The 57,671-nt window shown below is 64.1% G+C and carries 50 protein-coding genes (2 of these 50 running past the window's edge); 37 read left to right on the top strand and 13 right to left on the bottom strand.

Features of this window, described 5'->3' with window-relative positions; genetic code table 11:
- The 11 genes from VGH98_19375 to VGH98_19425 form a co-directional block, all read left to right on the top strand.
- Nucleotides 1-137: the end of a CocE/NonD family hydrolase gene (locus VGH98_19375; GenBank protein HEY2378146.1), read on the top strand. It extends 1,939 nt beyond the left edge of the window; the window shows 137 of its 2,076 coding nt (coding positions 1,940-2,076); the start codon falls outside the window, past its left edge; it ends in the stop codon at nucleotides 135-137.
- A gap of 94 nt (nucleotides 138-231) precedes the next feature.
- Nucleotides 232-1,140 (top strand): SDR family NAD(P)-dependent oxidoreductase, encoded by a 909-nt coding sequence (locus tag VGH98_19380; GenBank protein ID HEY2378147.1) that lies wholly within the window; start codon nucleotides 232-234, stop codon nucleotides 1,138-1,140.
- Between the two features lie 47 nt (nucleotides 1,141-1,187).
- Nucleotides 1,188-1,574 (top strand): VOC family protein, encoded by a 387-nt coding sequence (locus VGH98_19385; protein ID HEY2378148.1) that lies wholly within the window; start codon nucleotides 1,188-1,190, stop codon nucleotides 1,572-1,574.
- 119 nt (nucleotides 1,575-1,693) lie between these two features.
- Nucleotides 1,694-2,179 (top strand): VOC family protein, encoded by a 486-nt coding sequence (locus tag VGH98_19390; protein ID HEY2378149.1) that lies wholly within the window; start codon nucleotides 1,694-1,696, stop codon nucleotides 2,177-2,179.
- 242 nt (nucleotides 2,180-2,421) lie between these two features.
- Complete coding sequence (locus tag VGH98_19395; GenBank protein ID HEY2378150.1) at nucleotides 2,422-3,162, top strand: SIMPL domain-containing protein; 741 nt, start codon at nucleotides 2,422-2,424, stop codon at nucleotides 3,160-3,162.
- Nucleotides 3,163-3,171: 9 nt separating this feature from the next.
- Nucleotides 3,172-4,059 (top strand): 3-oxoacyl-ACP reductase family protein, encoded by an 888-nt coding sequence (locus tag VGH98_19400; protein HEY2378151.1) that lies wholly within the window; start codon nucleotides 3,172-3,174, stop codon nucleotides 4,057-4,059.
- 98 nt (nucleotides 4,060-4,157) lie between these two features.
- Entirely contained in the window at nucleotides 4,158-5,420 is a 1,263-nt protein-coding gene (locus tag VGH98_19405; GenBank protein ID HEY2378152.1) for a dicarboxylate/amino acid:cation symporter, read from the top strand.
- Nucleotides 5,421-5,459: 39 nt separating this feature from the next.
- Nucleotides 5,460-6,200 (top strand): ABC transporter ATP-binding protein, encoded by a 741-nt coding sequence (locus VGH98_19410; protein ID HEY2378153.1) that lies wholly within the window; start codon nucleotides 5,460-5,462, stop codon nucleotides 6,198-6,200.
- Complete coding sequence (locus VGH98_19415) at nucleotides 6,197-7,837, top strand: hypothetical protein (protein ID HEY2378154.1); 1,641 nt, start codon at nucleotides 6,197-6,199, stop codon at nucleotides 7,835-7,837. Before VGH98_19410 ends, VGH98_19415 begins: the two co-directional genes overlap by 4 nt.
- A complete protein-coding gene (locus VGH98_19420) occupies nucleotides 7,834-8,751 on the top strand; it encodes a PHB depolymerase family esterase (GenBank protein ID HEY2378155.1) in 918 nt (305 codons plus the stop codon). The genes VGH98_19415 and VGH98_19420 overlap by 4 nt, the downstream gene beginning before the upstream one ends.
- A 97-nt stretch (nucleotides 8,752-8,848) precedes the next feature.
- Nucleotides 8,849-10,528 carry a GMC family oxidoreductase gene (locus VGH98_19425; protein HEY2378156.1) on the top strand — a complete coding sequence of 560 codons (1,680 nt, stop codon included), beginning with the start codon at nucleotides 8,849-8,851 and terminating at the stop codon, nucleotides 10,526-10,528.
- 62 nt (nucleotides 10,529-10,590) lie between these two features.
- Here the strand turns inward: VGH98_19425 and VGH98_19430 are convergent, their stop codons facing one another.
- The 3 genes from VGH98_19430 to VGH98_19440 all read right to left on the bottom strand — a co-directional run bounded on the left by VGH98_19430 (nucleotide 10,591) and on the right by VGH98_19440 (nucleotide 15,137).
- Nucleotides 10,591-11,967: a cytochrome c peroxidase gene (locus VGH98_19430; protein ID HEY2378157.1), complete on the bottom strand. Its 1,377-nt coding sequence runs from the start codon at nucleotides 11,965-11,967 to the stop codon at nucleotides 10,591-10,593.
- Between the two features lie 110 nt (nucleotides 11,968-12,077).
- Entirely contained in the window at nucleotides 12,078-14,591 is a 2,514-nt protein-coding gene (locus VGH98_19435) for a serine/threonine-protein kinase (protein HEY2378158.1), read from the bottom strand.
- A gap of 6 nt (nucleotides 14,592-14,597) precedes the next feature.
- On the bottom strand, nucleotides 14,598-15,137 hold the full coding sequence (locus VGH98_19440; protein ID HEY2378159.1) for an ECF-type sigma factor: 540 nt from the start codon (nucleotides 15,135-15,137) through the stop codon (nucleotides 14,598-14,600).
- A 371-nt stretch (nucleotides 15,138-15,508) separates the two neighbouring features.
- Here VGH98_19440 and VGH98_19445 point away from each other — a divergent pair, with 371 nt between their 5' ends.
- The gene (locus VGH98_19445) at nucleotides 15,509-18,454 is read left to right on the top strand and encodes a SusC/RagA family TonB-linked outer membrane protein (protein ID HEY2378160.1); all 2,946 of its coding nucleotides are present in this window, start codon (nucleotides 15,509-15,511) and stop codon (nucleotides 18,452-18,454) included.
- Entirely contained in the window at nucleotides 18,454-19,917 is a 1,464-nt protein-coding gene (locus VGH98_19450) for a RagB/SusD family nutrient uptake outer membrane protein (protein HEY2378161.1), read from the top strand. The genes VGH98_19445 and VGH98_19450 overlap by 1 nt, the downstream gene beginning before the upstream one ends.
- Nucleotides 19,918-19,984: 67 nt before the next feature.
- Here VGH98_19450 and VGH98_19455 read toward each other — a convergent pair whose 3' ends face one another.
- Entirely contained in the window at nucleotides 19,985-21,427 is a 1,443-nt protein-coding gene (locus tag VGH98_19455; GenBank protein HEY2378162.1) for an amidohydrolase family protein, read from the bottom strand.
- Nucleotides 21,428-21,551: 124 nt separating this feature from the next.
- Between VGH98_19455 and VGH98_19460 the strand changes: the two genes are divergently transcribed.
- Nucleotides 21,552-22,469, top strand: coding sequence for a hypothetical protein (locus tag VGH98_19460; GenBank protein ID HEY2378163.1), 918 nt, complete (start codon nucleotides 21,552-21,554; stop codon nucleotides 22,467-22,469).
- 29 nt (nucleotides 22,470-22,498) lie between these two features.
- Entirely contained in the window at nucleotides 22,499-23,344 is an 846-nt protein-coding gene (gene ligD, locus VGH98_19465) for a non-homologous end-joining DNA ligase (GenBank protein HEY2378164.1), read from the top strand.
- A 94-nt stretch (nucleotides 23,345-23,438) separates the two neighbouring features.
- Here the strand turns inward: ligD and VGH98_19470 are convergent, their stop codons facing one another.
- Nucleotides 23,439-23,933: a hypothetical protein gene (locus tag VGH98_19470; protein ID HEY2378165.1), complete on the bottom strand. Its 495-nt coding sequence runs from the start codon at nucleotides 23,931-23,933 to the stop codon at nucleotides 23,439-23,441.
- 46 nt (nucleotides 23,934-23,979) lie between these two features.
- Here VGH98_19470 and VGH98_19475 point away from each other — a divergent pair, with 46 nt between their 5' ends.
- The 4 genes from VGH98_19475 (at nucleotide 23,980) to VGH98_19490 (ending at nucleotide 25,787) form a co-directional block, all read left to right on the top strand.
- The gene (locus VGH98_19475) at nucleotides 23,980-24,417 is read left to right on the top strand and encodes an NUDIX hydrolase (protein HEY2378166.1); all 438 of its coding nucleotides are present in this window, start codon (nucleotides 23,980-23,982) and stop codon (nucleotides 24,415-24,417) included.
- 130 nt (nucleotides 24,418-24,547) lie between these two features.
- A complete protein-coding gene (locus tag VGH98_19480) occupies nucleotides 24,548-25,039 on the top strand; it encodes a hypothetical protein (GenBank protein HEY2378167.1) in 492 nt (163 codons plus the stop codon).
- A 55-nt stretch (nucleotides 25,040-25,094) separates the two neighbouring features.
- A complete protein-coding gene (locus VGH98_19485) occupies nucleotides 25,095-25,253 on the top strand; it encodes a zinc-dependent peptidase (protein HEY2378168.1) in 159 nt (52 codons plus the stop codon).
- Between the two features lie 60 nt (nucleotides 25,254-25,313).
- A complete protein-coding gene (locus tag VGH98_19490; protein ID HEY2378169.1) occupies nucleotides 25,314-25,787 on the top strand; it encodes a GNAT family N-acetyltransferase in 474 nt (157 codons plus the stop codon).
- On the opposite strand, the gene VGH98_19495 is transcribed toward VGH98_19490, so the two are convergent.
- Nucleotides 25,741-28,248: an ABC transporter permease gene (locus VGH98_19495; GenBank protein HEY2378170.1), complete on the bottom strand. Its 2,508-nt coding sequence runs from the start codon at nucleotides 28,246-28,248 to the stop codon at nucleotides 25,741-25,743. The genes VGH98_19490 and VGH98_19495 overlap by 47 nt on opposite strands.
- Before the next feature lie 38 nt (nucleotides 28,249-28,286).
- Between VGH98_19495 and VGH98_19500 the strand changes: the two genes are divergently transcribed.
- A complete protein-coding gene (locus VGH98_19500; GenBank protein ID HEY2378171.1) occupies nucleotides 28,287-28,913 on the top strand; it encodes a hypothetical protein in 627 nt (208 codons plus the stop codon).
- Between the two features lie 39 nt (nucleotides 28,914-28,952).
- Here the strand turns inward: VGH98_19500 and VGH98_19505 are convergent, their stop codons facing one another.
- Nucleotides 28,953-29,354 carry a hypothetical protein gene (locus tag VGH98_19505; GenBank protein HEY2378172.1) on the bottom strand — a complete coding sequence of 134 codons (402 nt, stop codon included), beginning with the start codon at nucleotides 29,352-29,354 and terminating at the stop codon, nucleotides 28,953-28,955.
- A gap of 412 nt (nucleotides 29,355-29,766) precedes the next feature.
- Here VGH98_19505 and aceB point away from each other — a divergent pair, with 412 nt between their 5' ends.
- Both aceB and aceA read left to right on the top strand, forming a co-directional pair.
- Complete coding sequence (gene aceB / locus VGH98_19510) at nucleotides 29,767-31,398, top strand: malate synthase A (protein HEY2378173.1); 1,632 nt, start codon at nucleotides 29,767-29,769, stop codon at nucleotides 31,396-31,398.
- 11 nt (nucleotides 31,399-31,409) lie between these two features.
- A complete protein-coding gene (gene aceA, locus VGH98_19515) occupies nucleotides 31,410-32,723 on the top strand; it encodes an isocitrate lyase (protein ID HEY2378174.1) in 1,314 nt (437 codons plus the stop codon).
- 116 nt (nucleotides 32,724-32,839) lie between these two features.
- Here the strand turns inward: aceA and aceK are convergent, their stop codons facing one another.
- Nucleotides 32,840-34,597 (bottom strand): bifunctional isocitrate dehydrogenase kinase/phosphatase, encoded by a 1,758-nt coding sequence (gene aceK, locus VGH98_19520; GenBank protein ID HEY2378175.1) that lies wholly within the window; start codon nucleotides 34,595-34,597, stop codon nucleotides 32,840-32,842.
- A 192-nt stretch (nucleotides 34,598-34,789) separates the two neighbouring features.
- Between aceK and VGH98_19525 the strand changes: the two genes are divergently transcribed.
- From VGH98_19525 to VGH98_19555, 7 genes are all read left to right on the top strand, one after another.
- The gene (locus VGH98_19525; GenBank protein ID HEY2378176.1) at nucleotides 34,790-35,101 is read left to right on the top strand and encodes a hypothetical protein; all 312 of its coding nucleotides are present in this window, start codon (nucleotides 34,790-34,792) and stop codon (nucleotides 35,099-35,101) included.
- 78 nt (nucleotides 35,102-35,179) lie between these two features.
- Nucleotides 35,180-35,410, top strand: a complete 231-nt coding sequence (locus tag VGH98_19530) for a hypothetical protein (protein ID HEY2378177.1) — start codon at nucleotides 35,180-35,182, stop codon at nucleotides 35,408-35,410.
- Nucleotides 35,411-36,042: 632 nt separating this feature from the next.
- The gene (locus VGH98_19535) at nucleotides 36,043-37,548 is read left to right on the top strand and encodes a serine hydrolase domain-containing protein (protein HEY2378178.1); all 1,506 of its coding nucleotides are present in this window, start codon (nucleotides 36,043-36,045) and stop codon (nucleotides 37,546-37,548) included.
- Nucleotides 37,549-37,625: 77 nt separating this feature from the next.
- Nucleotides 37,626-38,225 carry a hypothetical protein gene (locus VGH98_19540; GenBank protein HEY2378179.1) on the top strand — a complete coding sequence of 200 codons (600 nt, stop codon included), beginning with the start codon at nucleotides 37,626-37,628 and terminating at the stop codon, nucleotides 38,223-38,225.
- 247 nt (nucleotides 38,226-38,472) lie between these two features.
- Nucleotides 38,473-38,697 carry a hypothetical protein gene (locus tag VGH98_19545; GenBank protein HEY2378180.1) on the top strand — a complete coding sequence of 75 codons (225 nt, stop codon included), beginning with the start codon at nucleotides 38,473-38,475 and terminating at the stop codon, nucleotides 38,695-38,697.
- A 32-nt stretch (nucleotides 38,698-38,729) separates the two neighbouring features.
- On the top strand, nucleotides 38,730-39,158 hold the full coding sequence (locus VGH98_19550; GenBank protein HEY2378181.1) for a hypothetical protein: 429 nt from the start codon (nucleotides 38,730-38,732) through the stop codon (nucleotides 39,156-39,158).
- A 542-nt stretch (nucleotides 39,159-39,700) separates the two neighbouring features.
- Nucleotides 39,701-40,111, top strand: coding sequence for a DUF3224 domain-containing protein (locus VGH98_19555; GenBank protein ID HEY2378182.1), 411 nt, complete (start codon nucleotides 39,701-39,703; stop codon nucleotides 40,109-40,111).
- A gap of 79 nt (nucleotides 40,112-40,190) precedes the next feature.
- On the opposite strand, the gene VGH98_19560 is transcribed toward VGH98_19555, so the two are convergent.
- On the bottom strand, nucleotides 40,191-40,781 hold the full coding sequence (locus tag VGH98_19560) for a DUF3455 domain-containing protein (GenBank protein HEY2378183.1): 591 nt from the start codon (nucleotides 40,779-40,781) through the stop codon (nucleotides 40,191-40,193).
- Nucleotides 40,782-41,110: 329 nt separating this feature from the next.
- On the opposite strand from VGH98_19560, the gene VGH98_19565 reads away from it, so the two are divergent.
- The 5 genes from VGH98_19565 (at nucleotide 41,111) to VGH98_19585 (ending at nucleotide 45,826) form a co-directional block, all read left to right on the top strand.
- Nucleotides 41,111-43,048, top strand: coding sequence for an ABC transporter permease (locus tag VGH98_19565; protein ID HEY2378184.1), 1,938 nt, complete (start codon nucleotides 41,111-41,113; stop codon nucleotides 43,046-43,048).
- On the top strand, nucleotides 43,045-43,182 hold the full coding sequence (locus VGH98_19570; GenBank protein HEY2378185.1) for a hypothetical protein: 138 nt from the start codon (nucleotides 43,045-43,047) through the stop codon (nucleotides 43,180-43,182). The genes VGH98_19565 and VGH98_19570 overlap by 4 nt, the downstream gene beginning before the upstream one ends.
- A gap of 11 nt (nucleotides 43,183-43,193) precedes the next feature.
- Nucleotides 43,194-43,565 carry an FtsX-like permease family protein gene (locus VGH98_19575; GenBank protein ID HEY2378186.1) on the top strand — a complete coding sequence of 124 codons (372 nt, stop codon included), beginning with the start codon at nucleotides 43,194-43,196 and terminating at the stop codon, nucleotides 43,563-43,565.
- The gene (locus VGH98_19580; GenBank protein HEY2378187.1) at nucleotides 43,565-43,993 is read left to right on the top strand and encodes a hypothetical protein; all 429 of its coding nucleotides are present in this window, start codon (nucleotides 43,565-43,567) and stop codon (nucleotides 43,991-43,993) included. The genes VGH98_19575 and VGH98_19580 overlap by 1 nt, the downstream gene beginning before the upstream one ends.
- A 1,425-nt stretch (nucleotides 43,994-45,418) precedes the next feature.
- Nucleotides 45,419-45,826 carry a VOC family protein gene (locus VGH98_19585; protein ID HEY2378188.1) on the top strand — a complete coding sequence of 136 codons (408 nt, stop codon included), beginning with the start codon at nucleotides 45,419-45,421 and terminating at the stop codon, nucleotides 45,824-45,826.
- Nucleotides 45,827-45,894: 68 nt separating this feature from the next.
- Here VGH98_19585 and VGH98_19590 read toward each other — a convergent pair whose 3' ends face one another.
- Nucleotides 45,895-48,315, bottom strand: a complete 2,421-nt coding sequence (locus tag VGH98_19590; GenBank protein HEY2378189.1) for an ABC transporter permease — start codon at nucleotides 48,313-48,315, stop codon at nucleotides 45,895-45,897.
- An 89-nt stretch (nucleotides 48,316-48,404) separates the two neighbouring features.
- On the opposite strand from VGH98_19590, the gene VGH98_19595 reads away from it, so the two are divergent.
- On the top strand, nucleotides 48,405-49,988 hold the full coding sequence (locus tag VGH98_19595; protein ID HEY2378190.1) for an alpha-L-arabinofuranosidase C-terminal domain-containing protein: 1,584 nt from the start codon (nucleotides 48,405-48,407) through the stop codon (nucleotides 49,986-49,988).
- Between the two features lie 112 nt (nucleotides 49,989-50,100).
- On the opposite strand, the gene VGH98_19600 is transcribed toward VGH98_19595, so the two are convergent.
- Complete coding sequence (locus VGH98_19600; GenBank protein ID HEY2378191.1) at nucleotides 50,101-50,646, bottom strand: cupin domain-containing protein; 546 nt, start codon at nucleotides 50,644-50,646, stop codon at nucleotides 50,101-50,103.
- 152 nt (nucleotides 50,647-50,798) lie between these two features.
- Between VGH98_19600 and VGH98_19605 the strand changes: the two genes are divergently transcribed.
- Together VGH98_19605 and VGH98_19610 are read left to right on the top strand one after the other, a co-directional pair.
- Nucleotides 50,799-52,541: a BTAD domain-containing putative transcriptional regulator gene (locus tag VGH98_19605; protein ID HEY2378192.1), complete on the top strand. Its 1,743-nt coding sequence runs from the start codon at nucleotides 50,799-50,801 to the stop codon at nucleotides 52,539-52,541.
- A gap of 56 nt (nucleotides 52,542-52,597) precedes the next feature.
- Nucleotides 52,598-54,280, top strand: coding sequence for an alpha/beta hydrolase-fold protein (locus tag VGH98_19610; protein ID HEY2378193.1), 1,683 nt, complete (start codon nucleotides 52,598-52,600; stop codon nucleotides 54,278-54,280).
- A 65-nt stretch (nucleotides 54,281-54,345) separates the two neighbouring features.
- Here VGH98_19610 and VGH98_19615 read toward each other — a convergent pair whose 3' ends face one another.
- Together VGH98_19615 and VGH98_19620 are read right to left on the bottom strand one after the other, a co-directional pair.
- Entirely contained in the window at nucleotides 54,346-55,410 is a 1,065-nt protein-coding gene (locus VGH98_19615; GenBank protein HEY2378194.1) for an NADP-dependent oxidoreductase, read from the bottom strand.
- Nucleotides 55,411-55,483: 73 nt separating this feature from the next.
- Nucleotides 55,484-57,671, bottom strand: the 3' portion of a protein-coding gene (locus VGH98_19620) for an ABC transporter permease (GenBank protein ID HEY2378195.1). It continues 452 nt past the right edge of the window; only the last 2,188 of its 2,640 coding nucleotides appear in the window; its start codon lies beyond the right edge, outside the window; its stop codon occupies nucleotides 55,484-55,486.

Here is a 57,671-nt window from a genome sequence, read left to right on the forward strand (position 1 = left end):
TCTTCCCGAAGTATGACCGCAACCTCAGCACAGGCGGGAACAACGAGCGCGACAGCACTTTCGTCGTCGCGCATCAGCGGCTGCTCCACGACGCGCAACACCCGTCGCACGTCGTGCTCCCGGTCGTGCCGCGTTAGGCGGAACCGGATGAACGTCGCTGACGCCGCCAAGGACGCGACATTGTCAATGCGCGGCGCGCGTGTATTTTCAGCGGCCCTGAGCAAAACGCCTATGACTCTGGAAGGTCGTGTCGCAATCGTGACCGGTTCGGGCGGCGGATTGGGCCGCTCGCATGCCCGCTATCTCGCGCGAAAGGGTGCGCAAGTCGTCGTCAACGACGTGTCGCAGGACGCCCCCGACAGCGTCGCGCGCGAGATTGTTGACGCGGGAGGCAAGGCCACCGCGATCGCTGGCTCTGTCACCGACGTCGGCGCCATGACCGACATGGTCGCTCGCGTGGTCGACGACTGGGGTCGAGTCGACATCCTGATCAACAATGCCGGCATCCTGCGCGACACGAGCTTCGGCAAGATGACTCTCGATGATTTCCGCTTGGTTCTGGAGGTCCACTTGTTAGGCGCGGTGATCTGCACCAAGGCGGTGTGGAACCTGATGCGCGAGCGGCGCTACGGTCGCATCGTCATGACCACGTCGTCCTCCGGTCTCTACGGTAACTTCGGGCAGGCGAACTACGGCGCGGCCAAGATGGCGCTGGTGGGCCTGATGCAGACGCTGGCCATCGAGGGCGAGAAGTACAACATCCGCGTCAACTGTCTCGCTCCCACCGCTGCAACGCAGATGACCGAAGACCTGTTTACCCAGGAGAGCCTGCGTCTGCTCGACCCCGCGCTGGTCAGCCCCGGTCTGCTCGCGCTGGTGAGCGACGATGCACCGAACCATGCGATCCTGTGCGCCGGCGCCGGCAACTTCGCCGCCGCGAACATCACGCTCACGGAAGGCTATCATTCCGCGGCGGGCGAGAATGCCGGCGAAGAGGTGATCGCACACTGGCGGGAAGTGACCGACCGTACTGGCGAGATCGTACCGAGCTATGGCTTCACGCAGGCGGAGCGCGAAGTGGCACGCGCGGGCCTAACGACTCACACGATCCTTGGACCGCCATCGACGACGAGCGTCTGACCGCAGAAGACGCGGCATCCCCCAATCACCACACATCGGAGGTTCACATGAAGCGAGTCACTGGCGTCGGCGGCATCTTCTTCAAGGCAAAGGACGCACCTGCGCTGCAGGCTTGGTACAAGCGTCACCTTGGCATCGATGTCCAGGCGTGGGGTGGTACCTCGTTCGACTGGGCGGATTCGGATGGCAAGCCCACAAACGGAACGACGGCCTGGTTGGTTGCTCCGAAGGAAAGCAAGCAGTTTGCTCCAAGCGAAGCCTCGTTCATGGTCAACTACCGCGTTGAAGACCTTCACGGTCTGGTGGCGGCGCTCAAAGCGGAAGGCTGCAATGTCCTCGACAAGATCGATGACTCCGACTACGGCAAATTTGGCTGGGTCATCGATCCTGAGGGAAACAAGGTCGAATTGTGGCAACCACCGGCCGGTCAATGATCACACGGGAGCCACGCTCGATCTCGCCGAACTTGAGAGGCGCCTGAGACGGCCAACTCTTTGCAGCCGCAAAAACTGGAATCGAATACGACCGCGTCTCACCTCGACGGAGATCTGACATGGCGAACCCGGCAAAGAACACGGTTTTCCTCTGGTACAATCGCGGCGCCGAGGAGGCAGCGCGATTCTACGCCAAGACCTTCCCCGATTCGTCCGTCGGCGCGGTCCATCGCGCACCGGGGGATTTTCCGTCGGGGAAGAAGGGTGATGTGTTGACCGTCGAGTTCACTGTCATTGGCATTCCATGCATCGGGCTGAATGGCGGACCTGCGTTCAGCCACACCGAAGCGTTCTCGTTCCAGGTCGCAACCGCCGACCAGGCCGAAACGGACCGGTACTGGAACGCGATCGTCGGCAACGGCGGCGAGGAGAGCGCGTGCGGCTGGTGTAAGGACAAATGGGGATTGTCCTGGCAGATCACGCCAATCGCCTTGACGAAGGCGATCGCCGATCCCGATCCGGCTGCCGCCAAGCGCGCGTTCGACGCTATGATGCAGATGAAGAAGATCGACATCGCCAAGATCGAAGCGGCGCGCCGCGGTTGAGGTTTTACCTTGGATGAGGACTGAAGTGAGAAGCCAGATGGCCAGCGCACTCTACCTAGTCTTGATGGCAGTCCTGATCGTCGCGGTCGACGTGTTGTTCTTCAGAAACCGATTCTGGGAACGGCTGAGCGTCAACGTAGGACTCGTCCTGGTTTTCGTAGCCTTCTACTTCAGGTTCCTGAAACGTCCTTGAGCAAGGCGCGAGAATGCGCGACGACGCCTAACGATCTTCGCGAACACGAATGAACCTCGATCGCGCCGTCATCCCTTCCCTCATCCTTGCCCTCGGCGTCGCCGTCGGCGGACTCCTCGTCGGCAGCGGCTTCGCCCGCGGCCGCGCCGCCGAGCGATACGTCACCGTCAAAGGCGTCTCGGAGCGCGAAGTCCGCGCCGATCTCGCTATCTGGCCGATCCACCTCCTCGGCGCCGACAACGATCTCGCCGCGGCCAACGCGAAGCTCGCGCACAGCGTCGCCGGCGTGCGCGCCTTCCTCGTCCGCCACGGCGTTGACACGAATCAGGTGCAGATCGCCGACTTCGCGGTCGCCGACGCCTCCGCGAATCAGTACAACAACGCCGAGCGGCGCGTCGCGAATCGGTACGTCGTTCACGAAACGCTGATCGTTCGCTCGACCAATCCCGAAGCGATCCTGTCCGCGAGTCAAGAGATCAGCGAGCTCGCGGTGATCGGCGTCACGATCTCGTCGGCCAACGGCGACTACGCCGGCGGCAGCGGGCCCAACTTCCTCTTCACGGGACTCAACAAGCTCAAGCCGGACATGATCGCCGACGCAACGGCGCGCGCGCGCGAGGCCGCGACGCAATTCGCCCGCGACTCTCGCAGTGACCTCGGCGCCATTCGTCAGGCAAACCAGGGCGTTTTCGAGATCCTCCCCCGCGACCAGGTGCCCGGCATCAGCGAGTCGAGTCAGATCGCAAAGGTGGTCCGCGTCGTGTCGACGATCGACTATTACCTCCGCTGAGATCAGCTCGTGGCGGTGACCGTCGCGGCTCGTGTGAGCGGGCGTCGAACACGCATTTGCCGACCTCGCAGTGGATGGCCATATTCGCGCGTCTCCAACCCGACTGCCATCATCAGCTCGAGCGACGCAGATGGCGAGAAAGCCTACGGCGCGCCGCTGGACTTCAGCGGTCGCGTCGCGATCGTCACCGGTGCCGCACGCGGCCTGGGGCGCGCCGTCGCCGAGCGGTTGCATGAACGCGGCGCGGCAGTGGCAGTCAACGTTCGCGATACGGCTCGCGCCGAGTCGTTGGCGGCGTCGCTGGGCGACCGAGCGCTGGCCGTGCCGGGCGACATTGCCGCCGACGGCGTGCCGGACGAGATCGTCCGCCGCACGCTCGACCGCTTCGGCCGCATCGACGTTCTGATCAACAACGCCGCCTTCGCGCGCTCGACACGCTTACCAAATCTTTCGGCAGAGGAGTTTCGTGACGCGCTCGAGGTAAATCTCACTGCGCCTTTCTTGTTCACGAAGGCCGTGTTGCCAACGATGCAGGCGCAGCACTACGGCCGTATCATTAACATTTCCTCATCAGCGGGCCGCATGGTCAGCACGTTGGGCGGCGCGCACTACACGGCGTCGAAGGCTGGGCTGCTCGGCTTGACGCGTGCCGCCGCCAAAGAGTTGGGAAAGTTCGGCATCACCGTCAACGCGGTGTGTCCGGGCATGATCGACACCGAACTGACGCACGAGAATGCCACTCCCGAGCTGCTCGAGCGTCTGGGCGCGGGCTATCCCATTCCTCGCCTCGGGACCGCACGGGAAGTTGCCGACCTCATTTGCTTCGCCGCGTCCGAAGCGGCGGGCTACATCACGGGGACGTCGCTCGACATCAACGGCGGCGATCTCATGATGTAAGACTACGGTTGGCGATTGGTATTGGTGATTCGTGGTTGGTGGAATGACGAATCACCAACCACTGGCTACAACCACCAGCAACCAACCACCAGCAACCAATGAAAGAGAGCACACGTGTTCTCGCAGCACTCGCGGCTGCGATCGGCGTCGGCGCGCTCGTCGCCGCGTCCGGCAGTAAGCCATTGCTAAACGCGGCCGACGCGCTGGCTCCTGTCGGGACGCTCTGGGTCAACGCCATTCGGATGACCGTTATCCCGTTGGTGGTCTCGCTACTGATCACCGGCATCGCGTCGGCCACGGACGTCGGAACGATTGGCCGAATCGGCGGCCGCACGCTCGTTGTGTTCGGACTGTTGTTGGCCGGGACCGCGGCGATTGTCATTCCGCTGGCTCCATCGCTATTCGCGCTCCTGCCTCTTCCTTCGACCGCCGGCGCGAGGCCGACGTTGCCGGCGGGCGCCGCCGAGGCAGCGAATCAGCTGTCGGCCGGCGGCCAGAATCCGAGTTTCAGCGCGTGGCTGACGTCGTTGATCCCGTCGAATCCCATCGCCGCCGCGGCAAACGGTGACATGGTGCCGCTGATTCTGTTCACGCTGATCCTCGCGATTGCGATCGCTCGCAGCCCCGAGCCGACACGAACGCCGCTCTTGGGATTAGCGCGAGCGCTCGGCGACGCGATGCTCGTGATTGTTCGATGGGTGGTGCTGGTGGCGCCGATCGGCGTGTTCGCTCTCGTGCTGCCGCTCGCGGCGCACCTTGGGGGCGCGGTGGCCGGCGCGATCGGCGTGTACATCGCGGCGTACTCGCTCGCGTGTGTCGCGGTCACTCTACTCGTCTACCCGGTGGTGGCGGTCTTCGGCAGAATTCCCATTGGGCGCTTTGCGCGTGCGGCGCTTCCTGCGCAGCTCATCGCGTTCAGCTCGAGCTCGTCGATCGCGTCGCTTCCGGCGCTGATCGAGAGCGGTGAGCGCGGGCTCGCACTCCCGAGTCGCATCACTGGGTTTGTCCTGCCGTTCGCCGTGTCGACGTTCAAGCTGGCTGCTCCGGTGTCGTGGACGATCGGCGCGCTGTTCGTCGGTTGGTTCTACGGCATTCCGCTGCACGCGCGCGAGCTGGCGACGGTCGCCTTTGCCGCGGTCTTCCTCGCGTTCGCGGCGCCGGGCGTTCCGCGCGGCGCGTTCATCATGCTCACGCCATTGTTCCTCGCCATTGGACTACCCCCGGAGGGTATTGGCATCTTGATCGCGGTCGATGCGCTGCCGGACACCTTCGCGACAACGCTCAACGTGACCGGCGATCTTGCGGCGGCAGCCTTGGTGGCGAGTGCGGATCGCCAGTCTCGGCCTCTTACCGAGACGTGATTCGCTGTTACTGCTGGTCCGGGCCCCCGTCTCTACCGCATGGACGACCCAGTCATCCAGATCTCCAATCTGACCCGAAGCTTCGGGACCAAGACCGCCCTGGATTCGGTGAGTCTGTCGCTGCCCCGGGGCGCTGTGTACGGCCTCGTCGGCGCCAACGGCGCGGGCAAGACGACGCTCATCCGCCACATCCTCGGACTGCTCAAAGCGGAGAGAGGCTCGGTGAGCGTGTTTGGGCTCGACCCGGTCGCCGACCCCGTGGGTGTTCTGTCGCGCGTTGGATACTTGTCCGAGGAGAACGACCTGCCAGGCTGGATGCGCGTGGACGAGTTGATTCACTATTCCCGCGCGTTTTATCCGCAATGGGACGATGCGTACGCCGATGAGCTGCGCCAGACGTTCGCCCTCGATGGCTCGGCGAGTATAAAGACGCTGTCCAAGGGACAGAAGGCGCGCGCGGGTTTGCTCGTCGCGCTGGCGCATCGGCCGGAGCTGCTCGTGCTCGACGAGCCATCGTCGGGACTCGACCCGATCGTTCGACGCGACATCCTGGGAGCGGTGCTTCGCACCATCGCGCACGACGGACGTACGGTGCTGTTCTCGTCGCACCTCCTGGACGAGGTGGAAGAGGTGGCCGATCACGTGACGATGATCAGCAGCGGCCGGCTCGTGTTGAGCGCGCCGCTCGAGGAAATTATAGATCTGCACCGCGTCGAGGGACGAGTGCCTTCGTTGAACGAGATATTTCACGCACGCGTCAGGAGCGTGAGTTCACAATGATGTCTCCCGCCGGCGCGATCGGCTGGGAATTCTGGCATCGGCATCGTTGGGGATTTCGGGCGATGGGCGTCTACATCGTCCTGCTCTTTGGCGTCAAGCTCGTGGTCGTCGTGCGCGACGCACCCGTTGTATTTCGTAGCGCCGAGAGCTTTGCGCTGGTGGTCGTGGTGCCGATCACGGTGTCGTTCGTTTACCTGCTCGCGGTGTTCACCTATGGGTTGAGCGGCGATCTCGCCGCGCGCCAATCCATGTATCCCGGACGGATGTTCACGCTGCCGCTCTCCAACGCAGCGCTTGTGGGTTGGCCGATGCTGTATGGGGCGATGGCCATGGTCGCCCTCTGGGTTCTCACCAGGTGGCTCTCCGTCTGGCCGTCGGACCTTTCGATACCACATGTATGGCCGGCGACGCTTGCTGCTTCGCTGGTTATGTGGACGCAAGCGCTCGTCTGGATGCCGTACGGCCTTCCCGGGCTGCGTGTCGTCGTCTCGGTTTTTGTCCTCTGGGCGATCGACGCCATCGTCATCCTGGCGCTGGCATTGAAAGCTCCGGAGTGGGCGGTCGTTGCGATCACCGCTCCGCAGATACCCGTTGCCTACGCCGTGGCTCGGGTTGCGGTCGCGCGAGCGCGACGCGGTGTTGTACCGGATTGGTGGTTTCCAACTCGCGCCTCGCAACGCTCGGCCGACGGCCGAGAACAGAACGCCGGGTACCGAGAGCGATGGTCAGCCGCGAGGGCGCAGAGTTGGTATGAGTGGCGGCGCAACGGCAGGTCGCTGCCGGTGTGGGTCGCCATCATACTGCCACTCGAGCTACTCCTACTCTGGGTCGCCGGTACAGCGACGAGTCTCCTTATCATCATCCTGCTCGGCGCACTCCTGGCTCCCGTCGTCGTCGCGACGTTTGCCGCCGCGTCAGTAAGCAAACCGGGTGGGATCGCGAGCGATGCCTACGCACTGGCGCCCTTCGTCGCAGCGCGGCCGCGCACCGATTCGCAATTGCTGGCAGCCAAGTTGAGGATGACGATCCGGAGCACGTTGATGGCGTGGGCGCTGGTACTACTCGCGATACCGATTGCCGTCTACTGGTCCGGTACGTGGCTCACGCTACTCGACTGGTTGCGCAGCGTCGCTAGCACCATCGGTGTCTCGCGCGCCATCGTCCTACTCGTTGTTGTCGTCGCGGGGCAGATGCTCTCCACATGGAAGCAGCTCGTGCAGAGCCTGTGTTTCGGCCTTACGGGCAACGAGCGGCTGATCAAGGGGAGCGTGTTCGTCTCGCTGATACTGGCATCTCTCGCCGGGCCGCTGGCGATCTGGATCGTGGACAGCGAACGCATCGGCGTGGTGTGGAGCGCAATGCCGCTCATTCTCGCGGTGCTGGTTTGCGCCAAGATGCTCGCTGCGGGCTGGGTGGCCGCGCGATTGGTGCGCGAGGGAACACTTAACGACCGGACGCTCATCACGGGCGCAGTGTCCTGGACGATCGCGGTACTGGGGATCTACACGCTAATGGCGTGGCTGACCGATACACCGCACATCCCGCGGTATTTCGTCATGCTGGTCGCGATCCTGTTTGTGCCGCTGGCGCGGCTCTCGGCGGCGCCGCTCGCGATTGCGCGGAACAGGCATCGATGAAAGCGCGAGTACTCGCCACCGTGCTGACCATCATCGCCCTGCCGCTGGCGACCGTGCCCATTCAGGCGGCGCACTTCTATCGCCACAACCGCGATAATGGCTCTATCGTCTCGTCCGGGCTGGAACGGACGTATCTGCTCCACGTACCAGCGCGGTACGATCCGACGAAGCCGACGCCGATGGTTCTGAGCTTTCACGGCGCTGGATTGTGGGGCGCGGCGCAACGCGACATTAGCCGGTGGAACGAAGTGGCCGACGACGAAGGGTTCATCGTCGTCTATCCGTCCGGTGTGGGCGGCCGAGGCGTGCGCGTGTGGCAGGTGGAGCCCTGGAATCGGAGTGGACGGGACAACAGGTTCATCTCGGAGCTCATCGACACGCTGCGAGCGAGCTACAACATCGATACGGCGCGCATCTATGCGAACGGTCTCTCGAATGGCGGCGGGATGTCCTTCGGGCTCTCGTGCGCGCTCTCCGATCGCATCGCCGCGGTGGGTCTGGTCGGGTCGGCGCAGACGGAGCCGTGGCATTCCTGCCGCGACACCACCCCGGTGCCGATGATCAACTTTCACGGCACGGACGACCGCTTCGCCGCGTACAGGGGCGGCACGTCATGGGTGCTGCCGCGCGGGCAAGCGTTCCCGAGTCAGCTCGTGTGGACGGCGAACTGGGCAAAGCGCAATCGTTGCGCGTCGGTGCCCGTCGATTCAGTCGTCAGACCAGACGTGACGCGTCGGAGCTATGTCCACTGCGCGCACAACGCCGATGTCGTTCTCTACACGGTCGCGGGCGGCGGCCACACGTGGCCCGGAGGCGGCCCACATCCGGCGTGGTTCGTCGGCAAAATGACGCAGAGCATCGATGCGTCGCGGATAATGTGGCAGTTCTTCGTCGACCATCCACTCAAACGATAGTTAGATGCCAAACGGCGCTGAGTTCCAAACGGACTCTCTGGCGTCGGTCCCTCACCTCCGCCAACATCTAATTGACGCGAATCGCGAGAGAGGTGCCGTGAAAGTGCCAACGTATGACGCCATCGTCGTCGGATCTGGAATCTCGGGGGGCTGGGCCGCAAAGGAGCTAACCGAAAAAGGCCTGAGGGTCCTGCTGCTCGAGCGCGGAAAGAACATCGAGCACGTCAAGGACTACCCGAACGCCACCAAGGCGCCCTGGCAGTACGCCCACCGCGGCCGTCGCACGGAGGAGCTGATCCGCCGCTATCCGGTGCTTCAGCGCGGCCACCAACTCAACGAGAAGAACGCCGACTGGTGGACCACCGAGGAAGAGTCGCCCTATACCGAGGTGAAGCGCTTCGACTGGTATCGCGGCTACCACGTCGGCGGGCGCTCGCTCATGTGGGGACGCTGCTCGTTCCGCTGGAGCGATATCGACTTCGAGGCCAATGAAAAGGAAGGCGTAGGCTCCGACTGGCCCATCCGCTACGCCGACCTCGCGCCCTGGTACAGCCACGTCGAACGCTTCGCTGGCATCGCCGGCTCCAGAGAAGGGCTGCCGCAACTCCCCGACGGCGAGTTCCAGCCCGCGATGCCGCTCAACTGCGCCGAGGCGCTCGTGGCGCAGCGCCTAACGAATCTGTTCGACGGTAAGCGCCGCCTCATCCCAGCTCGCACGGCCAACCTCACCCTGCCGCTCCCCGGACGCAGCCCGTGCCAGTATCGCAACGCCTGCGGCCTTGGCTGCCCATACGGCGCGTACTTCAGCACACAGTCATCGACGCTGCCGGCGGCGATGAAAACGGGACGGCTCACGCTGCAACCGTTCGCGATCGTTACCGAGGTGCTCTACGACAAGGATAGGAAACGCGCGACCGGCGTGCGCGTGCTCGACGCGGTGACCAACCAGACGACGGACCACGAAGCGAAGATCATCTTCCTCTGCGCGTCGACGCTCAACTCGACCTGGCTGCTCCTCCGGTCGGCCAACGACATCTGGCCCGGTGGCTTGGGGAGCAGCTCCGGTGAGCTCGGCCACAATCTGATGGACCACCACTTCCGCGTCGGCGCCGAAGGACACATCGACGGTTTTGAGAACAAGGACCAGTACGGGCGGAAGCCCAACTCCGTCTACATCCCGCGCTATCGCAACCTGTTCGGGGACAAGCGCGACTATCTCCGCGGCTTTGGCTACGAGGGCTCGGCGAGCCGTGAGGGCTGGTCACGCGCCGTCGCGGAGCTCGGCGTCGGCGGCGGCTTCAAGGACGCGGCGGCTGAGCCGGGTCAGTGGAGTGTTGGTGGCGCCGCCTTCGGTGAGATGCTGCCTAACCACGAGAACAAGGTCACGATCGACGCCGAAAAGAAAGACCACTGGGGGCTGCCAGTGCTCAAGATCGATTGCGCGACGGGGGAGAACGAGCGCCTCATGCGCATCGACATGGCGAACGACATGGCCGAGATGCTGTCGGCGTGCGGCGTCAAGGACGTGGCGACCTTCGACGACGAGTATTTCCCAGGAATGGGGATCCACGAGATGGGGACCGCGCGCATGGGCACGAGCCCGAAGAACTCGGTGCTCAACAAGTGGAACCAGGTGTGGGACGCGCCTAACGTCTTCGTCACCGACGGGTCGAGCATGGCGTCGACCGCGTGCCAAAACCCGTCGCTCACATACATGGCGCTCACGGCGCGCGCGGCGGATCACGCGGTGAACGAGCTGAGTCGGCGCAACCTCTAGATGTCTCGCGTCAACAGCTGGAGACCGCGTGAGCAGGGGAGACGTTCATGTCGTTCCATGCCCTACGGACGATCGACCGGCAACCCGCTCGGCACACGCTTCGGAACTGACCTGGACAAATCGCGCGCGGCGGGATCCGTCAGCGCGCTCATGTAGGCCATCAGCTTCTCGACGAGATCGTCGGTGAGCACGACGCCGTTCAAGAGCGTGTCGCGTTGGGCCAGAATCCCGATCTGTGTGTTCACCAGCGTTCCCTGAAGGCGCGGCTCGACCTGCGTGACGTCGTACGCGAATAGTTTCTTGTCCGATTCGCTATAGTGCTCGACGAATCCGCGAAGCGTCGTGATGGCGCCGTCGTGGCCGTACGGTCCCGACAGCTCGACGTTGCGCAGCGGCGTGGTGCGGAAACGATAGAGATCGGAACCGATGCCCGTCACGTTGAGACGGCCGAAGTCGTCGCGACCTGTCGGTCCGTTGTCCTCACCCGGTCCGATCTGCGCCACGGCGACATTGTGAAACTGCTCGTCGCTGAACGTCGCTCCCGTGTGACAGATCGAGCACTTGAGGGTGAGGAACGTCTGCGCGCCGTCCAACTGCGCGCCGCTGAGCGCGTTGTCGTTGCCGGCAAGGAATCGATCCCACGGCGTGTTCGCGAATGTGAACTGGTCGATGATGAAGCCGGCGATCGCGTTCGACGCGTGCGCGAAGTTCATGTCGTCGAACTTGGTGCCCGGATATGCCTCCTCGAACATCTCGCGGTACTTCGGAATCGTCCCGAGCCGGCGCATCAGCGCCGCCCAGATGTCCGTGAGGTCGTCGTCGGGGACGTTCGCGACCTCGTTCTCGCCTAACGCCGCACGCATCTCGAAGCGGTTAGTCACCGGGAAAAGCCCAAGCGCGGAGACTGCGCCGAACTCGAACACGCGCGTCATCTCCGGCGTGAGCTGCGCTCCGGCCGGCGTGTGGAAAGCGCCGGCGGCGTCGACCGATACGCGTCCGTCCCAGAAGAGATGCAGCATCGCGTTCAGGTTGAACAACGGCGGCGCGTTGCGGGGGATGAACACGCCGTCTGGATGCTCCCGACTGGGGCCGAGTCCAATCCCCCCTTGGCCGACAGCGAGCGACTTCCCGTCACCTGTCGCGAACGCGGGCAAGTGACACGTCATGCACGAGATGTCGCGATTGCCGCTCAGGATCTTGTCGAAGGCGAGCGCTTGGCCCAGGTGGACCAACTCCGGTCGAACGCGGGGCACTCTTGGCAATGGAATGATTCCGCGGCTGGCAGCTAATTGCCTAACGAGCTGCGCGGTGCTGGACGCCAGGTTGTTGTCCGCGCGCGCTTCTCCCGGTCGGAGCGCCGGGGATGTGGACGTAATTCGGTCTGAGCAGGCGACGACAGTTGCGGCGGCGAGCGCGGCGACGACGAAGTGACGGAACATGTCGTGTCTCCCGATGTTGGCACGGGGGACAGGACCTCATCGCGAACGCATCCCCCTGCTACGACATGCGGAATAGCTGGCCATGACCCGACACAAGGACCTGCGCCGTCTCAGCGCGGACGACGGAGCGCATCGTACTTTGCCACTTCGGCGGTCCGGCCCTGCGACTGGTAGAGGCGCACAAGTGCGTCCAGAGCATATTCACGCGGTCGTTTAGAGAACCCGCGTCCGCTCTCGAAGGCCTTGAACGCCGGCAAGAGTAGCGACTCGGCTTGCGCGTACCTGCCGGTTCCGCGCAGCGCGTCGCCGAGCGCGATGCCAGCGCGAATCACCAGTGGGCTCGTCGCTGGATACTTCAAGCCAAGAATTCGCCTCGCATCGCGAGCCAGCTCGAGCGATTCGTCGTACCGGCCGGTCATCGTGAGTGCGATGCACAGATCGAGCTCGCCATCGGTGACACGCGGGCTGTCCGGGCCGTCGAAGCGTCGCAAGATGGCGATGGCTTCACGCAATGGTGCCTCGGCCTCGGCGTATCGATGTTGGCGGTCGAGCGCAGCGCCCCGCAACCGGAGTGCGGCACCCAAGTCGGGGTGTCCGGAGGGGTACACCTCGCGGAAGATGTCGACGCTATAGCGCTGCAACGAATCGGCTTCGGTGAACCTTCCGGCGTTGACGAGCGTCCAGGCGAGATTGACGAGCGCGTTCGCGTACTGCGCGTGCCGCTCGCCATACAGCGTCCGGTCGATGTCCGCCGATTCGCGCTCCAGACGCTCGGCGATATCGAGCTGGCCTCTCACCTCGTAAATCGAGGCGAGATCCGAGAGTTGCCGGGCACGAAGCTCGGTCACCTCGGGGCGCTGTCGCGAGACGATCGCCACCCACTCGTCCAGCAGCGGCTGCGCGTTCCGAAAATCGCCTTGCGCGTGCATCGCCGCCGCGAGCTCGAGTAGCGCCGTCGTCGTCTTCGTGTCGGAATCGCCGAAAAGGCCACGGCGCATCGTGAGAAGTGTGCGACGGAGCCTCGCCGCTTCGGCGTAGTTGCCCTGATCATACTCGAGCCACGCCAGCGATTCGAGGCTCGTCGCGACATCCGGGTCTACCTGTGCGTCGATCTTCCGCCGCAGGGCCAGGGCTTCCTCGAGGACAGGACGCGCGCGATCGAATTCGCCAAGCGTCGTCTCGAGGCGGCCGACGACGTCGAGCATCTGCGCTTGCAGCGCTGGCTGTCCTTTGAGCTCGTGCGCGCGTGTGAGACCGCGCTCGAGGAGCGCACGTGCCTTGACCGTATCGCCGAGTGATTGCCCAGCGGCGCTCGCGTCGAAGAGCCCGAGCATGAAGTCGGTCACCTGCTCGGCGCGGTGGGCACCCGCGGTCGCTTCGTCGAGCGCCCGATGAATGCGACGCCGATCCGCGGCAACGGTTGCCGCGTACGTCGCGAGCAGCATCACTACGATTGCGGCAACCGCCAATCCCGAGCGATGCCGCCGCGCAAAGCTTCGCGCGCGATAGCCGACGGTTTGCCGGCGGGCGAGCACCGGATGTCCGGCGAGATGCCGCCCCAGATCATCGACAAGCGCCCGTGGCGAAGCATAGCGCAGCTCCGGCTCCTTGCTCAGTGCCTTGAGCACGATGGCATCGATGTCGCCGCGGAGCGCGCGACGTCTCGGCGCGGGCGCCACGACGGACGGCATCGCTGGGTCGTCGCTGACCACTGACGTTTCCAGCTCGTGCATGCTTCGGCCGCGGGCGCCTAACGGCGGCCTGCCCGTGAGCAAATCGTAGAGCACCGCGCCGAGTTGATAGACGTCGGTGAGTGTGGTGATGGCACGGCCGGTGATTTGTTCAGGAGCCGCGTACTCGGGCGTGAGCCAACGGTGTCCCGGATGCGTCGACGGCGCGGCCACCGTGCTCACCGGCTCGAGGAGCTTCGCCAACCCGAAGTCGAGCAGTTTCACCACGCCATCCTTCGTGATGAGAATGTTCGACGGCTTGAGGTCGCGGTGCACTACAAGGCATTGATGCGCCGCTTCGGTCGCATCGGCCACAGACGCAAACAGTGCCAGACGCTCGCGCACGCCAAGAGCGCGCGCGTCGCAGTAGGCGTCGATGGGCTCTCCGTCGACATACTCGAGCACGAGATACGGCGTGCCGTCGGCACTGACGCCGCCGTCCAGCAGACGACCGATGTTTGGATGGTTGAGCGTCGCGAGGATCTGCCGCTCGCTGCGAAAGCGATCGAGATCGATCTCCGAGTCGAGCCCCGGTCGCAACAGCTTGATCGCGACCTGTTGCTCGAACGCGCCGTCGGCGCGCTTGCCGAGGAAGACTCGCGACATGCCGCCGTATCCGATTTGCTTTACGAGACGATACGCGCCGACGCGACGGTGCTCGAATTGTTGCGCGGGCTCGCGCGCCTCGGCGACGAGCGCCGCCGCCGCCTCGGCTGGCGGCGATTCGAGGAACGATCGAGCTGCCGTGTAGCGCGTTAGGAGGCTCGCCACTTCCTGCCGCAGCCCGACGTCGCCGTTGGACTCTTCGTCGAGAACGCGGGGCCAGTGCGACGGATCGCTATCGAGGGCGACGTCGATGATTCGCTCGACTCTCTTCCAATACTCTGACTCCATGGTCACTCAGCCAGTCGCATCGGGGGACAGCTCACGCAACAGAAACAAACGCGCCTTGAGCCAGTTGCGCTCGACCGTGCGTGGCGTGACGCCGAGTAGTTCGGCAATTTCACGTTCGCCGAATCCGCCGAAGAAGCGGAGCTCCACGATCTGCCGGAGCCGCTCGTCGACGGCGTCGAGCCGGTCCAGCGCCTCGTCGATCGCGATGATCTCATCGAGCTGAAACTCGAGGGTCGCGTCGCCGTCGCGGAGCGACACGCGGGTCGCGATACCGCCGCGCTTTGCGGCGTGCCGCCGGCGCGCGAAGTCGACGAGCACCTGCCGCATCGCGCGCGAGGCGGCGCCGAAGAAGTGTGACTTTGCCTGCCATTGCTTCCCGTCGTCCGCACCGAGCTTGAGGAACGCTTCGTGGACAAGCTCCGTCGTCGAGAGTGTCGTCCGTCCATCCGTGCGACGGCGGTGGGCGCGCGCCATCCGCTTGAGCTCTTCATACACGCGCTCGTACAACGCGTCGCTTGCGCCCGCCGAATCCGCGGCGATGAACATGACGCTACGCTACGATGCTCTTGCGCATGGCGCCAGTTCGATTTCGACGCGTGGCGGTCGCCTGAGTGTTCAGCAGGAATACGCGGTGGTGTTTTCCGAGTATTTACTTCGGTCAGATTTTCGAGGCGAAGCACGTTCGATGATCATCAGCCTGCCTAACGAGCCAATTGGCAAATGACGTGACGTCCGCCGCAGCGCGCTCTCCATGCGTCCCCTCGCGATCGAGTCGCAGCGGCGCTCGACGCACCAGGAGTCCTAGCGTGACGCTTCGTCCCTAAGTAGGGAGCGTGCTTGACATCGACGTGCACGCATGGGATTCTGGGCTCGTCCATTCTGTCATTACTAACGACCCATTCGAGTACGGAGGCTTCGTGCGACGACCTTTCTCTCGTCTCGCCGTCACTGGAGCAGTACTGATCGTGCTGCTCCCGACAGCGAGCCGCGCTCAATCACGGATCATCACCGGCACCGTCACGATCGCGGGCACTGCCGAGCCTCTCCCCGGTGCCACTATCTCGGTGACCGGCACCGCGGCGACGGCCCGCGCGGGGGCGAACGGGCAGTACCGCCTCACTGCGCCCGAGGGCAACATCAGCTTGCTCGTCCGCGCGATCGGATACAAGCGGGTAACACGGCCTCTCGCGGCGGGCCAGAACACGACCGACTTCGCGCTCGAGAAGGATCCGCTTCTGCTCGAGAGCGTCGTCGTCACGGGGCAGGCTACGACCGTCGACGTCCGGAGCGCCACCACCGCCGTCGCGCGCGTCTCCGGGGACGAGCTCACTCAGGTGCCGTCGCCGACGATCGAGAACGCGCTTGTCGGCAAGATCAGCGGAGTGAACCTGCAGACGAACTCCGGCGCCCCCGGCGGCGGTATCCAGATGCAGATCCGCGGCAACAACACGATCCTTGGCGCGTACGATCCGCTGTACGTGATCGACGGCGTGATCTACTCCAACGCGACGATCGCGGGCGGCCGGGGCGATATCTCTGCCGCGGCTTTTGCCACCGCGGAGGACGACGCGGTGAATCGCGTCGCCGACATCAACCCCAACGACATCGAGAACATCGAGATCCTCAAAGGCGCGGCAGCCTCCTCGATCTACGGCTCGAAGGCGGCGAACGGCGTCGTCATCATAACAACGAAGCGTGGGCAGGCTGGCCAGAACAACGTTCGCATTCAGCAGCGGCTCGGCCAATACAGGCCATCCAGGACGCTCGAGAGCCGGCGCTTTAGCAAGGACTCGGCGGTTGCCAAATACGGCGCGGGCGTGGCGCATTGGTTCGACAACAATGCCGATCCGTACTTCAACCACTACGATCAGGTCTACACCCCCAGCGGCCTTTCGTACGAGACCGTCGCCGACGCATCGGGCGGCTCGGATCGGACGCGGTACTTCCTCAGCGTCACGAACAAGCACGATGGCGGCACGGAGCGTAACACTTTCTTCGATCGCCAGGGCTTGCGCGCCAACATCGACCAGGACGTCGGCTCGAAGCTAGCCGTACACGTGTCGAGCGTCTTCAACCGCGCCGCCAACGATCGCGGCTGGAACAACAACTGTAACAACTTCGCCTGCGCCGGCTACGCATTCGCGTACACGCCGAGCTTCGTGGACTTGCGGCAGCGCGACGCGACCGGGAACTACGTCGCGCCCGATTGGGGAATCCAGGCCAATCCGCTGCAGACGGACGATCTCGCGAAGAATCAGGAGGTGACGAACCGGTTCACCGGCGGCGTGAACGTTGATTACAACGCGCTCAACTCGACGTCGCAGTCGCTCCGCTTCGTCTTCGCCGGTGGACTCGACGTCTTTCACCAGAACGACCAACTCTGGGCGCCGAACGAATTGTTCTTCGAGCAGCCACAGACGCTGCCGGGCGAGGCGATCGACAACGATGGCGACAGCAAGTACTACAACTGGAACTTGAACGGCGTCCACATCTACCATGGCGGCGGCTGGTCGCTCAACACGTCGGCCGGTTTGCAATACGAGGATCGCCAATTGCTGGCGAGCCGCATCGAGACGACAAACCTCATTCCCGGCCAGCGCAACGTCGGGCAAGGAACCAAGACCACCGGCACGGACAGTCTGACGCAGGAGCGCACCTTCGCCTTCTATGGGCAGGAAGAGATTCGGCTGCTCAACGAGAAGCTGCTCGTGCAGGGCGGTCTGCGCGCCGAGCGCAGCAGCGTGAACGGCGACATCAACAAGTTCAACATCTTCCCGAAAATCTCGGGCTCCTATCGCCTGCTCGACCTGCTCGGTTCGGGCAGTGAGATCAAGCCGCGCATCGCTTACGGAGAGACCGGGAACCTCCCCATTTTCGGGCAGAAGTTCACGCAGCTCGGAACGCCGCAGCTGGGTGGCACCTCCGGCTTCACCGTGGCCACCCAATCGGGTTTCGCGGGCGTCGAGCCGGAGCGGGTGAAGGAAGTGGAGGTCGGCATCGATGGCATCGCGATGCGTAGCCGGCTCGATTGGGAGCTCACCGGCTTTGATCGCAACACGACCAACTTGCTGCTGCAGCGTGTGCCGGCACCATCGACAGGGTTCAGCAGCCAGGTGTTCAACGGCGGGCGCATCCAGAATCGCGGGATCGAGGCGTCGCTCGGCGGCACGCCGATCCAGCGCTCGAATCTCTCGTGGCTGATTCATGCGACCTACACGCTCGAGAGGAGCGAGGTGATGGACCTCGCTGGCCTGCCTCCCTTCCGTCCACCGCTCTCCGGTTTCGGCGGTCTGGGCGTGACGTTCATTCAGGAGGGCAAGCCACTTACGCAGATTGTCGGGCGCGCCTTCGATGCGAACGGCAACCGCACCACCACCGACGTGCAAATCGGCAATTCGGCCCCTGACTACAGAATTGGCCTCGTGAACGGCGTCACCTACGGGCCCTTTGCGGCCAACCTGGTGCTCGATTACCAGAAGGGAGGTAGCATCATCAATCTCACCCAATTCCTTTACGATGATGCCGGGCTCGCAGCCGACTACGGCTCGGCCGCGTGGGCGTACCGCTATAAGGGGTATAGCGGTGGCGTGATGACGCCATACATCGAAGATGCCTCGTTCCTCAAGCTTCGCGAGTTGAGCATTCGCGCAACCGTCCCCGAACGCTGGATCAGCCGCGGCGGCCTCGGAGCGCGCAATGTCAGTATCGGCGTGAGCGGACGGAACCTGCTGACGTGGCAGAAATACTCCGGCCTCGATCCCGAGGTGGCGAACGTCGGCTCTGCCGCCATCCGCAACAATCTCGACGTGGCTCCGTATCCACCGAGCCGCAGCTTCTTCTTCGACTTCACCGTGGGGTTCTGATGATGATGACGATACGACAGATCCGCACGGTGATGCCGCGACTCCGCCGTGTTGTGACGCTCCTTGCGGCCACCGGTATCCTGGTCGCGGCGTGTAACAATTTCGATGTGCAAAATCTCAACGCGCCGACCGCGGAGACGTTGACGTCTTCGCCGAGTCGGGACGTGCTCGCGCGCGCGGCAATTGGCGTTCAGACGCAGGTGTTGAACGACCGCGGCGCCATCATCCAGCAGTGGGGGATCTACGGGCGCGAGGGCTGGAATCTGCTCGGCAACGATCCACGCGAGACTGGAGAGGAAATCCGTGGACCACAGGACCCGGGCGGACGCGCCGGTGGCATCTGGACCGGCCAGTATCAGGCGATCCGAACGATCAACACGTACCTGTCGGCACTCACGAACGCGAGCTCGTTGACGGCCGAAGAGAAGAAGGCGGCACTGGGATTCGCCAAGACGATCAAGGCGTGGCACATTCATCTGCTCGCAATTCGGAGCGGACCGACGGGCATCCCGATCGACGTGGATCGCCCCATCTCCGATCCGCCAGCGCCGCTCGTGTCGATGACCGACGCGATGGCGGCTGCGTCGGCGCTTTTCGATGACGCATACGCCGACCTTCAGGCCGGGGGGAGCACCTTCCCGTTCTCGTTCGTTCCCGGCTATACCGGGTTCACCACTCCAGCGACGTTCGCGCAGGTCAATCGCGCGCTCGCGGCGAAGTTACTCGTTCATCGCGCGACGTTCGTCAACTGCACGGCGTGCTGGGCGCAGGCGGCCACGGCGATCAACCAGTCGTTCATCACGACGACCGGTCTCCCGGGATCGCTCCAGCTGGGCGTGTACTTCGGTTTCACGGGTGCGCCGAATGAGCAGGACAATCCAGTATCAGAGGATCTCACGTCCAACCGATATTGGGTACATCCGTCCATCATCAGTGGCGCGCAGCTTCAACCCAATGGTCAACCCGATCTTCGCCTGACGAGGAAGACCGCGCTCGCCCCGGCGCCTCGGACGATCACCAGTGCCGCGGGCAACCTGACAGGGACGTATAAGCCAGTGATGTACAACGATCCCGCCACGCTCGCCCCCAATCTGGGCGCGTTCGTTCCGTGGATCACGAACGAAGAGCTGCTGCTGTTGCGCGCCGAGATCCGCTGGAACACGGGTGACAAGGCGGGGGCGATCAGCGACCTCGATCTCGTGCGGGTGAACGCGGGCGGTCTCGCGCCGACGACACTTACAGCGTCGAGCTCCGATTCGGCATTCATCGACGAGCTGCTGTACAACCGACTCTACTCGCTCATGTGGACGCAGGGGACGCGGTGGATCGATGCCCGGCGCTATGGGCGGACAGGATCACTGCCGCTGGATCGTCCTGGCGACGTGGTTCATCCAAACATGCTCATTCCGTCCGCGGAGTGTGATGCGCGACGGCTGACGGTGCCCTGCTCCATCGGGCCCTAAGAGTCGGGCAGTCGAAAGGCGTTCCGGTTTTGGAGGTGACCATGCGTGGGTCAGAGCCTACGCATGGTCATCTTCGCATCGACGTCTCGGGACGCTTGGGTGAGAATCCGATCTTCCCCTCTGCCTGCGCGAGCAGCGCTTTCGGGTCGTAGACCGTCCCGGACTTCATCACGAGCCGCACGTTTCGAGTATTCTTGATGTCCGTCAGCGGATTGCCGTCGATCACGAAGAGGTCGGCCAGCTTCCCTGCCTCGAGTGTGCCGAGCTTGTCGGAGACGCCGAGCGCGCGAGCGCCGTTGATGGTCGCAATCTTGAGAGCCGCCGCGTTAGGAATTCCCGCGAGCACGAGCGTGTGCAGCTCGCGATGCGACGAGAAGCCCGCGATGAACTCTCCCGTGCTCGGGTTGTCGGTGCCTAACGTGAGCAGCCCGCCGGCGTCGTAGAACGCCTTCGTCGTCCGACGCATCGCCCAGTAGAGCGAGTCCCACGCCGGAGTGTCGTGGCGCGGCGGCTTCGTCTTCACCCAGGCCTGCACCTCGGGCGTGAAGAACTTCCGCTCGTCGATCCAGTAGTCGAAGCCTTCCTCGAGCTGCGTGAAATACACGGGCGCGGTGATCGTTGGATCGAACATCACGTGGTGCGAGATGAAGAGCGCGACGATGTCCTTGAAGACCTTCGATGCGGTATCGACCCGCGACCACGAGGGATAGGCGGGCTTGTTGGGATCGAGCTGGTCGCCGCCCAGGATGTGCTCGACGCGATCGACGCCGAGGAGGATGGCGTCGCGCGCGTTGGTGCTGTTGCGGAAGCCCGACTCGAGATGCGCGGTGACGGTGAGGCCGTGTTGGTGCGCGCGCGCGACGAGCTCCGCGAGATGCTCCGGAGCGATCCCCTTCGCCTTGAAGGCGCGCGCGTCTTGCGCGGCCCAGTAGTCGACGTCGCGATCGATGTCGGCAGCGGTCGCGCTCTGGTTCCAACCCCGGCGCGCGCTGCCGAAGTACGGTCCCGAGTTGTAGAGCCGCGGGCCGACCTGTTCGCCGTCGTCGATGCGCTTTCGCGCGGCCATCATGCTGTCGGGCTCGTACTCCCCGGCGGGAAAAGTCGACGTGACGCCGTTTGCGAGGAAGATGAGCGGGTTATACGTCCACTCATCGCTGCGCAGGCCGTTCGGACCGAGCGTCATGTTGTAATGCGCGTGGACGTCGAAGATCCCGGGCAGCGCGTACTGATCGTCGCGCAGCTGGATGACGCGTGCACCTTGTGCTTCGTCGGCGGTGATTGGGCGGTTCACCGCAAGCAGCCGTCCAGCGACGATGAGTATTCCCTGATTGCGCACGACCGTGTCGCTCGTGGCCGTGAACAGCCAGCCGCCGCGAATGACGACGGGGTCGCGTCGGAGCGCGGTGATCCGCGCGGCGTTCTCGGGCGTGTTCTGCGCCGTCGCACGCGGCGCCAGGACTGCAGCTAGGCCGATCGTGGCCAGTATGCGATGGATGGTCGTTCTGGGCATCCGTCGATCTCCAACGAGAGAAGGGTGCAGCATAAGCAGCCCGATTCTATCTGTCGCACGAGGAACAGCAAGCCTGTCAGGTCTGCGTTGCCGTCGCTGGCTGCGCGTGGCACTTTGATCGGGTATGTCTTCCACCTTCCCAGACTGGCTCGAGCCGATGGCCGCGACGCTCACGTACGAGCGCTTCAACGGCCCCGAGTGGATCTTCGAACGGAAGTACGACGGCATCCGCGCGCTGGCGTTCAAGCAAGGTCGCGACGTTCGGCTCTTCTCGCGCAATCGTCTGCCCCAGCACAATCAACCCGTGTGCGACGCGATCGCGCGCCTCGGCGTTACGGATGCAGTACTCGATGGCGAGCTCGCGTGGCGCGGCGACAGCAAAGTCTCGTACCACGTCTTCGACTTGCTGTGGCTCGATGGCCGTGCGCTCATGACCCTTCCGCTGCAGGAGCGCAAGACGCTCCTCTCCGGCCTCCGCTTCGAGCCGCCTATCGAGTGCGTCCAGGCACTCGACGACGCGGAACCCTGGATGCGAGCCTGCGCCGAAGGTTGGGAAGGAGTGATCGCGAAACGCCGAGAGGCGCCTTACGAGCATCGCCGCTCGCCACACTGGCTCAAGATGAAGTGCGAGGCAACTCAGGAGCTCGTCGTCGGCGGCTTCACCGACCCGCAGGGCACGCGCGTCGGACTCGGCGCACTTCTCGTCGGTTATTACGAAGACGAACAGTTCGTCTACGCGGGCAAGGTCGGCACCGGCTTCGACACGAAGCTGTTGCGCGATCTTCGCGAGAAGCTCGACTCGCTCGAAATCGCGGCGTCTCCCTTCACGAGAGCGACGGCGTTGCCGCGCGTGCGTGCTCACTGGGTACGACCCGAGATCGTGGTACAGGTCTCATTCGTCGAGTGGACCGTGCACGGCAAGCTTCGGCATTCGCGACTCGTCGCCGTGAGGACAGATAAGGACGCACGGGATGTGACGAGAGAGTCAGGTCTCGCGCACAGAGCTGGAGCGCGCGCGAACAGCGCGCGCGACTCCAAATAGGTTTGTTGCGAGCGCCAGCGAGCAACTCCGTGATCACGCATCCCGAGAAGGTACTCTTCCCCGACGACGGCATCACCAAGCGCGAGCTCGCCGAGTATTACGAGATGGTCGCGCCGGTGATGCTGCCACACATCGTCGGACGCCCGGTGACGATGGAGCGATTTCACCGCGGCATCGGACAGAAAGGGTTTTTTCAGAAGAACGTAGTGAAAGGCTTTCCGGCGTGGCTCGAGCGCGTCGAGGTCGCGAAGAAGGACGGAGTCGTGCACCACCCGGTCGTGCGCGACGTGCGCGGGCTGCTCTGGCTCGCGAACCAGAATTGCATCACGGCGCACGTGTGGACGTCGCGCGCGCCTAACGTCGAGGTCCCCGATGTGTGCATCGTCGATCTCGATCCCGGCGACGACGACGTGCAGCGCCTGCGCGCCGCCGCGCTTCTCGTACGTGACGCACTGGCTGATCGCGGTCTAACGAGTTGGGTGAAGACGTCGGGCTCGAAGGGGTTTCACATCGCCGTTCCGCTGGACGGCACGGCGAGTTACGCGACCGTCGCGCACTTCGCCCACCAGCTCGGCGAAGCGATGGTGCGGCGAGATCCGGTCAATCTCACGCGGGAGTTCTACAAGGTCGATCGCGGTGGGCGCATCCTCGTCGACACCGGGCGGAACGAGTACAGCGCGACCTTCGCGGCCGCGTATGCGGTGCGCGCGCGCGCCGGGGCGCCGGTATCGGCGCCGTGCACATGGGCTGAGTTGGAAACTGGAACGGTGGGGCCGACGTCGTTCACGATGCGAAACATGGCCGCGCGGCTCGCCGCGGTCGGCGATCTCTGGCACGGGCTGCTCGAGTGTAGACAGTCGCTGAAGGACAGCTAGTACTTCAGATGTCGGTAGCAGTAGTGCTGCTTCCGTTCTGTGGTTCCTACCTTCATAAACTCGAGGCACTTTCAAAATGCATGAACGACGCGCCTTACGGCGGGCAGCCGTCGGAAGAGAGTCCGTATGCATCGCGCGACGTGGAACTGGCGTGCCCAGGGTTTACGGGTTTCCACTCGCAATCGGGCGGTCGCTCGTACTTCTGCGGAACGTCGATGATTTCGACGTCGACGGATTCACCGTGCTTCCATTGCGCGGTGTCACTAATGTGCGCTCGAAGGAGTACGAAAGGTTCGTCGAGCGCGTGCTCGGGGACGAGGGCCAATTGCGGGGCGTCCATCGTCCCCAGCATCCAGTCCGTCTGGATGACTGGGTCGATGTCTTCTCTCCACTCGGTGCCGCAGGTGAGATAGTGATAGTAGAGTGCGAAAATGACGCGGACGCAGACTTCTGCATCGGGGTAGGCACTGGCGTGTCGAGCGACGCCGTCGGCGTCCATCAGTTCGACGCGAAGGCCGTTTGGGACTCGGCGCCGACCGTCCGATACGACGACATAACGCGCGTCCGATTCGACGAGCGATACACGCACGTATTTGGCCGATACGTTGGCGAACCTCCGGCGAGCTAACCGACCGGTGGCAACCCTTCGACATACTCGCTACCAGGCTGGCGTCATCCGTGACGGATGCGTCCTGTTGGTGCAGTGCTCGTTTCGGGACGGAAGCAAATGGTGGATGCTCCCGGGCGGTGGTCGCGAGGAAGACGAAGATGAGACAACGTGCGTCGCCCGCGAGGTACTCGAGGAGTGCGGCGTCGTGGTTCACGTTGATCGCTTACTCTCTGATGTTGCGGCCGATCCGCCTGATGGTACATACGTTCGGTGGCGTACCTATCGGTGCACCGTAGTCAGCGGCGAACCGAGAGCGGGCGGTGGCGAGGGACCGAACGCCGAGCTGATCGCGATACGCTGGCTGCCGTTGGACATCGCACAATGGTCGGATGACATCACGGCTGACCGATTTCTTTATCCGCAGCTGATCGCGCTGCGGGTCGCGCTCTTGCCTAACGATTAGCCGCATCCGTGCGAATCGCTCACAAGCGCTCCGGAACAGGAAAACAGCAAGGTCACGAGCATACGTCAGCTGACGTATGGGCGCTTGCGCGGAGGCAGCACAGCTTCTCGGAGCCCTAACCCGCTCTCTCATGACTGCGCTGCGCTTCGCCCCACTCTGCTCGCTCATCGCCGCGGGATGCTTCGGCTCCGCATCGGCGTCCGGCTCGTTCAGCGGCTCCGGCACCACGATTCGCGACAACTCCCCACGCGTCGTCGACTCGTACGACCTGGTCGTCTCGGTGTCCGAGACCGCGCCGCGACGAGCCTACCGGAACGTACACGTGGACGTCCAAGTGACGGCGGTACCGTCCGACTCGGTCGCGGAGTTCTCTGCCAACGACATCAGCGGCGTCGTCCGGTCGGCGAGGCCCGCGGTCGCCGACTCGCTGGCAGCCTTTCTCGCTACGCGGCACGATCTGGACGCAACTGACCTAGCGGCACTGCGGACGCCGCTGCGCGAGGCGGCACAGCGCCAGCTCGTCGCCCGTTTTGGCAGGGACGGCGCGAAGCTTCCGTACAGCCTTCGATTGGAGCTCGTTGGACTATACTTCGCCGACGGATCCTCGTCAGCAGCTCCGTGATGGAGTCAGAATTGGGACACTCCGGTCACCGAGGACCGCGTGAGAGCAGCTCGCGGTGAACGCCGGAGAGGATCCGCCTCTGGATGACTATGCCGCACGGAATCCCTCCGAGTTCTTCGCGATGGCAACGGAAGCGTTCTTTTGCTCGCCCGAGCGTCTCCGCGCCAGCCTGCCCGATCTGTACGAACAGCTGCGGCGGTTCAACCGTGCCTAACGCGGCGCGTTGCCGCCGTGTTCCCGAGCCGGGCACCAACTCCTAACGAGCTAGGTTGCGATGGAGTACGAGATAACCAAAGACGCAGATCTCGACGCAGTCTTCGCAGCGGTGCGTGAGGGGATCCGCGGTGCCGACCCGACGGATGTTGGCCCGCGTGACTGGCAACCGCTCAATCTCGCGTTACGGGCGCGCGATGGCACTCTCGTCGGTGGTCTGTATGGCGCGACGATGTGGAAGTGGCTCTTGATCGACGGCCTCTGGGTCGCGGAGGAACTGCGTGGTCGCGGCCTCGGGCGCGACCTGCTCCTCGCCGGCGAAGCCGCGGCGATCGACCGTGGGTGTCGCGGCTCGTGGCTCGGGACGTTCGACTTTCAGGCGCGCGGATTTTACGAGCGACTCGGCTACACGGTCTTCGCTGAGCTGACGGGTTTTCCGCCTGGACACACTCACTACCACCTGCGGAAAGATTTCACCAACGCCAGACCTACTCGTATCGCAGCGCCTGCATCGGAGAGACCCGCGACGCCCTGAGCGCCGGTACGTAGCCCGCCGCCAACGCCACGAGCGAGAGGAACGCCACCGACAGCGTCATCACCACCGGATCCGCGCCGCTCATCTTGTACAACATCGACTGCGCTCCTTTGCCCAACGCTAACGCGCCGGCAACGCCGATCACGCCGCCGATCGCGGTCATCCGGAGGACTTGCCAGAGCACGAGCAAACGCACCGCGCTCGCATCGGCGCCCAACGCCATGCGCACTCCGATCTCGCGTGTGCGCTGCGCGATCGAGTAGGCCAATACACCATAGAGGCCGATCGACGCGAGCAGCGTCGCCAGGAGCGCGAACGAGCCCGCGAGCGTCGTGATCATCCGATCCTCGAACGTGTTGATCCGGACCTCTTCCGGCATCGGCCGCAAGTTCTCAACCGGTAGCATCGGATCTAACCGCTGCACCACCGACGACATCGAGCGCAGCATCGTCGATGGATTCGACGCGGTGCGCACATAGAAGTACATCGACCTCACGTTAGGCATCTGCCGGTGCGGCGTGAAATATACCGGCGGGATCTCTCTTTTGACGCTCGCGTACTTCATGTCCCGCACGAGGCCAACGATCTCGATGTCGAGCGGCATCGTGTCCGACGACGTGGCGGCCATGCGCTTTCCCACTGGGTTCGCGCCGAGCCCGAAATGGCGCGCGAACGTCTCATTCACGATCGCGACCTTTGGCGCTCTCGCATCATCAGCATTCGTAAACTCCCGCCCTGCGAGGAGCGGCACGCCGATCGCCCGGAAATGTCCGGGACCAACCGCGTTGAAGCTGGCGCTCGTATGTTGGTCGTTTCCGTCGGGCCGGAAGCCTTGCACCTTCACCGAGCTCTCCCAATCGCTCCCCGCGATGAGGGGGACCATCGTCGACGTCACCGCCGAGGCACCGGGCAGCGAGGCAAGCTCCTCTTCGATCCGCGCGTACAGCACGCGCGCACGCACCGAATCGTAGCCGCTCTGCCCTGGCGTCACCGAGAAGGTGACGAGATTCTCGACGCGGACGCCGAGGTCCGCGCGCTTCACCTTCCAGAGGCTCTTGAGGAAGAGTCCCGCGCTCATGAGCAGCGCCATCGCAAGCGCGATCTGCGCGGTCGCGAGCGTCGTGCGAAATCGGCGAGCCGTACGGCCGCCGGCCAGCTTGCCGGAGTTGTTGCGCAGCGACGTGACGAGGTCCGGTCGCGTGCTATGCAGCGCCGGGAACAAGCCGAACGCAAAGCCGGTCACGAGCGCCAACACGGCGGAGAATCCAACTGCCGCCCAGTTCATGCCTAACGCCAGATCCTCCGTGACTTGCTGCGGCAAGAGCGCCGAGATGCCTTGCAGCGTCCACGAGGCGAAGGCGAGACTCAACACGCCGCCGAGCGCGGCGAGGGTGAGCGTCTCTGTCAGCAGCTGCACCAACAACTGGCGACGCGACGCGCCTAACGAAAGACGGATTGCCATCTCGAGCTCCCGGCTGGTCGCGCGCGCCATGAGCAGATTGGCGATGTTCGCGCAGGCGATGAGGAGCACGAGCCCAGTGATCGCGAACAGCATGTACAGTGCAGGACCCGCTTCGTTGCCCATGTCGCTCTGGCCTCGAGCGCCTGGCTCGATCACGACCTGTTTGGCGAGAAACCGCGACATCACCGAGTCGCGCATGCCGCGCTGGAGCGGCGCTTCCACGTCACGAATGATCGGCCGATATAAGGCGTTCACTTGCGCGCGTGCCTGCTCGATCGTCGCACTCGGCGCGAGCCGCGCGAAGACGTATATCCAGTACGCTCGGCGATCGTCGATCTGCCGCTCGACGCCCGTGCCGACCACCGGCCCCATCGCGAGCGCGGTATAGAATGCCGGGCGCGATCCGTAGGTCGTGCCGTTGAAGCTTCTCGGTGCGACGCCGACGATCGTCGTCGGCTTGCCATTCACCGTCAACGTTTTGCCGATTACGGTCGGGTCGCCGCCGAGGTTCGCTTCCCAGAACCAGTACGCGAGAACGACCGCGGGCGCGGCGCCCGTCTGGTCATCGGGAGGCGAGAGCAATCGCCCGAGCGCGGGACGGATGCGCAGGAGCGGAAAGTAGCTGCCCGAGACGAGATATCCGCGTCTCGCGAAGGCGCTGCGTCCGTAGCTGACGTTCGCGCCGATTTCCTTATGGCCGGCGATGGCGGTGAACGCGGACAGCTTCGCCTTCTGGAGATCGCGAAACATCGGGTAGCTAAAGACGTCGTCGCAGGAGCCGGCCTGACCACACGTCATACTTCCATCCTTCGGGCCGGGCGCACTGAAGTTCACCAATCGATCGGCGCCGGCCACGGGGAGCTCCTGCCGCATCATGCGATAGAAGACCGAGTAGATCGCCGAGTTCGCGCCGATGCCGAGGCCCAGCGAGAGCGCCGCGACCGCGCTGACGAAGGGCGTGCGAGCGAGCGTCCGAAAGGCGAGCCTGAGGTTGCGCATGAGTGCTCCCCGAAGGATTGGATCGAAGCGCGAAGCGAATGACCCAGGCCACTACCAGGCGCAGGCCCTTCTGGTTTCGAAGCGGTGCCGGCAAATCGACCACCGCTCGTCGCCTGGCGACTCAGCACGGTCTGCGTCTGTACTCGACGGACGACGTGATGGCAGATCACGCCCGCCGTAGCTCGCGCGAAGACTGCCCATTGCTCCACCGCTTCATGGCCATGGACATGGACGAGCGATGGGTGAACCGGGACCCGAAGACCATGCTCGAGACATTCCACTGGTTCCAGGGCGAGGGCTTCGACATGATCATCGACGATCTCCTCCGGCTCCCACCGGGATGCGGAGTCATCGTCGAGGGCTTCCGGCCATTGCCGCACCTCGTCAAACCTCTCCTTTCCGCGCCTCGTCGCGCCGTCTGGCTGCTGCCGACGACGGAGTTCCGTCAGGCGGCGATCGCTCGCCGTGGCGGATCAGCGATGGGATTCCTCGCTAAGACTTCTGAGCCGGAAAGATCCCTGCACAACCTGCTCGAGCGCGATCGGATGTTCACCGAAATCCTCCGTGAAGAAACGGAGCGCCTCGAATTGATCGCGATCGAGGTTGACACGACGATGACCGAGGACGCTCTCGCCAACCGATTGATGGAGCAGTTCGGCCTTTGAAGTCGTGAGAGTTGCCGTCGGAGTGCTAGCGCCTAACGATCACTGCAGTGTGTCGCGCGGCGTGACGCCGGCGGGATCGGACCAGCAACTCGTTCGCTCCGCTTCGCGCGGGCTTGGCACGTATGTCGAGTCGCTATCGTCACCGCCATCGTACTCGTACTCGACGTGGCAGCGAACGCCGCGACGGATGAGCGTCCGTGAGTACCCGTCCGGGCCATCACCAGCCCAGCGGATGATCTCGCGCCAGCCGCGTGCAACTTTCCCCGACGAGAGCGAATCCGGCCAGTATCGAGCCGCGCGCCAAACGTCGATGGGAATGCCGGCGGGAGCAACCATCGAGACGTGGCAGGCCGACACCGGGCTGGATGCTGACGGCTCGGAAAACGTGCTTTCCGCCCGCGTCACCTGCACATTCGCCACCGACTGCCACATGGTGGCCACGGTGTCGCAGACGGCTGACGCAACTTCCGCAGACTCGCTACTGGATCTACATGCGGCGACCACGATGACGAGGGCCGCGAACAGTCCGCAGGCTATGGTGCGACGCACTCTCTGCATTTGTACGCTGTCGATCCACAAGAAGCCCACATGAAACGCTCGCCTCGGCCACCCTTCTGCGACGAACACTAGCTCGAGGCCGTCACAACCGGTTATCCGCGCCGAGTTCAGCGGATTCTAATTGCTCTGCTGCTCAACAAGGCGGCTGGGGCACTGAAACCACCGACACGGCGCTGACACCCGGAATAGCGGACGAACCATCACGACCCGGACATATTCGCCGGGCCCGACTCCCTCAGCTCGGCTGGCATAACTATGGCATTACGGTTCGCCGCGTTCCACCGAGCCAACCAACATGTCATCGCTCGCGTCACCGAGCCACGGCGTCGACGCCCGTTCCAACGGGTCACGACCGCATTCGGACGTGCTCACGCCCGAGGCGTTAGCGTTCGTCGGCGATCTGGCGCGGCAGTTCGGTGAATCGATCGAGATTTTGCTGAATTCTCGAGCGCTGCGGCGCGCACGCATCGCCCGCGGCGAGGAGCATCTGGATTTCCTGCCCGGCACCGCACCGATTCGCGAACGCGACTGGACCGTTGCGCCGACGCCACGAGACCTCGAGCGACGCGTCGTCGAGATCACGGGACCGACGGACCGCAAAATGATGATCAACGCTCTCAACTCGGGAGCCGACGTCTTCATGGCGGACCTCGAGGATTCCTCGGCGCCGACGTGGTCGAACATGATCGCCGGCCAGGTGAATCTGCGAGACGCGGTGCGGCGCACGATCGAATGGAACGACGCGGAGAGCGGGAAAGCGTACCGGCTCAACGAGCGAACGGCGACGCTGATCGTGCGGCCGCGCGGCCTGCATCTCGTCGAGCGTCATCTCGTGATCGATGGAAAGCCGATCGCTGCCTCATTAGTCGACGCGGGGTTGTTTCTCCATCACAACGCTACGGCACTCATCGAGCGCGGGAGCGGCCCCTACCTCTACCTGCCGAAGCTCGAGAGTCACCTCGAGGCTCGGCTCTGGAACGACGTGCTCGTGTACGCCGAGCGCGCGCTCGCGCTGCCTAACGGTTCTATCAAAATCACGGTATTGATCGAGACGATCGCCGCCGCGTTCGAGATGGACGAGATCATCTTCGAGCTGCGCGACCGCATCGCGGGACTCAACTGCGGCCGATGGGATTACATCTTCAGCTTCATCAAGTACCAGACGGCCGATCCGCGTGCCGTGCTCCCGGACCGTTCGCAGGTCACGATGGAGCAGCCGTGCATGCGGGCGTACACTCAGCTTGCGGTGAAGACCTGTCACCGGCGCGGCGCGTATTCGATCGGTGGGATGGCGGCGCAGATCCCGATCAAGAATGATGCTGACGCGAACGAGCGCGCGCTCGCAAAGGTCCGCGCCGACAAGCTGCGCGAAGTGCGCGACGGCCACGACGGCACATGGGTCGCCCACCCGGGGTTGGTATCGGTCGCGCGCGAAGCCTTCGAGGCGCACATGTCGTCGACGAACCAGCTCGATCGGTTGCGCGACGACGTGCACATCGCCGCGGACGATCTGCTGCGCGTTCCGACGGGCACGCGGACGGAGGAAGGACTTCGCCAGAACGTGCGGGTCGGCGTGCAGTACATCGAGTCGTGGCTGCGCGGTGTGGGCTGCGTCCCCCTGTACCATCTCATGGAAGATGCCGCGACGGCCGAAATCTCGCGCGCGCAGGTGTGGCAATGGATTCACCACGGCGCGCGCCTCGACGACACCGGCGACACCGTCACGCCTCAGCTCCTCGGGCGAATCATCGACGAGGAGCTCACTCGCCTAACGACTGAGCTCGGCGCCAACCGCATTCGTGGCGGGCGCTTTACGGAAGCGCGTTCGCTCTTCCTAGAGCTCGCCAGCGCCGACACGCTCGCCGACTTCCTTACGTCGGCGGCGTACGGCGCGCTCGACGACACCCCACCAATAGTCATCGCCTGACTGGAGAGAACATGGCAGTTTCCACGCAATTCATCGACGAGAACCTCGAGACCGCCGGCGTCGAGGGTCCGACCGGGCCTACCGACGCACGCTGGCAGGGCATCACACGCCCCTACTCCGCCACCGACGTCGAACGGCTTCGTCCGTCCGTTCGGATCGCGCACACGCTCGCCGACGTCGGCGCGCGCCGGCTCTGGGCACTGCTCACCTCGCGCGACTACGTACCCGCGTTAGGCGCGCTCAACGGCAGCCAGGCCGTGCAGATGGTTCGCGCCGGTCTCGAGGCCATCTATGTGAGCGGCTGGCAGGTGGCGGCCGACGCCAATCTCGCCGGCCAGACGTATCCCGATCAGAGTCTCTACCCAGCGAACTCCGTCCCCGCGGTCGTTAGGCGACTCAACCAGGCGCTGCTCCGCGCCGATCAGATCGAACGCAGCGAGTCGAAGGGCGACGCGGTGAGCGCGCGTCGCTACTGGCTCGCACCGCTCGTCGCCGACGCCGAGGCGGGGTTCGGCGGCCCGCTCAACGCCTTCGAGCTCATGAAGGGGATGATCGAGGCTGGCGCCGCCGGCGTTCACTTCGAGGATCAGCTCGCGTCCGAGAAGAAGTGTGGTCACCTGGGCGGCAAGGTCCTCGTGCCGACCGGCCAATTCATTCGCACCCTGATCGCCGCGCGGCTCGCGGCCGACGTCCTCGATGTTCCGACTGTGCTCATCGCGCGCACCGACGCCGACAGCGCGAAGCTGCTCACGAGCGACATCGACCCACGCGACCGCGAGTTCTGCGCCGGTGACCGCACACCGGAAGGATTCTTCCGCCTTCGCGCCGGTATCGAATGCGCCATCGCGCGCGCGATCGCGTACGCGCCGTACGCCGACCTCCTCTGGTGCGAGACGTCGACGCCGAATCTCGCCGAGGCACGACGATTCGCCGAAGCAGTTCACGACGCCGCGCCGGGCAAGATGCTCGCGTACAACTGCTCCCCGTCATTCAACTGGCGGAAGCACCTCGATGCGTCGACGATCGCCAGGTTCCAGCGCGAGCTCGGCGCAATGGGATACAAGTTCCAGTTCGTGACGCTCGCTGGATTCCACGCGGTGAACCACAGCATGTTCGATCTGGCGCGCGGCTACCGTGATCGTGGCATGGCCGCGTACGCGGAGCTCCAGACAGCGGAGCTCGCGGCGGAAGCTGATGGTTACACCGCGACACGTCATCAGCGCGAAGTGGGCACCGGTTATTTCGATGTCGTCTCGGAGATTATTTCGGGCGGTGCGAGCTCCACTCAGGCCTTGAAGGAATCCACGGAGCGGCAACAGTTCTAACTGCCCTGTCATCCTGAGGGAGCGAAAGCGACGGAAGGATCTAGCGGCGGTGTTAGAAGCTTGCCACTACCAACGGATAGTAGATCCTTCGCTTCGCTCAGGATGACATTTGGCGCTCACGAAGACAGGCGTCGCAGGCGACGCGTCGCCGGGTACGGGAACGTGTCCACTAGTTCGCCAGACCTGACGCGCTCCTGTACCGCACACCACCAGTCCCGCTGCAGCAGATCGCCGTGAGCGGCGGCGAACGTGTCACGGAGCGGCCCGTTAGGCACCATGAAAGGCGCGAACTCTTCCGGAAACACGTCGTGCTCCGCGACCGAGAACCACGGCTCCGCGGATAGCTCGTCGTCGGGCGATCGCGGCTCGGGAAACGTGCGGAAGCGACAGTCCGTGAGCGGCGCAAGCTCGTCATAGTCGTAGAAGACGACGCGGCCATGACGCGTCACGCCGAAGTTCTTGAGCAAGAGATCGCCGGCGAAGATGTTCGCCGCGGCGAGGTCCTTGATGCACTGGCCGTAGTCGAGGATCGCCGCCTCGACGCGGATAGGGTCGGCCTCCTGGATGTATAGGTTCAATGGCCTAACGCGACGCTCCGTATACACGTGGTCGAGGATGACGTGACCCTGCTCGGCGCGGACGACGCTCGGCGCGTCGCGAAGGAGCCCGGCGAGAAGCGCGTCGGAGAAACACTCTCGACGAAAAGCGAGGCCCTGAAAGAGCTGTGCGTCCGCGAGCCGGCCGACGCGGTCACGCAGAAAGACGCGACGATACTGATCCACTACGTGCTTCCGCGTCGTTCGCTTCGGCGCTCCGATGCGATCCTTGATGATCTTGAAAACGATGTTGAGCGACGGCAACGTGAACACCGACATCACCAGGCCTTTGACACCCGGAGCGTCCTCGAAGCGTGCGTCGGACTGCGACAGGTGATGAACGAGCGTGCGATAGAGCTCCGTCTTTCCATGCTTGTTGTACCCAATCGACGTATAGAGCTCGTCGATGCGTTTCTGCGGCATGATGTCGGCGAGAAATGCGACCGTCGCCGCCGGGCATGATACGTCGACGTGGAAATACGACCACGCGAAACCGAACACGATCGCGAGCTCGTCTGCGGAAGTGAGCACGGCGTCGACGACGATACCCTCGTCGTTCGCGGTCAGCGCGAGCGCGAGTGGCAGCCAGCGGTGCCCTTCGCAGGCGACTCGCCCAACGAGATATGCACCCTTGTTCCGGTAGAAGAGACTCGTCAACAAGTCGGCGCCCGTGACCTCCGTGTCACCGAACGCTTCGCGTGCACCGCGCGCGATCGCGTCGCCGACGCGCTGTGCGTCGCCGCTTGGGTCAGCGAGCGCATGACCCAGATCGGCGAGAATGCGCTCCGCGAGCACGCACGTCCCGCCCGCGCCTGAACACCAGCGTCGCGCCGCCTCGGCGGGGCGCGCGGCGAATTCGGACGACCACGGATGTTGAAACTCGATTTCACGATCGACGCCGGTCGTCGCGAATCGCCGGCGCGTCACGGAGCTGAAGAATGTTTCCGCGATCTCGCTATCCACGCGTCCGGCGACGAGCGCGCTGTACTCCTCGCGCATCTGCACCCACAGCCGCCGCTCGCCATTCACGTCGCGCGCGCGTTTGACGACCTGGGCGATCGCGTGGTCGACGCTGTGCGCATACAAGCGCAGTCGGTCCGTCGACCCCTTGCGGACCGAGACCCAGTCACGGGCGCGAAAGTCTCGGGCCGAGCGGCGCGCAGCGCGGCGGAATCGCTCGTGGTACTCGTCGAACACCTCGGCCACGACGTCGGCGCAATCGCGGGCGAGGCGGCGGTTCGCCTCGTGTGAGCTTTCCGAGGCCGATGGGAGTATCACGGCTGATCGACGGCGCGAGTGAAGTCGCGAAGCTGACTCGTCGTGACCCACCTGCGTAACGGTGTCGCGGACAGGGGTAAGGCCGAGAACAGTCGGTCCAATGAATAGACGTCTTGCGTAGTTCCTGGCCGTAAGCGCATAATCGGTGACCGTGTCACCCTTTTGTCCGCCGCGCCGAGACGCCGCCCTCCCATGCTGAATAGCCCCAAAGTCCCAGTGCTGCGAGAGAGCCTCGCGCGTGCTCTCGTTCCGTCCGCGGATTACCCGGACGATCGAACGCTTCGCGACGAGATCTGTGCCGTCGTCGACGAGATGAAGGCCGCCGGCTGGCCACCGGAGCGCGCGATCATCGCGGTGAAACAGATCGCCAGCGAGGCCGGCCTGAGGGAATCGCGCGCGCTCCTTTCGTTGACTAACAAACAACTCGACGCGCGCGACGCGCTCATGGCGAAGGTGGTGCGTTGGACGATCGAGTGCTACTACGACGTGCTGCAATCCGCCTGACGTCGGCGTTTTCGTTATTGGACTACTGCATAACGATTGACTCACGAAAAGCGTCCCCGAATCGGTAATCGAAGACGCGTGGACGGCCGCGGTGCGCGCGGGGCGTTTCAGCTGCCGGCACGCGTCAAGCGCGATCGGGGCATGGATGATGTCTTCATGTATGTCGTCGAAATCAGGAATGGCGACGACTACCGTGCTTCTACCATCGAGCACATGGATCGTCCCGAGGCGCAGGCGGATCAGCAAATCAAGGACGTCTACGCCGCGGTCGATCGCGTTCTGAATGATGATCAGGTATTGAAACCATGACTCTCGGTTCGGGCTGGCTCGATGCCGACGTCGTTCCACTTCTCAGAGCGGCGATCGCTGCCAAAGGGTGCAAGTCGGAGTGGCCATCAATCACAAGATGACGGAACCCTCGACCCAACTCGCCGCCCTTACCGAACTACATCGTCTCCTATGCGACCATGGAGTTGCTTACTGGCTCTTCGGTGGGTGGGCGGTCGATTTTCATGCGGGGCGGGTGACTCGGGCCCACGATGACATCGATATCGCGATCTGGGAAGACGACCGAAGTCGACTGGCAGGTCTACTCGAGAGTACGAAGTGGAGACACACTCCAGACCCTGACGAGGACGGATACACGTGCTACGAGCGCGGCGGCGTGCGACTGGAAGTCGCATTGCTTGCTCTTGACGAGAGTGGTGTTGTACACACACCGCTCCGTGCTGGTCGAGGCGAATGGCCCGTCGAGACGTTTGGTTGTGACGTTGCAGAATTGCTTGGCGTGCGCGCCCATGTAATCCGACGCGAAGCGCTCGTTGCCGATAAGTCTGTCATTCGGGGCGAGCCCCCGACCGTAGCCAAGGATCGGGCCGACTTGTTGAGTCTTGCCGCTGTACGTAGACCATAAATGAGGTTGACTGCCAACGAGAGGTCCTGTGAGATCGATCTACACACTTGCGTCGCTTTGCTTCGTCGCGACCACGGGCCGCGCTGCCGCAGCACAGAATCCCGGCGCGATCGAGCACCATCTCCGATACGGTGTCCGCGTCGAGGGACAAGCCGACACCGCGATGGAGCTCGTCGATCGCATGCGCTCCTACCACGTGCCAGGCGTCAGCATCGCCGTCATCGACAATTATCGCGTCGTATTCGCCAAGGGGTTCGGCGTCACCGAGTTCGGTGGCACCAAAGCGGTCGACACTACGACACTCTTTCTCGCCGGATCGATCAGCAAGCCGGTGTTCACCAGTGGATTCCTGCGTGTCGCCGAGGATCGCAAGATCTCGCTCGACGCGGACATCAACACGCTGCTCAAATCGTGGCATCTCCCCGAGAGCAAATTCACCGAGCGCGAGAAGGTGACCCCTCGTCGTCTGCTCACCCATTCGGCGGGTCTCACGGTCTGGGGGTTTCCGGGCTACGCACTCGGTGGCCCGGTTCCGACCGTGCCGCAGCTCCTCGACGGCGCGGCGCCGGCAAACACGCCCGCTGTCCGCAACGACACCATTCCCGGTGCACGCTGGCTGTACTCCGGTGGAGGAATCACGATCCTGCAGCTCGCGACCACGGATATCACCGGCGAGGAGTTTCCGGCGCTGATGCACCGGCTCGTGCTGCAGCCGGCGGGAATGGCGCGCAGCACGTACGAAAACCCGCTGCCAGTCAATCGCCGCGGCGAGGCCGCGAGCGGACATGAGCAAATTGATACACCGGTACCTGGTGGCTTTCACGTGTACCCGGAGATGGCGGCCGCGGGGCTGTGGACCACTCCGTCCGATCTCGCGCGGTGGGCCATTGCGCTGTCGCACTCCTATCGCGGCGAGCGCGGGGGCGTGCTCTCGACGTCGATGGCGCGGCAGATGGTGTCGAAACAAATGCGTCAGCAACCACCGTATGGCACCGGTTACTGGGGGCTCGGCGTCGCCGTGGGCGGTGACGGTGACTCGTTGACGTTCTCGCACGGCGGACGCGACGAGGGTTTCGTCGCCGACATGTTCATGCGCCCCGGCAGCGGTCGCGGGCTCGTCATCATGATGAATGGCGTCAACGGCGGGTTGATGTCAGAGATCGAGCGCGCCTTCGCCGAGGAGTATGGTTTCGGCGCGGGTCCGCGCGTGATCAAGACCATCGCCGCGAAGTCACCGTCCGAGCTCGGAGCGTACGTGGGCCGCTACGTCGGCGTCGCCGGAAGCGACACCGCGCGCTTCGACGTCAGTGTCGCACCTGACGGCAAGTCACTCCAGGTCTACAACTCCACCGGGCACCGCGCCTTGCCGATCGCGCCGTTAGGCGGCGACCGGTTCGTCGGGTTGGAGGGAGGTGGTGAGTGGACGTTCGAGCGTACTGGAGACCTTACGTCGCCGGTGCGGTCAATCGCGCTCGGCACGGGTCCGAATCGGCGCGTGCTGTTCCGGGAACGGAGCGATGTCGGCGCTCCGTAGATCGATCACGTTCGTCTGTCGTCGCGAGCTTGGAAATCGGTCGTTCGTAGTACACTGACAGACCTAGGGAGGGAGCAATGCCGGTTCGAAACGCGCTCGCGACGGCACAGCTGAGCTACGCCCAACGAGGTAAAGGAGCGCCCTTCCACGTCACGATCGCGGTCTGGTCGCACTCCTACGATCATCCCGATGCTGCGCGCCGCAACGCACTCGTAACGGGCGTCTACCTCGCGGACCTTCCGGCCAGCGGCGTCTACAACGTGTCCAACATATTGATCAGAGACCGGTACAACGTCGATCAAACCGGCCTCTGGACTCGCACGAGTGGCGCGAATCTCGAGGGATTCGAGGGATACACGGAATTCGATACGCATGGTGCGTGCGGTAACGCCTGGCCGAACGTGATCTGGTCTGCGTATTCGGGTATCTATGATGAGCGGTGCGTCGCGGATGCAACGGTCGACGCTTTCAGGCTGCAGACGTATCGCATCGCTCACCCGCAGATCAGCGTCTACAACTACATGCTCGGGCCGGTGACATTTTCATTCGAGATTAACCTCCCCGCTGCCCCCACGTCGGTCGGGCTTCGGCTTGGGCTCATTGGAGGAAATGCCGGTAATCCCGCGCAGAGAACCAACACGGTGCCGAACGAGGAATGGGTGATTCAGTTTGCGTGAAGTGATTCGATTCCCGCCTTTGTTTGGGTTCCGTAACTGCCGACTCGCTACGCTGGCCGTCAGCGCCGCGCTGGCTAGCGCATGCGCGTCGTCCAACACGTCACTTCCTAATGGCTCCTTGCCGCGCACGGCCGGTACGCTCGCCGCTCCGACCACGTGTCGCGTCATCGGTGCCTGGAAGATGAGCGGCGATTCTGTTCCGGCGCCCGACGTCACTCGGTGCGTGCTCCCGTGGTATCCGAATTCGATGCGAACTGCCGGCCAGGAGGGTGAGATCGTCTTCCGCATCGCGGTCGATAGTGCAGGCGTCCCGGATTCGTCGTCATTCCGTGTGGTTCGGACATCAGCGCCCGCGCTGGTCGGGGCCGTGCAGGCTGTGGTAACGTACCTTCGGTTCTCGCCATCTTCATCGCGGCCGGTGATCGTAATCGAGATGCCATATGCTTTCACGCTCGGCCAGCGGCGCAGCTGAAATCTAGCGTTAGGCAGCCAGAACCAGTCCGTATGCGCCTCGATCGCACGTTCCCCCTCGAAGATCCCGCCGTTGAGATTCCGTGGCGCGTCAGCGAGGCAGGTTTCCGCATGCTCGTTGGCGGTGAGCGTTTGGAGCAAGTCGTCGCCGGCCGACTGCGCCAGCGGTGCCGACTTCTCGGCGGGTTAGACGCCGATCTCACGTTTCACTTCTCCCCAATCGCTGGCGGTCAGCTCCGCGAGATTGAGCTTCTGCGTCACCCAAAGCGCCATCGCGAGCGCGAGTTCGACGATCTACAGCAGCGCCTCGAGCGAATGCTGGGTCCTGGCGAACGCCTCGAGCCTCGGTTGGGCCTGCATCCCGCGGGCGCTCGTTGGCAACTCGGCGCGCTCCGAGTAACTCACGAGTACTACACCGCTGCCGGGAAGGACCATGAGAAGGTGCGGTTTATCCACGACTGAATGGCTATCGGAACCGGGTCACGCGCGCCGTAAGTGCGTTCCTCCCTACTCATTAACCTGCCGTGGGAAGCGAGGACCCTCGTTGAGGCATTCTTGGCGGGGCTATAAAGCGTGCGCTTTTTGCGCGAACTGTCACTTCACTTCAATTCTTTCCGTCGTAGAAACTGCGTAACGACCATACTTCCGTCCCCTGTCTTCAACGAGGCCTCATGCGCCGACTCGCTCTCGCGCTCCAACTCGCTGGAGTCGCTATCTGGGTCGTCGGGGCCATCGCGTGGATTTCCGGCGTCTGGGTCACGATGCCTCCCGACGTTGTCCGGGCTCTCGTGCTGAGTCTCGCGGTGTTGACCGGCGGCACCCTGGTCGTGTCGGGAGCCGTTCTTGCCCGCGCTAGTCATCGAGCCGATCGAGCACTCAAAGGCATTTCTGAGCAACGCGCAGGGGCGCTCGGTCAAGCCCCTATCGAGATGGCTCCTCGCTCCAGTCGCATCCCGGACGAAGACCGGGTCGCCAGATCATAATCTGAACGAGGACAGATAATCGTGAAGAAGACAGCGAATGCTCGATTCGCAATCAAGAGCTGGGATGAGAAGCCCTATAGCGAGGGCGAGGACCAGCCGAAGCTCACGCGGGCGAGCGTCGTCAAGACGTTCAGCGGCGACATCGAGGGCGAGGGACGTGTCGAATACCTCATGATGTACCGCGGCGACGGCACGGCGACCTTCGTCGGTCTCGAGCGGATCAGCGGACGAATCGATGGCAAGAGCGGCTCCTTCGTTCTCCACCGCGTCGGAGTATTCGAGGGCGGTCAAGCAAAGGAGTCGTATTCTGTCGTCCGTGACTCGGCCACCGGAGAGCTACGTGGTCTCGTGGGCGAGGGGCGCTCCACCGTTGGCCATGCGACCGACTATCCGTTCGCGCTGGATTATGAGCTGGCACCGTCACCGGGCTAGAGCCGTTGCCTAACGCGCCTGTACTCCGGGCGGCGCATTGCGCGCCACGCGGAGCACATGGTTCACTCGTCAGGCAGAATTACTGCACGTCGTAGAATAAGTAATCGGCCGTATACGGCACACGCGCTTCCTGGCCAATCGTCGTCCCATCTGTAGCGGGAGCAATGCCGCCGGCGGTGTTGAGCCGCTGGATGAACGTTACTTTCGCGAAAATGCCGTTCCCAGTCGGCACCGCGCTGAGCGAGAGCCACTGGATCGACGCCGGATCCACCGTGCAGCGGTTGAGCACCGTGCCGACGACCTTGCTGCCACTGTTGCTCTGCCAAGAGGGACCGGCGAAGTGTGTGGCGACCTGCCCGTGGCCTCCGGCGTCGGCGTAGATCGTTGCCGCCGGCGTGGGAGCGCCCCAGCTCGTTCCGTTCCAGTGATAGACTTGAAAGCCGATGCCGAAGGCGTGGAGCACGAGCGTGCTTCCCACTGGCGCGGCCAGTGCCGGGCAGGCAGTCAGGTCTGGCAGCCGATTCCCATCGCTCACATCGGCGAGCACGGCCACGCCCCGCGTCGCCGCGCCGGCTGGTGCGACAGGCGCCTCATTGGAGCATGCGCTCGCGAGCGCCGCCATCGCGACTACCAATGAGCTACTAAAACACCGCAATACGGTCCTAGTCATCAACATCCTCCTCGTGTGCGGCGCTCGCCGCGTCTGAATTCGGGATCTCTCTTGCACTCGATTGATGCGCGAGGAAGCTCGGTCATACGGCCGTCCACGTCTTGAACGAAACCGTCGGGAAGCTCTTGTACGATCCTGCGCCTAACGTTGAGGTGCTTGCCGCCTGGCTCCGCTTACTCTACGCCATATAGCAGGTAGAGCTGGAGGGCCGACTCGTCGGGAGCGGAATAGTTGCTGACATGGCGTGAAGAGTCGACCAGTCGGAACAGCCGCGATACGTTAGAGTGCGTAGTTGACTGACTCCCGAAACACGCGACCATCGATCGATCATGCCGACGTCGCTCCGACACGCGTTGAGATCTTTGAAGCGGACGCCGGTGTTCGCGATCGCGGCGATCCTCACGCTCGTCCTCGGCATCGGTTCGGTCGCGGCGACGTTCGCCATCGTATACAGCGTTCTGCTCGCGCCTCTCCCCTACGGACATCCGGATCGCCTGGTCAGCGTCGATCTCGATCCGCGGAGGGCCGAGTTGCGACGCATTCAACAGCCGCCGGCCGTCTACTTCACGTACAAGCGCTTCGCGCGGCGCATCGAGGACATCGGCTTCTATCGAACCGGGAACGCCAACATCTGGACCGGCGGCGGCGACGATGCACCCGAGCGCGTCACCGCGACCTGGGTCACCGCGTCCATGATTCCACTCCTCCAGGTGAGGCCGATTCTCGGACGCTCATTCACAACTGACGAGGAGCGGCTCAACGGGCCTAACGCGGCCATCCTCAGCGAGTCCGTGTGGCGAACGCGCTTGCACGCCGACCCCGACGTCATCGGCAAGACACTGATGGCCAACAGCGTCGCCCGTGTGATCGTCGGCGTCATGCCGCAGCAGTTTTCTTTTCCCACATCCGATACTCGAGTCTGGCTTCCAACGAGGCTCGATCCGAACAGCACCACGGTCGGCGATTTCAGCTACTTCGGCGTGGCGCGCCTAACGACCGGCGCGACTGCCGGCCAAGCGCAGCGTGAGCTCACTGCGCTCTTGCCGAAAGTCGCCGAGCTGTTCCCGCGTCTCGAGTCGGGCACGGCGACGACGGCCTGGCTCGATCAGGCGGGACCATTGCCCGTCGTGATCCCGTTGCGCGACGAGGTCACGAATGGAATCGCGCACACCCTGTGGATGCTGGCCGCGGCGGCGGGACTCGTCTTGCTCGTTGCGTGGGCGAATGTCACCAATCTGATGTTGATTCGCGCCGACGGGCGACAATTCGAGCTCGCGATACGCGAGGCGCTCGGCGCAAGCCGCCTGCGCATCCTGACGCACTTCCTCGGTGAATCGATCGTACTCACCACGACGGCGGGGGCCGTCGCGCTCCTCGCGGCGTGGGGAGCGGTTCGCGCGCTCGTGGCCTTCGGATCGGCCGACGTTCCACGTCTCACGGAGTTGGGAGTCGGCCTAACGAGTGTGGGATTCGTCGCACTCGTCTCGATCGTTGGAGCCGTCTTATATGCTACCGTGCCGACGCTTCATGTTTGCCGGGCGAACCTGACGATCAATCTTCGTGACGGCGGACGGAGCGATACGGCGGGAAAGTCACGTCAGCGCCTTCGCGCGACAATCGCCGCGCTACAGATCGCCGTGGCGCTCGTGGTGGTCGCGGGATCGGCGCTGCTGCTGCGAACGTTTCACCGGTTGTATCAGGAGCGCCCGGGCTTCGACGTCACGAACGTGATGACGATCTGGACGCAACTGCCATTCGCGCGCTACGGCGATTCGGCGTCCGTCACCTTCTACGACCGGTTGACGGAGTCCGTCCGCAATCTTCCGGCGGTTCGCGCCGCCGGCCTCACGACGCGCCTTCCTCTTGGCGCCGGTGAAATGCGTGAGCAGTCGTATCGTCTCGATGGCGACGGCCGACTCGTTTCTCTGCACGTCGACGTAGTAGACGACGGATACTTCACAGCGATGAGAATTCCGATACCGCGGGTCGCGGTTTTGAGCGACTTGGCGTTCAGCGCGACGGAGACGTCGTCGTCAGCCAGCACACCGCTGCGACCATCTGGAACGATCCCACCAGCCGCGTCGATGTGGGAAGACGGTTGTCGCTCGCGCCTCTGGGTCCGACATATACCGTCGTCGGCGTGGTCGGTGACGTGCGCGACCAGGATCTGGGCACGGCGCCCGCCGCCATGCTGTATACGCCGCAATCCGTGCCCATCGATCCGAGAGTCGAGCCCGGCGCTCGCCACGTCATGGCGCTCGTCGTGAAGACCTCCGCGTCGCCGGCGGCGACGGTGGCGGCCGTTAGGCGCATCGTCCGCGATCTCGACCCAACGGTCCCGATCTTCAATGTCGAGAGCATGAGTGACGTCGTCCGCCATCGGCCGCCCGTCTCTCGCTGACGCTCGCGCTCATGACCGCCGCCGCTGCGATCACGCTGGTGCTCGGCACCATTGGCTTGTACGGCGTCATGGCGTACATGGTCGCGCTGAGGACGCGCGAGTTCGGCATTCGCGTCGCGCTGGGCGCCGACCGTCGGCAACTCGCGCGCACGGTAGCGATGCGCGGTCTTCGATTGATCGCTGGCGGCGTACTCGCGGGTTTGATTCTCTACGCCATCGCTGCGCCCTTCCTGCGCGCGTTTCTCTACGGCGTCACGCCGAGCGATCCGCTAACGCTCATCGGGGCGATTCTCGCGCTCGTCGGCACGGCGTCGCTTGCGAGCTGGCTGCCTGCGAGGAGAGCCGCGCAGGTCGACCCAGCGGACGCGCTTCGCGCGGAGTAGTGGAAGCGCCGCTTGATCCGGCGATAGGCTGGCTCCGCGAGGCATCGTGCGCCCGCCCAATCGCGGTCGTCGTGTCGAGTGAAGCACCGGTCGTGTCGGGTGAAGCTCGGGTCGTGTCGAGTGAAGCCCCCGTCGTGTCGGGGGAAGCCGCGTTCGTGTCGTCTGAAGCCACGTTCGTGTCGTCTGAAGCCACGTTCGTGTCGTCCGGAGCCACGTTCGTGTTGGGGGAAGCCCCGTTCGTATGGCGAAATGCGGCCTTCGCCTGCCAAGTAATCAGCGTGACTGTCAGGTTTGCCTCGTTCGTGTGGCACATTGCCGCGTTGCACTCGCCTGGAGCACGCTTCGCCTTCAATTTTGCGCGCTTCGCCTCGGGAAGTGCTGCCTTCGCCGTCGGGTTTGTCGCGTGCGCCTCACGATTTGGCAGGTGATACTGCCCATCTGGCAACGGAGCGCGAGCTTTTGCCGCGTTCGCCTTCCAGGTTGGAACGTTCGCCTTCCAAGTTGGAACTTTCGCCTGTTTGCCGGAGGCGCGGCGCAGGCGCACGGCCGCGGCGCGGTCGAGCGGCTCCTCGATGAGATCCTACCAAAGCGAGCGATCGACCCCGGTGAACCAGGTGCCGCAACGAGAGAGCGCGTTCTTCTCCTTGAAGGGTCGCGGAGTGGTAGAAGGCGTTTCGTCCCTGTTCGGCTGCCTTCTCAATTGCAGTCCGATGGCGGTCATCGCAAGGTTGGGATCATATCCGCCGTTCAATCTGATTGTCCAATTGCGGTTGGATGGTCGCGGGCCTTGATCAGTCGACAGTGAGTACGCATCCTCGCATCTAGGCGGATTTCAACGGCCTCGGCCAGTGGACTGATGATGCCTCACGTGTCGGGGTGCCGCTCGACACGATAGGTAGCCTTCGTGACCTCTCCAATGCCGGCATCCGTTTGACGTCCGGTCTCCTGCTCTGTATCTGGGATCAGAGCGACGAGTCTGAAGACCTCGAGGCCGATGCGATCACTGAGTTCGTGCCCTCGCTGTATCGAAACCACCAAGTCCCTGCGTGGGTGGCGACTTATCCCAAAAGGTCGTTGCGCCATGTGCCGACCCGGCACATGGCTGATGATTCGCGTTTTCTCTGCCTTGACTGTCGGCGCGACCTCGCCCCGTTGAAGCTCCGAATTCTCGCCATAGTAGATGGCGCTACCACCTGTCCGTACTGCGGGACGTCTTGTGCCGCCGCGATCGCGCGTCCGTAGTCCAACGGGTACAGCTCAAGGATGGAGATCGGCGAGCCGGCCTGGGTTGCAACTGTCAGGCGCTCCCGGCATTGCGGTTGGGGGGCGGGATAGTACATGCTAATGCTGATTGGCTATCGCACATTGAGACGACCCCGTGCAACTGAGCTCTCAGAGTGTACTCACCCGGACCTGAGCTTCAGCGTTGCGCAGTAACCTGTTTACGGTGAATCGGCTATCGCGGAGAACCAATTATGCGACCTGGCAATCGATTTCAGTTTGGCCAAGACGTTACACGGGCCATCGCAGATGCTAAGCGTGAGTGGCAGACTGGCAATCGTCTCGGCTACCTAAGACGACACGAAGGTCACGAACTCGCGAACATTGTGCGCCGTGGGCCAGGGTCCACTTTGTGGGAGTGTCAAGTCGGCAACGCACATGCCGGCGACTCAAGCCCGGCCGGTCGCCGTCGACTAGTCGTTTGGGAGGACTCAGGTCAGCTCAAACGATTCTTCTTCACAGGCGATCACTATCAGGTTGGGTCTTGGTACGAGATAACCGACGGCTAACTCGTCGGTGAACTGAGCGAGATTGCTTACAACGATCGGGATCATCTCCAACGATGCCTCGTCATGCCTAACGTTACGACTCAGCCCCGGCTCACCTCCCTGGCGCCCCAGTTCCTGGTCAACGATCTTGCGCGCTCGATGAGCTACTACCGGAGCCTCGGCTTCACCTTCGGCGAGCCATGGGAAGGGTTCTACGCGATTGGACATCGGGATGGGTTGGAGCTCCATCTCAAGGAAGCACCGAAGAACCAGGCGGATCGCCAGTTCCGTCGCGAACATGAGCACCTCGATGCCGCGGCCGGCGTCGACGGGATCGAAGCGTTTTACGAGCAGTGCGTCGCGAATGGTGTGAGGATTCTCATTCCGCTGACGGCAACGGAGTGGGGGACGAAGGATTTCTACATCGAGGATCCGGACGGATACGTTATCTCGTTCGGCGGCCGTCCATCGGAGAACGAGGCTCGCCGGTGAATCACTCGGCGTTCTTGATGTACGCACGCGCATTGAGCATCTGGCTCGACCAGGATTCCCCGGTACCGTCAGTCACCGCGCAACGACTCGATCGGATCGACGTTACTCGCGCGCCGTGCAGGCATGTAGCTCGCCAGCGCGCCGACCGCGAGCATCGTCACCGACATCGCCGCGAACACGAGCGGATCTACCGCCTTGACCTCGAATAGCAGCACGCGCATCAGACGCGTCGTCGCAATCGCGACGCCAACGCCAACGGCGACACCCACTAGCACGACCTTGGCGCCCTGCGACACGATCTGTCGCTGCACGTCGCCCGACGTCGCGCCTAACGCCATGCGCACGCCGATCTCCCGCGTCCGCTCCGCGACGACGTAAGACAGTACGCCGTACAGCCCCACCGCGCCGAGGATCAGGGCAAGCGCGGACACGACACCTAACGTCAGCATCGTGAATGACAGTTGTACCATCGATCGCTGCGCGAGCGCCTCGACGGTAAACTCGCGGTAGACGGGCGCCTCGGGTGCGATCTGACGCACCATCTCGCGTACCTCGCGTTGCAGCGTTTCCGCTCGCGGCGATTTCACGACGTACGCCGGCGATGACAGCCCCCATGACGCCGGCGTCGGGCCGGTGAGCGGCAGGTACAGGAGCGCCTGACCCGCTTCGCGCCAGTCGTTCTGCTTCACGTCGTTCACCATGCCGACCACGGTGAACGCCGCGTTGGTCGTGTCGCCGACGCGCCGGATCGTGCGACCCACTGGATCCTCACCCGGCCAGAGCCGATCCGCGGCCGAACGACTGACGATGACGCTGTTGTTAGGCGTAACGGCTTCAGCGTTCGTGAACGCGCGGCCCTCGAGGAGCCTGATGCCCATCACGCGAAAATAGTCGCCGCCCGTGAAGTTCACGTTCAGCAGCGCGCCACCACCACTCGCGCTCATCCCGTCCGTGAGGAACCTGCCCCTATCGGTACCTTCGTCGAGCGGAATGTTGTTGATGATACCAACGCCAGTCACGCCGGGCAGCGCGCGCAGCCGATCCATGAACATGAGGTGAAGCCGTCCCCACGACGGCCCGTCTCTGAGCTGCGGCTGGTCGGGCGCGTACTGGAAGGTGTAGAGGTCCTTCGTGTCGTATCCCGGGTCGACGTGCCGCAGCTTGTTGAAGCTCTGCACCAGCAGCGCCGCGCCGATGAGCAGCACGAGCGCGAGCGCCGTCTGGCCGACGACAAGTACGTCGCGGCCCCAATTCCTCCGGCCGGTCGAGCCGCGGCCGCCTTCGCGCAGGCGAGTAAGGTCAGGCGACGACCCGCGGAATGCGGGGACCGCACCGCACGCGAGCGCGGCAAGAAGGACCAGCGCGAGCGCGGCCCCTATGGTGGGAAGATCGAGATGCACCGACGCAAGACGCGGAATGCCCCTTGGCGCGGCGCCGATGAAGAGCGGGAGTGTCACTCTGCTGAGCAGCACCGCCAGCACTCCGGCTGGTATCGCAATCAGAAACGCTTCCGTCATCTGGAGACGCACGAGATGCGTGCGCGACGCACCGATCGCACGGCGCACGGCCATGTCGCGACGCCGGCCTTCGGCGCGCACCAGGAATAAGTTGGCCACGTTGGCGCACGCGATCAGGAGCACGATCGAGACGCCAGCGAGGAGAACCCAGAGCGATGCCTTCGCGGTCGAACCCACGAGTTGATCGAGCAAAGGATCGACGAGGGCGCGGTACTGCGCGATGACACGCGCGTAGTTAGGCGAGCCGCCGTAACGGGCCGGGAGCTCTTTTGCCAGGTTCGTCAGCTCGCTGGCCAACTGTTCGCGCGTCACTCCCGGCTTCATGCGCGCGACGACCGGCGCGCCGAACTGCCCTGGCCGAAGCTGGTCGAGGCGGATCTCGGTCGCCACCCAGAGCATCGTGTCCTCGCTCGGGAAGTGGAACTCGGGTGGCATCACGCCGATGATCTGCTTCATGCCGTCGGACACGAAGTACGATTTTCCGATGACCGATGGGTCGCGACCGAACCAGCTCTCCCATAGCCGGTCGCTGATGACGACGACGCGATCGCCATCCTCGGCGACGGGCAGACGTCCGAGCTCCGGACGCGCGCCGAGAACGGCGTACATGTCGTCGGTTGGCCAGGCCATCGAAATGCGCTCGACGCGGTTATCGGTTCGCAAGGTCGACGTGCCGCCGCCGAACACGAAGAGACCGTCGAGCAGCTTGGAGCGTTCCTTATAGTGGAGGTAGAACTCGCCGCCGAGCCCGAACCGCCCCGGCAGATCCGTGCCCGGCGCCGTACCCGCGACGGTGACGAGTCGATCGGCGTTCTTGAAGGGCAGCGGTCTGAGGATGATCGTGTTGACGACGCCGAACATGCCGGCGACGGCGCCGATGGCGAGCGCGAGGGTGCCGATCGAGGTGATCAGGAAGCCAGGCGTCCGGAGCAGAGAGCGCCATGCGTAGCGGATATCCTTGATCCATTGCACGATCAGGTCCTCGTCGGGGGAAGTAGATGTTAGACAGTCGTGGCGATCCAAGCGTTGCGTGGCAGCCGGCCCCTCTCGAATATCATGCCATGATCAATCGCGTCATCGTAACGGCGCTGCTCTGCGCTGGACTCGTTGGCCACCACTCCGCGGATGCCCAGCGTACGCGGCAGACCGGAGACACGACACCGATCACGCACATCGTCATCGACGCACAACTCGCCCGCGATACGATCAACCGCCACATCTACGGGCAATTCGCCGAGCACCTGGGACACGGCGTCTACGACGGCGTATGGACGAAAGAAGGAACCGGCCAGTGGCACCTGCGTGACGACGTGATCGCGGCCCTGCGGCGGATCCAGGTGCCTAACGTGCGATGGCCCGGCGGCTGCTTCGCCGACTACTACCACTGGCGCGACGGCATCGGGCCGGTGGGGCGGCGGCCGCGGATGGTGAACTCGGTCTGGGGGAACGTCGTCGAGGACAACAGCTTCGGGACGGACGAGTACATGGAGCTCGTAAGGCGCATTGGCGCCGAGCCGTTTGTCGTGGGCAACGTGGGGACGGGCTCGCCGCGCGAGATGACCGAGTGGTGGGAATACCTGAATCACCCCGGCGGCAGCAGCGTCGCCGACGAGCGGAAAGCGAACGGTCATGTCGCGCCGTACAACGTGCGCCGCTTCGGCGTCGGCAACGAGAGTTGGGGATGCGGCGGAGCGATGCGCCCGGAATTCTATGCGGACAACTATCGGCGCTTCGCGGAGTTCCTGCGCCCATTCAATGACTCGACGCATCCGTTTCGCATCGCGACCGGACCGAACGTCGACGATTACAACTGGACGGACGTCGTGATGCGCGAGGCCGGCCGCATGATCGACGGGCTCGACCTGCACTACTACACAGTCGTCGGCCCCTGGGCGCACAAAGGCTCCGCGACCCAATTCGGTGAACGCGAGTGGTTCCTGGCAATGAAAGGAGCGCTCCGCATGGATGATCTCGTGACGCGTCACGCCGCGATCATGGACAAGTACGATCCGCGCAAGCGCGTCGCGCTCATCGTCGGCGAATGGGGCATGTGGCACGACGTGGAGCCGGGCACCAACCCCGGCTTTCTCTACCAGCAGAACACATTGCGCGACGCGCTCGTCGCTGCGATCTCGCTCGACGTGTTCAATCGTCACGCCGATCGCGTGCGCGGCGCGAACATCGCGCAGATGGTCAACGTGCTGCAGTCGATGATCCTTACGCGCGGCCCGCAGATGATTCTGACGCCCACGTACCACGTCTTCGAGATGTACACCGTGCATCACGACGCCGTGCTTCTGCCGCTCACGATCTCGGACGCGGGCAATTACGTCTTCGGCGCCGATTCGGTTCCGGCGGTGAGCGCGACCGCATCGCGCAGTCGCAGTGGCGTCGCGCACCTAACGATGACTAACGTCGATCCCAACCATGCGCGGACGGTCGTGGCCGAGCTTCGCGGGATCAGCGTGACTGGCGCCACCGGACGCATTCTCACGGCGCCGGCGATCAACAGCTATAACTCCTTCGAGCAGCCCTATGTCGTGCGACCCGTGCCGTTCACCGATGCGTTTGGCGTGGCGGATAGGAAACTCACGGTAGTGCTCCCGCCCAGGTCGGTCATAGTCCTGGAGCTGCGCTCCCGATGAGGCGAACTGGTGACCGACGTGCAACCGACGGCGGCCAGCCAGCCCAGTGAGCGAGTCCCCATCGCGCGAGCGCGATGGGGACTCGTTCAGTAGCTCACTCATCGAGAGCCATTTACGTCGTCGGGTCGTCCTGCGGATGCACGTACGTCAACTGGAACGGCCCGATCGCGTGCACCTGCACCTCCGTCATCCCACGTGCGCTCGCGAAATGCGCCGTGTTCGCCGGCGCGGTGATGAAGCTGTCTTCCTTGAGAGCAACGAGCGCGTTCTCTGAGAAGTCCTCGCCAATTCCGACGAGGAAGGTGCCGCGCAGCACTGTCACGTGCTCGTCGGTCGGATGGCGGTGAGGCGGAAGGATATACCCATTCGGAAAGCGAAGGCGCACGGTAAAGATCGCGCCCGCAACGCTCGGATCGCCCTGCACCACGGCGAACTGTGCACCGGGAGGAAAGATCGGCGGCGCCGGGCCCCAATTGAGCTGATCATCCTCGCCCATCCTGTGCTTCGATGCTCCGTCCGCCGCATCCAAGCGATTCGCAGCGGCCGATGCTGCTTGCGGGCCCTTTGCGGTGATCTTGCCGCTATCTCCATCCGAACATCCGGCGATTGTGAACGCGGCGATGAGTGCTGCGCCGACACACAAGCGTGGCAACGACATTGTCTACCTCCAGAAGGTGGTCCCAATCGAATGGAGGTCGCGGTGGTGCGTTCTCCATTCTCCGCGACACGCCCGAGGACGCACCGCTGTGGCACACGTTAGGAGGGCCCCATCGTCCGGTTATCGTCTGCGACTGCGTTTCAGAAGGCGACATGTCGAATCGCCTCGTCCTCCTCGGGTCGGTTTGCCTGACGAGCACCGCTCGGCAGGCATCGTTGCGACGCGCGTCGCAGTCGCGGCGACTCGCACTGCTCGCGCTCATCGCAAGCTCGCCCGGCGAGTCCATCAGCCGTGATCGGCTGCTTGGCCTTCTCTGGCCGGAGAGGCACGAGCGCACAGCCCGACACCTCCTGGCCGACTCGCTCTACGTCCTGCGACGCACGCTTGGCGATGGTGCGATCATTACGGCGGGCGAAACGCTGCGCATCTCGCCCAACGTCGTGTGGAGCGATGTCGTCGAATTCCGGAAAGCGTTGGCCGAGAAGAGATGGTCCGACGCGCTGCGACTCTACCGAGGCGACTTCCTCGACGGATTCTTCGTACGAAACGCCGTCGAGTTCGACCAATGGGCATTGGGGGAGCGAGGACGTCTCCGTGCACTCGCGACGCACGCCGCGTCGACATTGGCGCATGAGCTTCACGGCGCCGGGCAGATGTCCGACGCAGTGGCCGCGGCCGAACGAGCACTCGACCTTTCGCCTTGCGACGAATCGGTATTGGGTGTACTCGTTAGGCTACTCGTTGTCGTGAACAATCGGGCGCGGGTCGAGGCAGTCGCCAACGCCTTCCGTGAGCGACTCGCACTCGAGTTAGGCATCTCGCCGTCGCCGGAGACGATGCTCTTGCTGCGAAATGTTCGTGCGCCCCGGCACGCGGAGCCGATCGTGTTCATGACTTCGCGACAACCGCGGCGACCGGGCCGACGGAACATCGATTCCGTGACGGCGAACGTCATCGCGCAGGGTCGATATCACTGGCATCAGCGGACGCGAGTCTCGGTCGAGCGTGCGATCGCCTACTTCACGCGCGCCGTGGAGCGCGACACGAGGGCCGTCGACGCATGGTGCGGACTAGCCGATTCGTGGGTCGTGATGGGAGGCCGCGGTTATACGCCCGTGGACGTCGCGATCAAGCACGCCGCGCCGAGCGCCGCGCGTGCACTGGCTCTCGACGATACGCTTTCGGCGGTGCACACGTCGATTGGAGGGATGAATATCCTCCGCCGACGCTGGCGCGATGCGGAGGATGCGTTTCGCCGCGCCACCCTCATCGATCCGTTGAACGCGGAGGCGCGCCATTGGCTCTCGATGACGCGGCTCACCGGCTTTGGCGCTCGAGAGGAGGCGATTCGCGAGCAGATAATCGCGGCGAGTCTCAATCCAGTGTCGCCGATCCAGGTGGCGGTTCTCGCGTGGCAGCGTTATCTGCGTGGCGAGTACGATCTCTCGCGGTCGAGCATGGAACCGGCGGTCGACCTCAACGCCGATCTCGAGGAGGGACACGCGGGTCTCGCGCGGATCGCGGCACGTTTGGGCGATGAGGATACGGTGATGAAGACCATCACCGCTGGCCTCACGAGGCGCGGCGACCTTCGTGGTGATCTCCTCGCCGAGCAGGCCTCGGCGCTCGCCATCCTCGGCGACTCGCATCGGGCACGCCAACTACTCTGCGAGGCTGGAGAGCATGGCGCCATGCCGCTGAACCTTGGCCTGGCGTGGGCAAGCATCGGCGACGGACACCGCGCGCTCGAGTGGCTCGCACGCGATCAGTTTCTCGTTTATTGGACGCCGCAGGCTATCTGGTGGGATCCGCGGCTCGACCTGATCCGCGACGACGCGCGCTTCGGCGCTGTCATGGAGCGCGTCACCAGAGCGTGGTTGCCCGCGTGGGCGTGACCAGCGGCCTCGCGCTGGGTGATTGACGTCGCCACGGGTCATGACGTATCTCAGTCATGCTCCTCCTCATTCAATCCGTGCGAACGACCGCCCTGATCCTGGGTCTTGCGGCCCTCGCCGCGCGTCCCGCGCTGGCGCAGCAAGACGCACCAGCACCGACCCGCCTTCGCTTCGGCATCTCCTTCCCCACCGCGCGAAGCGCCGCGCCGCTCGACGGACGAATCATCCTCGTCATCTCGAACAACGACCGGCGCGAGCCGCGGTTCGAGAACAACGTCTACGAGGCCGACACGCAGCTCGCGTTCGGGATCGACGTCGACTCGTTGCGACCAGGACAGGAGGCGTACGTCGACGGCGCGACGTTCGGCTATCCGCTCAAGAGTATCGGCGACATCCCACCAGGCGAGTACTGGGTTCAGGCAGTGCTCAACAAGTACGAAACTTTCCACCGCGGCGACGGTCACGTCGTGAAGCTGCACATGGACCAGGGCGAGGGACAGCACTGGAACACGTCGGCGGGAAATCTCTACAACAAGCCGATCAAGGTGCGCGTCGACCCGACGAGCGACGGGACGATTCACCTTTCACTCGATCAGGAAATCCCGCCACTTCCGAAGCCTAACGATACGAAGTACGTGAAGTACGTGCGCATCCAGAGCCCGCTCCTTACCAGGTTCTGGGGACGGCCGATGTACCTCGGCGCCATCGTCCTCTTGCCGCAGGGCTTCGACGAGCACCCCAATGCCCGGTACCCGCTGATGATCAACCACGGACACTTCATGTCCGAGCTGCGCGGCTTTCGGGAGACGCCGTCGCCCAACGCACGCGGCGGGGATGCAGCATACGAGTTTTATAAACAGTGGACGTCGGCCGGTTTCCCGCGGATGCTGATGGTCGTGATCCAGCACGCGAATCCGTACTACGACGACTCGTACGCCGTGAATTCGGAGAACGTCGGCCCGTACGGCGACGCCATCAACCACGAGCTGCTTCCGTATCTCGAGAAGCGCTTCCGCGGCATCGGGCAGGGCTGGTCGCGCGGGACGTTCGGTGGCTCGACGGGTGGATGGGAGGCACTTGCGACGCAGATGTTCTACCCCGACGACTACAACGGTGCGTGGGCGGCCTGTCCCGACGCGATCGACTTCCGAATGTACGAAGTCATCAACATCTACGATGAAAAGAACGCGTTCTACAACAACGGCGACTGGAAGAAGACCCCGCACGCCGACGGTCGCGACTACTACGACCACCTATTGTCGGTCACCGAGGAGGACGTGCACTGGGAGCTCGTCCTCGGCACCCACGGCCGTTCGGGCGATCAATGGAATATCTGGCAAGCGGTGTACAGCCCCGTCGGTGCGGATGGCTATCCGAAGTACATCTGGGATCCGATGACGGGCGTGATGGATCATCAGGTCGCGGCGTACTGGCGCGATCATTATGACCTGCGAAACATCCTCGAGCGCGACTGGGCCACGTTAGGGCCGAAGCTCACGGGGAAGATTCACCTCTACGTCGGCACGATGGATACGTGGCATCTGAACAACGCTGTTTATCTCATGGAGGACTTTCTCAAGAAGGCCAAGAATCCGCCGGCGAACGCGGTGGTGGAGTACGGCGATCGCAAGCCGCACTGCTGGAGTGGGCACGATACCGCGTATTGGTTTCGGCAGCTCAATGAGCGGATTAGCAAGACGGCGCCAAAGGGTGCGGATCTAACGAGCTGGCGATACTGAGCAGGGGGTAGAGGGTAGAGGGCTGGAGGCGAATCGGTTCGCGGCGATGGCGCTCCGCTCCATGGTCATCGCATCGTGAGAGCGATCCGGCCCACGACATGGCCGCGCTCCTCGCGCTGGTGCGCCTTCGACGCCTGCTTCAGCGGATAGGACTTCTCGATTGGCACGACGAGACCTATCTCTTCGGCCACACGACCGAGCTTCGCCAGCTCGGTAGCATTGACCTCGGCGTCGTACGCGATGGATCGCACGCCGGCGCGCTTTCGTGGCGCGGGCTCGACGCCGTTCGGGTACGCTACGCGCCCGCCACGCTTCACCAACTTCACCGAGTCGTTGAGCACCTTGCTCCCGGCGAGCGCGAGAATGGCGTCGAGACCGTTAAACGCAGCCTCGGCGATCCGGTCGACCGCGTCACGTTTCCGCGCGTCGATCACCGTCTCGGCGCCGAGCTTCTCGAGGAGCGCCTTCGCCTTGGATCCTGACGCGATCGCGATGACGCGCGCGTGACGGTACGTCACCGCGAATTGAACCGCGAGCGTTCCCACTGCACCCGACGCGCCGAAGATCATTACCGTCTCACCGGCATGCAGGTCCAGATGATCGGTGATTCCCTGGAGTGCCGTGAGACCCGTCACCGCACCAGCGCCGGCCTCGACCATCGTTAGGCCTTTCGGCACCGATGCGACGTCGTCCATGTCCACGACGACGTACTCGGCGTAGAACCCACCTTTCTTGTTCCCGTACTGATACGCCCAGACCTCGTCACCGACGTCGAAGCGCCGCACGAGCCCGCCGCGCTCGGCGATGACCCCCGCGCCGTCCGTGCCGAGGATGAGTGGAAAGTGAACATCGCCCTCCGCCCACTCGCCGTCGCGGATCTTCGCGTCCCAGATGCCTACGCCCGCGGCGTGCAACGCGATCAATACCTCGCGCGGTCCGGGGCGCGGCACGGGGACGGTATGCCGCTTCAGCACCGATGGCGGACCGAACTTGTCGATTGCCATTGCTTCCATTTCCGCCGGAACTGTGGCGTGCTGTTGCTTCGATCTCGCGTGCCGACTCATGTCATCGCCATCCGTTATCGGTTCGAGGAACAGCAGTGCGTGTGCATTCGGCAGGCCAGTTTCCATTTCCGGCGGAAGGATCCTGCCGTCCTGGACCACAGTGGCCCGACCTCGGCGTGGCCGTGCAATGGTAGACCGCCTATTCCGCCCTGAGCGTAATGCCCGGATCCACGGCTCCAGCCTGTTTCGCCGGGATGTAGCTCGCGACGAAGGCGACCAGTAGCAACAACACCGTTGCGCACACGATGCTGATTGCGTCGCGCGGCGCGACACCAAATACGAGGTTGCGCATTGCGCCCGCGGCACCGACCGCGAACACGAGCCCGACCGCCGCGCCGGCAAGCGCCGACGACGTGCCCTGCCACGCGGCGAGCCGGGTGATCTCAGAAGCCGTTGCGCCGAGCGCGACGCGGACGCCGAACTCGCGGATGCGTTGAGTCACACCGTATGCGACCACACCATAGATCCCGACTGCCGCCAGCACTAACGCCAGCGCGCTGAATCCGATCATGAGGCGCATCACCAACCGGCGAGACGCGACCGACTCATCGACGATCCGACGCATCGTTTGTACGTCGTAGACGCTCTGCTCCGCGTCCACCGACCGAATCGCCTCGATCACGGGCCGGACCGGTACGACAGCTTCGGTCGCGCTGCGCACGGCGAGGACCATGCGGTCCTGCGTCCACTGTCGATAGCTCCAGTAGACCTGGGGCAACGGATCGACGTCGAGGCCGACGGCGCGCACGTGCCTAACGACCCCGACGATGCTGAACCAGCGACGGCCGGCCCACGGTGGTTCGCGGAAGCGCCTCCCGATCGCGCTCTCGCCCGGCCACATCTCGCGCGCCAGTCGTTCGTCCACGATCGCCACGAGAGGCGCGTCGGCGTCGTCGTGCTCCGTGAATCCGCGGCCGGCGACGAGCGCGATGCCCATCGTCTCGAAATAATCCGGGCTCACCGTCCTCGAATCGACGTTCGTGAGCTCGTCCGGCCTGGCGGTCGGATGATCGATGTGCACCGGATTCGTCTGCCCGCCGGAGAGCGGAATGCGATTCACGAGGCCGACACTCGCGACGCCGGGTATGGCATGCACTGCGTCGACGAGGCGCGCGTAGTAGTCGGCGACGTCACGGTCGGACGGATGCTCGTTGCGCGACACCTCGAACTTCAGTGTCGTTATGCGCGCCGGCCTGAACCCGGGGTCCACATGCGTGAGATTGATCGCGCTCCGGATCAACATGGTGGCGCCGACCAGCAGCGGAATGGCGAAAGCGATCTGTGCGCCAACGACGACGCGTCGCGCGATCGACCGCCCTCGACCTGCAGTCGAACCGCGGCCGCCGTCCTTCGTCATCGTCGCGAAGTCGGAGCTCCACGCCTGCACCGCCGGCGCCGCGCTCGCCGCCAACCCCGTCAACACCAGCAGCCCGAGCGAAACAACCAGGACCGGCCCGCTCACAGCGACGTTCTCGATGCGCGGCACGCCCGCCGGAACACCCATGACGAACAGGCGCACCGCCCACTGAGCGACGGCAACGCCGAGCACTGCACCTAACGCCAATATCGGTACGGCTTCGGCGATTGCCTGCGCGATCACCCGCGGGCGCGTCGCGCCGAGCGCGAGGCGCACGGCAAGCTCGCCGCGCCGCGCGCTGGCGCGCGCCCCGAACAAGCTCGAGAGATTGAGGCAAGCAATCGCGAGCAGAAATGAGACCGCCGCCAGCAACAGTGTCAGGAATGGGCGTACTTCGCGTGTGGCATCGTCGAGCATCGAGTCGACGATCATCCCCGCACCGACGTTCACTCCATATGTAGCTGCTAATCGTTTGGCGAGAGACGTCGCCGCTTGACGCGCCTCGGGCAGCGTCGCGCCGGGCGCGAGGCGAGCAACCACTTTATAGTTCTCTGTTTCCGTGCGCGTGAGCTCGGCCGGCCGAATGACGAGCGGCACCCACGCCTGGTGGTCGCTCGACGGATAGCGGAAGTCTGGTCCCATGACCCCGACGACCGTGTACAGCGATCCGTTGAGACGAATCTGACGCCCGACGATGGTCGGGCCGGCATCGAATTGCGCTCGCCACAACGCGTCGCCCAGGACGACGACGTGCTCACGCCCCGCCTGATCCTCGTCCGCGGTGAAGGTGCGGCCGAGCGCCGCCGAGACTCCGAGCAGGGAGAAGAGATTCGGCGCGACCCGCGCGCCTTCGAGTCGCTGCGGCTCGCAGCCGCCCGGAGCGCAATCGCCGACCAGGTTGAGATTCACATTCGCGAACAACGATACGTCGTCGAAGACGTCACGGAGGTCACGGAGCGCGATTGCATCG

The organism is Gemmatimonadaceae bacterium (assembly GCA_036496605.1).
GTDB lineage: Bacteria > Gemmatimonadota > Gemmatimonadetes > Gemmatimonadales > Gemmatimonadaceae > AG2.

Bases quoted from the DNA above. Each gene is read 5' to 3' on its own strand.
- VGH98_19380 (HEY2378147.1), top strand. From the start codon at position 232: ATGACTCTGGAAGGTCGTGTCGCAATCGTGACCGGTTCGGGCGGCGGA.
- VGH98_19385 (HEY2378148.1), top strand. From the start codon at position 1,188: ATGAAGCGAGTCACTGGCGTCGGCGGCATCTTCTTCAAGGCAAAGGAC.
- VGH98_19390 (HEY2378149.1), top strand. From the start codon at position 1,694: ATGGCGAACCCGGCAAAGAACACGGTTTTCCTCTGGTACAATCGCGGC.
- VGH98_19395 (HEY2378150.1), top strand. From the start codon at position 2,422: ATGAACCTCGATCGCGCCGTCATCCCTTCCCTCATCCTTGCCCTCGGC.
- VGH98_19405 (HEY2378152.1), top strand. From the start codon at position 4,158: ATGAAAGAGAGCACACGTGTTCTCGCAGCACTCGCGGCTGCGATCGGC.
- VGH98_19410 (HEY2378153.1), top strand. From the start codon at position 5,460: ATGGACGACCCAGTCATCCAGATCTCCAATCTGACCCGAAGCTTCGGG.
- VGH98_19415 (HEY2378154.1), top strand. From the start codon at position 6,197: ATGATGTCTCCCGCCGGCGCGATCGGCTGGGAATTCTGGCATCGGCAT.
- VGH98_19420 (HEY2378155.1), top strand. From the start codon at position 7,834: ATGAAAGCGCGAGTACTCGCCACCGTGCTGACCATCATCGCCCTGCCG.
- VGH98_19430 (HEY2378157.1), bottom strand. From the start codon at position 11,967: ATGTTCCGTCACTTCGTCGTCGCCGCGCTCGCCGCCGCAACTGTCGTC.
- VGH98_19435 (HEY2378158.1), bottom strand. From the start codon at position 14,591: ATGGAGTCAGAGTATTGGAAGAGAGTCGAGCGAATCATCGACGTCGCC.
- VGH98_19440 (HEY2378159.1), bottom strand. From the start codon at position 15,137: ATGTTCATCGCCGCGGATTCGGCGGGCGCAAGCGACGCGTTGTACGAG.
- VGH98_19450 (HEY2378161.1), top strand. From the start codon at position 18,454: ATGATGATGACGATACGACAGATCCGCACGGTGATGCCGCGACTCCGC.
- VGH98_19455 (HEY2378162.1), bottom strand. From the start codon at position 21,427: ATGCCCAGAACGACCATCCATCGCATACTGGCCACGATCGGCCTAGCT.
- VGH98_19460 (HEY2378163.1), top strand. From the start codon at position 21,552: ATGTCTTCCACCTTCCCAGACTGGCTCGAGCCGATGGCCGCGACGCTC.
- VGH98_19480 (HEY2378167.1), top strand. From the start codon at position 24,548: ATGACTGCGCTGCGCTTCGCCCCACTCTGCTCGCTCATCGCCGCGGGA.
- VGH98_19490 (HEY2378169.1), top strand. From the start codon at position 25,314: ATGGAGTACGAGATAACCAAAGACGCAGATCTCGACGCAGTCTTCGCA.
- VGH98_19495 (HEY2378170.1), bottom strand. From the start codon at position 28,248: ATGCGCAACCTCAGGCTCGCCTTTCGGACGCTCGCTCGCACGCCCTTC.
- VGH98_19500 (HEY2378171.1), top strand. From the start codon at position 28,287: ATGACCCAGGCCACTACCAGGCGCAGGCCCTTCTGGTTTCGAAGCGGT.
- aceB (HEY2378173.1), top strand. From the start codon at position 29,767: ATGTCATCGCTCGCGTCACCGAGCCACGGCGTCGACGCCCGTTCCAAC.
- aceA (HEY2378174.1), top strand. From the start codon at position 31,410: ATGGCAGTTTCCACGCAATTCATCGACGAGAACCTCGAGACCGCCGGC.
- VGH98_19525 (HEY2378176.1), top strand. From the start codon at position 34,790: ATGCTGAATAGCCCCAAAGTCCCAGTGCTGCGAGAGAGCCTCGCGCGT.
- VGH98_19540 (HEY2378179.1), top strand. From the start codon at position 37,626: ATGCCGGTTCGAAACGCGCTCGCGACGGCACAGCTGAGCTACGCCCAA.
- VGH98_19545 (HEY2378180.1), top strand. From the start codon at position 38,473: ATGCGAACTGCCGGCCAGGAGGGTGAGATCGTCTTCCGCATCGCGGTC.
- VGH98_19550 (HEY2378181.1), top strand. From the start codon at position 38,730: ATGCGCCTCGATCGCACGTTCCCCCTCGAAGATCCCGCCGTTGAGATT.
- VGH98_19560 (HEY2378183.1), bottom strand. From the start codon at position 40,781: ATGACTAGGACCGTATTGCGGTGTTTTAGTAGCTCATTGGTAGTCGCG.
- VGH98_19565 (HEY2378184.1), top strand. From the start codon at position 41,111: ATGCCGACGTCGCTCCGACACGCGTTGAGATCTTTGAAGCGGACGCCG.
- VGH98_19575 (HEY2378186.1), top strand. From the start codon at position 43,194: ATGACCGCCGCCGCTGCGATCACGCTGGTGCTCGGCACCATTGGCTTG.
- VGH98_19585 (HEY2378188.1), top strand. From the start codon at position 45,419: ATGCCTAACGTTACGACTCAGCCCCGGCTCACCTCCCTGGCGCCCCAG.
- VGH98_19595 (HEY2378190.1), top strand. From the start codon at position 48,405: ATGATCAATCGCGTCATCGTAACGGCGCTGCTCTGCGCTGGACTCGTT.
- VGH98_19600 (HEY2378191.1), bottom strand. From the start codon at position 50,646: ATGTCGTTGCCACGCTTGTGTGTCGGCGCAGCACTCATCGCCGCGTTC.
- VGH98_19605 (HEY2378192.1), top strand. From the start codon at position 50,799: ATGTCGAATCGCCTCGTCCTCCTCGGGTCGGTTTGCCTGACGAGCACC.
- VGH98_19610 (HEY2378193.1), top strand. From the start codon at position 52,598: ATGCTCCTCCTCATTCAATCCGTGCGAACGACCGCCCTGATCCTGGGT.
- VGH98_19615 (HEY2378194.1), bottom strand. From the start codon at position 55,410: ATGGAAACTGGCCTGCCGAATGCACACGCACTGCTGTTCCTCGAACCG.